The sequence below is a fragment of the Shewanella marisflavi genome, from assembly GCF_002215585.1.
Taxonomy (GTDB): Bacteria; Pseudomonadota; Gammaproteobacteria; order Enterobacterales; family Shewanellaceae; genus Shewanella; species Shewanella marisflavi.
In genome coordinates, this window is the sequence record NZ_CP022272.1 from 3,745,646 (window position 1) to 3,803,316 (window position 57,671).

55 protein-coding genes (2 of these 55 running past the window's edge) are annotated in these 57,671 nt (G+C 51.5%); 28 read left to right on the forward strand and 27 right to left on the reverse strand.

Annotation, left to right across the window (positions count from 1 at the left end; all coding sequences use genetic code 11):
- From CFF01_RS16505 to CFF01_RS16520, 4 genes are all read left to right on the forward strand, one after another.
- A protein-coding gene (locus CFF01_RS16505) for a hypothetical protein (protein ID WP_088905517.1) crosses the window boundary here: on the forward strand, positions 1-167 show its end. 265 nt of this gene lie to the left of the window's left edge; the window shows 167 of its 432 coding nt (coding positions 266-432); the start codon falls outside the window, past its left edge; the stop codon is at positions 165-167.
- A 32-nt stretch (positions 168-199) separates the two neighbouring features.
- Positions 200-1,258, forward strand: coding sequence for a DUF3080 family protein (locus CFF01_RS16510; protein ID WP_088905518.1), 1,059 nt, complete (start codon positions 200-202; stop codon positions 1,256-1,258).
- A gap of 121 nt (positions 1,259-1,379) precedes the next feature.
- Positions 1,380-1,841: a YhcH/YjgK/YiaL family protein gene (locus tag CFF01_RS16515; protein WP_033539464.1), complete on the forward strand. Its 462-nt coding sequence runs from the start codon at positions 1,380-1,382 to the stop codon at positions 1,839-1,841.
- A 292-nt stretch (positions 1,842-2,133) separates the two neighbouring features.
- Positions 2,134-4,413 carry an aminotransferase class V-fold PLP-dependent enzyme gene (locus CFF01_RS16520; protein WP_088905519.1) on the forward strand — a complete coding sequence of 760 codons (2,280 nt, stop codon included), beginning with the start codon at positions 2,134-2,136 and terminating at the stop codon, positions 4,411-4,413.
- An 85-nt stretch (positions 4,414-4,498) separates the two neighbouring features.
- Here CFF01_RS16520 and CFF01_RS16525 read toward each other — a convergent pair whose 3' ends face one another.
- The 7 genes from CFF01_RS16525 to CFF01_RS16555 form a co-directional block, all read right to left on the reverse strand.
- Positions 4,499-5,719: a hypothetical protein gene (locus tag CFF01_RS16525; RefSeq protein ID WP_033539527.1), complete on the reverse strand. Its 1,221-nt coding sequence runs from the start codon at positions 5,717-5,719 to the stop codon at positions 4,499-4,501.
- Between the two features lie 642 nt (positions 5,720-6,361).
- Positions 6,362-9,562, reverse strand: a complete 3,201-nt coding sequence (locus CFF01_RS16530; protein ID WP_088905520.1) for an efflux RND transporter permease subunit — start codon at positions 9,560-9,562, stop codon at positions 6,362-6,364.
- 12 nt (positions 9,563-9,574) lie between these two features.
- The gene (locus CFF01_RS16535) at positions 9,575-10,762 is read right to left on the reverse strand and encodes an efflux RND transporter periplasmic adaptor subunit (RefSeq protein WP_088905521.1); all 1,188 of its coding nucleotides are present in this window, start codon (positions 10,760-10,762) and stop codon (positions 9,575-9,577) included.
- Positions 10,763-10,770: 8 nt separating this feature from the next.
- Complete coding sequence (locus tag CFF01_RS16540) at positions 10,771-10,980, reverse strand: hypothetical protein (RefSeq protein WP_088905522.1); 210 nt, start codon at positions 10,978-10,980, stop codon at positions 10,771-10,773.
- Positions 10,981-11,155: 175 nt separating this feature from the next.
- Positions 11,156-11,587 carry a hypothetical protein gene (locus CFF01_RS16545; RefSeq protein WP_088905523.1) on the reverse strand — a complete coding sequence of 144 codons (432 nt, stop codon included), beginning with the start codon at positions 11,585-11,587 and terminating at the stop codon, positions 11,156-11,158.
- A gap of 128 nt (positions 11,588-11,715) precedes the next feature.
- Positions 11,716-11,898 carry a DUF3012 domain-containing protein gene (locus tag CFF01_RS16550; RefSeq protein WP_033539470.1) on the reverse strand — a complete coding sequence of 61 codons (183 nt, stop codon included), beginning with the start codon at positions 11,896-11,898 and terminating at the stop codon, positions 11,716-11,718.
- Between the two features lie 54 nt (positions 11,899-11,952).
- Positions 11,953-12,330 (reverse strand): SpoIIAA family protein, encoded by a 378-nt coding sequence (locus CFF01_RS16555; protein WP_033539471.1) that lies wholly within the window; start codon positions 12,328-12,330, stop codon positions 11,953-11,955.
- Between the two features lie 120 nt (positions 12,331-12,450).
- Between CFF01_RS16555 and arfB the strand changes: the two genes are divergently transcribed.
- The 4 genes from arfB to accC all read left to right on the forward strand — a co-directional run bounded on the left by arfB (position 12,451) and on the right by accC (position 15,291).
- Positions 12,451-12,861, forward strand: a complete 411-nt coding sequence (gene arfB / locus CFF01_RS16560) for an alternative ribosome rescue aminoacyl-tRNA hydrolase ArfB (RefSeq protein WP_033539472.1) — start codon at positions 12,451-12,453, stop codon at positions 12,859-12,861.
- 141 nt (positions 12,862-13,002) lie between these two features.
- Positions 13,003-13,458: a type II 3-dehydroquinate dehydratase gene (aroQ, locus tag CFF01_RS16565; protein WP_088905524.1), complete on the forward strand. Its 456-nt coding sequence runs from the start codon at positions 13,003-13,005 to the stop codon at positions 13,456-13,458.
- A 3-nt stretch (positions 13,459-13,461) separates the two neighbouring features.
- The gene (accB, locus tag CFF01_RS16570; RefSeq protein ID WP_088905525.1) at positions 13,462-13,881 is read left to right on the forward strand and encodes an acetyl-CoA carboxylase biotin carboxyl carrier protein; all 420 of its coding nucleotides are present in this window, start codon (positions 13,462-13,464) and stop codon (positions 13,879-13,881) included.
- A 42-nt stretch (positions 13,882-13,923) separates the two neighbouring features.
- On the forward strand, positions 13,924-15,291 hold the full coding sequence (accC, locus tag CFF01_RS16575) for an acetyl-CoA carboxylase biotin carboxylase subunit (RefSeq protein WP_088905526.1): 1,368 nt from the start codon (positions 13,924-13,926) through the stop codon (positions 15,289-15,291).
- A 27-nt stretch (positions 15,292-15,318) separates the two neighbouring features.
- Here accC and CFF01_RS16580 read toward each other — a convergent pair whose 3' ends face one another.
- From CFF01_RS16580 to CFF01_RS16595, 4 genes are all read right to left on the reverse strand, one after another.
- Entirely contained in the window at positions 15,319-18,501 is a 3,183-nt protein-coding gene (locus CFF01_RS16580; protein WP_088905527.1) for an HD domain-containing phosphohydrolase, read from the reverse strand.
- A gap of 96 nt (positions 18,502-18,597) precedes the next feature.
- Positions 18,598-19,650, reverse strand: a complete 1,053-nt coding sequence (locus tag CFF01_RS16585; protein ID WP_033539477.1) for an MJ1255/VC2487 family glycosyltransferase — start codon at positions 19,648-19,650, stop codon at positions 18,598-18,600.
- A gap of 26 nt (positions 19,651-19,676) precedes the next feature.
- Entirely contained in the window at positions 19,677-20,207 is a 531-nt protein-coding gene (locus tag CFF01_RS16590; RefSeq protein WP_088905528.1) for a phosphatase PAP2 family protein, read from the reverse strand.
- Between the two features lie 103 nt (positions 20,208-20,310).
- Positions 20,311-20,565 carry a YgjV family protein gene (locus tag CFF01_RS16595; RefSeq protein WP_033539479.1) on the reverse strand — a complete coding sequence of 85 codons (255 nt, stop codon included), beginning with the start codon at positions 20,563-20,565 and terminating at the stop codon, positions 20,311-20,313.
- A 336-nt stretch (positions 20,566-20,901) separates the two neighbouring features.
- On the opposite strand from CFF01_RS16595, the gene rraA reads away from it, so the two are divergent.
- Positions 20,902-21,387 carry a ribonuclease E activity regulator RraA gene (rraA, locus tag CFF01_RS16600; RefSeq protein ID WP_033539480.1) on the forward strand — a complete coding sequence of 162 codons (486 nt, stop codon included), beginning with the start codon at positions 20,902-20,904 and terminating at the stop codon, positions 21,385-21,387.
- Positions 21,388-22,139: 752 nt separating this feature from the next.
- Here rraA and CFF01_RS16605 read toward each other — a convergent pair.
- Together CFF01_RS16605 and CFF01_RS16610 are read right to left on the reverse strand one after the other, a co-directional pair.
- A complete protein-coding gene (locus CFF01_RS16605) occupies positions 22,140-22,559 on the reverse strand; it encodes a hypothetical protein (protein WP_088905529.1) in 420 nt (139 codons plus the stop codon).
- A gap of 114 nt (positions 22,560-22,673) precedes the next feature.
- Complete coding sequence (locus tag CFF01_RS16610) at positions 22,674-23,213, reverse strand: hypothetical protein (RefSeq protein ID WP_088905530.1); 540 nt, start codon at positions 23,211-23,213, stop codon at positions 22,674-22,676.
- Between the two features lie 1,145 nt (positions 23,214-24,358).
- Here CFF01_RS16610 and CFF01_RS16615 point away from each other — a divergent pair.
- The 11 genes from CFF01_RS16615 (at position 24,359) to hemB (ending at position 35,009) form a co-directional block, all read left to right on the forward strand.
- Positions 24,359-25,402 carry a formimidoylglutamase gene (locus CFF01_RS16615; protein WP_088905531.1) on the forward strand — a complete coding sequence of 348 codons (1,044 nt, stop codon included), beginning with the start codon at positions 24,359-24,361 and terminating at the stop codon, positions 25,400-25,402.
- 200 nt (positions 25,403-25,602) lie between these two features.
- Positions 25,603-26,358 (forward strand): bifunctional demethylmenaquinone methyltransferase/2-methoxy-6-polyprenyl-1,4-benzoquinol methylase UbiE, encoded by a 756-nt coding sequence (gene ubiE, locus CFF01_RS16620; RefSeq protein ID WP_033539486.1) that lies wholly within the window; start codon positions 25,603-25,605, stop codon positions 26,356-26,358.
- Between the two features lie 484 nt (positions 26,359-26,842).
- Positions 26,843-27,466, forward strand: coding sequence for a ubiquinone biosynthesis accessory factor UbiJ (locus tag CFF01_RS16625; protein ID WP_033539487.1), 624 nt, complete (start codon positions 26,843-26,845; stop codon positions 27,464-27,466).
- Positions 27,463-29,112, forward strand: coding sequence for a ubiquinone biosynthesis regulatory protein kinase UbiB (gene ubiB, locus CFF01_RS16630; RefSeq protein WP_088905532.1), 1,650 nt, complete (start codon positions 27,463-27,465; stop codon positions 29,110-29,112). The genes CFF01_RS16625 and ubiB overlap by 4 nt, the downstream gene beginning before the upstream one ends.
- 60 nt (positions 29,113-29,172) lie before the next feature.
- On the forward strand, positions 29,173-29,403 hold the full coding sequence (gene tatA / locus CFF01_RS16635; protein ID WP_033539489.1) for a Sec-independent protein translocase subunit TatA: 231 nt from the start codon (positions 29,173-29,175) through the stop codon (positions 29,401-29,403).
- 6 nt (positions 29,404-29,409) lie between these two features.
- Entirely contained in the window at positions 29,410-29,808 is a 399-nt protein-coding gene (gene tatB, locus CFF01_RS16640) for a Sec-independent protein translocase protein TatB (protein WP_033539490.1), read from the forward strand.
- Positions 29,809-29,811: 3 nt separating this feature from the next.
- On the forward strand, positions 29,812-30,567 hold the full coding sequence (gene tatC, locus CFF01_RS16645) for a twin-arginine translocase subunit TatC (protein WP_033539491.1): 756 nt from the start codon (positions 29,812-29,814) through the stop codon (positions 30,565-30,567).
- Positions 30,568-30,681: 114 nt separating this feature from the next.
- Complete coding sequence (locus CFF01_RS16650; protein WP_033539492.1) at positions 30,682-31,236, forward strand: hypothetical protein; 555 nt, start codon at positions 30,682-30,684, stop codon at positions 31,234-31,236.
- Positions 31,236-32,045: a TatD family hydrolase gene (locus CFF01_RS16655; RefSeq protein WP_088905533.1), complete on the forward strand. Its 810-nt coding sequence runs from the start codon at positions 31,236-31,238 to the stop codon at positions 32,043-32,045. The genes CFF01_RS16650 and CFF01_RS16655 overlap by 1 nt, the downstream gene beginning before the upstream one ends.
- Positions 32,032-33,906, forward strand: coding sequence for a sensor domain-containing diguanylate cyclase (locus CFF01_RS16660; RefSeq protein ID WP_033539494.1), 1,875 nt, complete (start codon positions 32,032-32,034; stop codon positions 33,904-33,906). Before CFF01_RS16655 ends, CFF01_RS16660 begins: the two co-directional genes overlap by 14 nt.
- Before the next feature lie 86 nt (positions 33,907-33,992).
- Positions 33,993-35,009 carry a porphobilinogen synthase gene (gene hemB / locus CFF01_RS16665; protein WP_033539495.1) on the forward strand — a complete coding sequence of 339 codons (1,017 nt, stop codon included), beginning with the start codon at positions 33,993-33,995 and terminating at the stop codon, positions 35,007-35,009.
- Between the two features lie 123 nt (positions 35,010-35,132).
- Here the strand turns inward: hemB and ubiA are convergent, their stop codons facing one another.
- The 5 genes from ubiA to CFF01_RS16690 all read right to left on the reverse strand — a co-directional run bounded on the left by ubiA (position 35,133) and on the right by CFF01_RS16690 (position 40,766).
- Positions 35,133-35,993 carry a 4-hydroxybenzoate octaprenyltransferase gene (ubiA, locus tag CFF01_RS16670; protein ID WP_033539498.1) on the reverse strand — a complete coding sequence of 287 codons (861 nt, stop codon included), beginning with the start codon at positions 35,991-35,993 and terminating at the stop codon, positions 35,133-35,135.
- Positions 35,994-36,109: 116 nt separating this feature from the next.
- Positions 36,110-38,275 carry a DNA helicase II gene (gene uvrD, locus CFF01_RS16675; protein WP_033539499.1) on the reverse strand — a complete coding sequence of 722 codons (2,166 nt, stop codon included), beginning with the start codon at positions 38,273-38,275 and terminating at the stop codon, positions 36,110-36,112.
- A 140-nt stretch (positions 38,276-38,415) separates the two neighbouring features.
- On the reverse strand, positions 38,416-39,351 hold the full coding sequence (locus CFF01_RS16680; RefSeq protein ID WP_033539500.1) for an SPFH domain-containing protein: 936 nt from the start codon (positions 39,349-39,351) through the stop codon (positions 38,416-38,418).
- Positions 39,348-40,274, reverse strand: a complete 927-nt coding sequence (locus CFF01_RS16685) for an SPFH domain-containing protein (protein WP_088905534.1) — start codon at positions 40,272-40,274, stop codon at positions 39,348-39,350. The genes CFF01_RS16680 and CFF01_RS16685 overlap by 4 nt, the downstream gene beginning before the upstream one ends.
- Positions 40,275-40,304: 30 nt before the next feature.
- Positions 40,305-40,766, reverse strand: a complete 462-nt coding sequence (locus CFF01_RS16690) for an NfeD family protein (RefSeq protein ID WP_088905535.1) — start codon at positions 40,764-40,766, stop codon at positions 40,305-40,307.
- A gap of 275 nt (positions 40,767-41,041) precedes the next feature.
- On the opposite strand from CFF01_RS16690, the gene CFF01_RS16695 reads away from it, so the two are divergent.
- Positions 41,042-41,797, forward strand: coding sequence for an ion channel protein Tsx (locus tag CFF01_RS16695; RefSeq protein ID WP_033539503.1), 756 nt, complete (start codon positions 41,042-41,044; stop codon positions 41,795-41,797).
- 89 nt (positions 41,798-41,886) lie between these two features.
- On the opposite strand, the gene udp is transcribed toward CFF01_RS16695, so the two are convergent.
- Positions 41,887-42,645 carry a uridine phosphorylase gene (gene udp / locus CFF01_RS16700; protein WP_033539504.1) on the reverse strand — a complete coding sequence of 253 codons (759 nt, stop codon included), beginning with the start codon at positions 42,643-42,645 and terminating at the stop codon, positions 41,887-41,889.
- A 445-nt stretch (positions 42,646-43,090) separates the two neighbouring features.
- Here udp and CFF01_RS16705 point away from each other — a divergent pair, with 445 nt between their 5' ends.
- Complete coding sequence (locus CFF01_RS16705) at positions 43,091-43,306, forward strand: YdcH family protein (protein ID WP_088905536.1); 216 nt, start codon at positions 43,091-43,093, stop codon at positions 43,304-43,306.
- Positions 43,307-43,357: 51 nt separating this feature from the next.
- On the opposite strand, the gene CFF01_RS16710 is transcribed toward CFF01_RS16705, so the two are convergent.
- Together CFF01_RS16710 and CFF01_RS16715 are read right to left on the reverse strand one after the other, a co-directional pair.
- Positions 43,358-44,533, reverse strand: a complete 1,176-nt coding sequence (locus tag CFF01_RS16710; RefSeq protein ID WP_088905537.1) for a type III PLP-dependent enzyme — start codon at positions 44,531-44,533, stop codon at positions 43,358-43,360.
- Between the two features lie 223 nt (positions 44,534-44,756).
- A complete protein-coding gene (locus CFF01_RS16715; protein WP_033539506.1) occupies positions 44,757-45,212 on the reverse strand; it encodes a hypothetical protein in 456 nt (151 codons plus the stop codon).
- 218 nt (positions 45,213-45,430) lie between these two features.
- Between CFF01_RS16715 and CFF01_RS16720 the strand changes: the two genes are divergently transcribed.
- Entirely contained in the window at positions 45,431-46,264 is an 834-nt protein-coding gene (locus tag CFF01_RS16720; RefSeq protein WP_088905538.1) for a mechanosensitive ion channel family protein, read from the forward strand.
- 21 nt (positions 46,265-46,285) lie between these two features.
- On the opposite strand, the gene CFF01_RS16725 is transcribed toward CFF01_RS16720, so the two are convergent.
- Positions 46,286-47,164: a radical SAM protein gene (locus tag CFF01_RS16725; protein WP_088905539.1), complete on the reverse strand. Its 879-nt coding sequence runs from the start codon at positions 47,162-47,164 to the stop codon at positions 46,286-46,288.
- A 293-nt stretch (positions 47,165-47,457) separates the two neighbouring features.
- Between CFF01_RS16725 and CFF01_RS16730 the strand changes: the two genes are divergently transcribed.
- Entirely contained in the window at positions 47,458-47,634 is a 177-nt protein-coding gene (locus CFF01_RS16730; RefSeq protein WP_232479466.1) for a hypothetical protein, read from the forward strand.
- Positions 47,635-47,730: 96 nt separating this feature from the next.
- Here the strand turns inward: CFF01_RS16730 and CFF01_RS16735 are convergent, their stop codons facing one another.
- Positions 47,731-48,201, reverse strand: coding sequence for a GNAT family N-acetyltransferase (locus tag CFF01_RS16735; protein ID WP_088905984.1), 471 nt, complete (start codon positions 48,199-48,201; stop codon positions 47,731-47,733).
- Positions 48,202-48,686: 485 nt separating this feature from the next.
- Between CFF01_RS16735 and CFF01_RS16740 the strand changes: the two genes are divergently transcribed.
- Complete coding sequence (locus tag CFF01_RS16740) at positions 48,687-49,412, forward strand: YebC/PmpR family DNA-binding transcriptional regulator (protein ID WP_033539509.1); 726 nt, start codon at positions 48,687-48,689, stop codon at positions 49,410-49,412.
- A 336-nt stretch (positions 49,413-49,748) separates the two neighbouring features.
- Positions 49,749-50,777 carry a DUF4382 domain-containing protein gene (locus CFF01_RS16745; RefSeq protein WP_088905540.1) on the forward strand — a complete coding sequence of 343 codons (1,029 nt, stop codon included), beginning with the start codon at positions 49,749-49,751 and terminating at the stop codon, positions 50,775-50,777.
- A 70-nt stretch (positions 50,778-50,847) separates the two neighbouring features.
- Here CFF01_RS16745 and CFF01_RS16750 read toward each other — a convergent pair whose 3' ends face one another.
- Entirely contained in the window at positions 50,848-52,233 is a 1,386-nt protein-coding gene (locus tag CFF01_RS16750) for an SO_0444 family Cu/Zn efflux transporter (protein WP_088905541.1), read from the reverse strand.
- A 3-nt stretch (positions 52,234-52,236) separates the two neighbouring features.
- Entirely contained in the window at positions 52,237-52,713 is a 477-nt protein-coding gene (gene zntR / locus CFF01_RS16755) for a Zn(2+)-responsive transcriptional regulator (protein ID WP_033539530.1), read from the reverse strand.
- Between the two features lie 300 nt (positions 52,714-53,013).
- On the opposite strand from zntR, the gene purH reads away from it, so the two are divergent.
- Together purH and purD are read left to right on the forward strand one after the other, a co-directional pair.
- Positions 53,014-54,603: a bifunctional phosphoribosylaminoimidazolecarboxamide formyltransferase/IMP cyclohydrolase gene (gene purH, locus CFF01_RS16760; protein WP_088905542.1), complete on the forward strand. Its 1,590-nt coding sequence runs from the start codon at positions 53,014-53,016 to the stop codon at positions 54,601-54,603.
- A gap of 52 nt (positions 54,604-54,655) precedes the next feature.
- Positions 54,656-55,948: a phosphoribosylamine--glycine ligase gene (purD, locus tag CFF01_RS16765; protein WP_088905543.1), complete on the forward strand. Its 1,293-nt coding sequence runs from the start codon at positions 54,656-54,658 to the stop codon at positions 55,946-55,948.
- Positions 55,949-56,080: 132 nt separating this feature from the next.
- Here purD and CFF01_RS16770 read toward each other — a convergent pair whose 3' ends face one another.
- The gene (locus CFF01_RS16770; protein WP_088905985.1) at positions 56,081-56,887 is read right to left on the reverse strand and encodes an SDR family oxidoreductase; all 807 of its coding nucleotides are present in this window, start codon (positions 56,885-56,887) and stop codon (positions 56,081-56,083) included.
- A gap of 78 nt (positions 56,888-56,965) precedes the next feature.
- Positions 56,966-57,671: the end of a putative bifunctional diguanylate cyclase/phosphodiesterase gene (locus tag CFF01_RS16775; protein WP_088905544.1), read on the reverse strand. 1,865 nt of this gene lie beyond the right edge of the window; the window shows 706 of its 2,571 coding nt (coding positions 1,866-2,571); the start codon falls outside the window, past its right edge — the gene reads right to left on this strand; the stop codon is at positions 56,966-56,968.

A 57,671-nucleotide genomic window follows, 5' to 3' on the forward strand; every position in this document is an offset into this window, starting at 1 on the left:
ATATCATTGCTTGCCGTGTTGCACCCACAGGGATCGAGATAACCACCCAGGCAAAGACGCTCAAGGTTAATCTGTCTCTCAGTGCCAAGCGCCTGGCTGAGCTAAAACAGGCGTTTAGTGCTCACGGTATCCGGCTCAATAAGGATATCACTCTAAGCCAAACCTAGCCTAAGCCGCAGGCACTAGCATAAGGGGCAGTATGCAGCAGACCAACGCCGCCGCAACCTGTATAACCGACTCGATAATCAAAGCCTGCATCGCCGTGGGATTTTCATTTTTACTTCTGGGATGCCAGCGGGCCAAGGATGTCGATTATCTTTGGCAAGATTACGGCCAACGTCTCTCTAATGTGATTGAACGCCCCTACACGGCGGCTGACTTTGTTCCTCAGCAGATAAGCAGACCTAAACCAGTTACCCGCCCATCGCAGACCATCTCTATCTTAGAAACCCTCTCTCTGAGTCATTGTCAGCTTGGCACCTTGATAGCCGACCACAACAGTACGCTCGGCAAGGTCGCCCCGCCGAGTCAGCAATTCATCTACCAAATACGCTTTATTCAACTGGCACCCGCCTGCATCGACACCTTAGAGGCCGGTCCGCTAAGGCGTGAGCTGACACAGGCTCTCAAGCAGAAACAAGATGGAGCGATGGAAGACTTCAACCGGGTCCTGACCAGAGACAGGAGCATCACCCAGAGCCTGTTCATCGGCTACGACTCCTTGGTGCTCGACAAGACGCGAGCAGGGCGTTTCGAGCTCGAATCGGCGTTGGGCCAAATGCTTGATATTAAGCGCGCGATAGCACAGCAAGCGTGGCAGCAGATAGACACCAAGCAGATTGAACCTACCCTGGCGTTACTAGCCCACCAATCTCTGCTGCCCAAGTATCTGCGCTCCCTAAGCTACAGCCAAGCCCAGCTAGTTGCCCTCAATGATTATTTAACAGAACATGCCGCCTCGATCACCTGTCGGCCAGGCCATGCCAACCACAAGCAAGAGATACTGCAAAATGTGTTTCACAAATTCTATCTTGCTCAGATCCAGGCCTATCTGTCACAACTTAACCAGCTGCACTATCGTCTGAACGAGCCGCTGCTGGCGCTCTTTGAAGGCAGCAGTTATCAGGGCTTTATCGAACTGCATTTCGGCGAACAGCAAGACGCTCTGCCTGCAAAGCTTAAGGCGCAGATGCGCAGGCACGTCAAATGGTGGCAAGCATTCAGAGAGAGCTGTAATATTCCCCAGCCAAACCGCTAGGGCTGAACTTATCCAGCCACAGAGGCTACCTTGCCGCTCGAAAAGACTGCTACACTATCCCTCTCTCAAACCAAAGCTGCTATCACACCAGAGCTTGCTTCAACCTAGGCGACCGCAGATCATGATCCTGGATACCTTAGACAACCTGGCACACTACACCCACCTAGGGCCACGTATTGCCACAGCCTTGCAACACCTAAAAGAGACAGATTTCACTCAGCTGCCCGTTGGCAACTATGAGCTGGATGGCAAAGATATTTTTGTTATCGTCAACGACTATGAAACTAAGCCCAGAGAGGTCGAGCCTTTCGAGGTGCACCGCAAATATATCGACGTGCAGTATGTGGTCAGTGGTGAAGAGGAATTTGGCTATCTGCCGCTAGCGGATCAGACCCCATCGAAACCTTACTATGACAAACACGACTACGCCGAATACGACTATGAGTCCAACAAGGAGGCTGCCGCCTTTATCCCCTTGAAGGCAGGGATGTTTGCGCTGTTTTTCCCTCAGGATATGCACATGCCAGGCACCTCGGCGACACCGCAAAAGGTGAGAAAGGTAGTGATCAAGGTAAGAATATAGCCCCTTGCTAACGCCCGCTGTGATTGCGGGCGTCAGCACTCCCCCACAGCCAGTCTCCCGATACAAAATGTAACCAAGCTCCACTCTTTGACCCGCTACCTCCTGTATTCGCTCGCCAGCCCTCTTTACCTGCCTTATCGATAAACGGCACTCACGCCAAGGGTGTCTAAGAACAAAAACATGATCTTGATCAATACTCACAAACTGCTAATATAGCCGCATCGAATTACATATAGCCTTTTGTTATATGGGAATTTTTTCTAATAATAAAAACAGCAAAAGCGAGTACCCCATGCACCCCAGCCCTGCACTGAGTCAGATCTACCTCGACGCCAACGCGACCACTCCGGTATTGCCCCAAGCCGCTAAAGCAGCCCTGGGTGCTATGGAAGAGCTGTTTGGCAACCCGTCCAGCAGCCATATCACAGGCCTTAAAGCCAAAAGCCTGATGGAGCAGACGCGCCTGCGCGCCAAACAGATTCTTGGCAGTGGCCAAGGCAAGATCATCTTTACCAGTGGCGCCACCGAAGGCATACAGACTGCCATTCTCTCCGCCCTCATCAAGGCTAAGGCCAGCCTGGATCCCAACAAGCAATACAGCTTGTTATACGGTGCGACCGAACATAAGGCAGTGCCCAACTCTCTGGCTCACTGGAACCAACTGCTGGAGATCGGCGCCGAGGTCAAGGCGATTCCCGTCGATGACAAAGGCGCGCTGGATCTCGACTTCATCGCCAAAGAGGTGCCCAATGCCTTGATGATCTGCACCATGGCGGTCAATAACGAAACCGGGGTATATCAGGACCTTAACGCACTCGATAGCTGCATACGTCAGCATAACCCTGAAGTGTTTTGGATGGTGGACTGCGTTCAGGCTTTGGGCAAACGTCCTCTGGCACTGGCGCAAACCAGCATAGATTACGCGCCCTTTAGCGGCCATAAACTCTATGCGCCTAAGGGCATAGGCTTCGTTTATATTCGTGACGGCGCCCCCTTTACCCCTTTTATCGCCGGTGGCGGTCAAGAGGGTGGCCTGCGCTCAGGCACGGAAAACTTGCCGGGTATGGCGGCGCTCAACCAAGTGTTTGCCATGTTACTCGCCGAACAAGACACTCCCTTCCATAGCGGGGAACGTCTGGAGCATTACCGTCAGCAACTGGCTCAGGCGCTGTTAAATGCCTTCCCTACACTGGTGTTCAACCACAGCTTCGATAACAGTGTGCCCACCACCTTGAACTTCGCCGTGCCAGGTTTTAGCAGCAAGGAGATCATGGATCTGTTCGACGCCGCCAATATCCGCGTCAGCTCAGGATCGGCATGCAGCTCAAAAGTGACTCGCAGCTTCGTGCTTGATGCCATGGGCCTGCCCGCCTGGCAGAGTGAATCCGCCATTCGTCTCTCCTTCGGTCCGGCCATGACACAGCTTGAGGTGGATCAGGCCTGTGAGCGCATTCAATCGGCCGCTAACGCATTAGGCAATAGCTGCCTGACCCTGAGCACGGATGATGTCTCTACAGATAAAAAACCACTTAACGGCTTAGTGCAGCTAAAATCTGGCTCCAGCTGTAGCTGGATCTACGCCGATCAACAGAGCAAACAGGCCGTGGTGATCGATCCCCTGCCTGAGCTCGGTCAGCGTATCGATACCCTGCTGCAATGCCAGCAGTTGTCGCCTATCGCCTTTATCGACACTCACGGCCATGCCGATCACGTCTCGGGACGTGTGGAGTTGGCGGCCCGCTATCTGCCTGAACAGACAAGTGATCATCTTGGCTGGCCAGCGACGCATCAGATCACTGAGATCGGTGCCAGACCAGCTCAGTCACTATCGCTGGGCCAGCTCTCTCTGGTAAAAGTGGCAACCCCAGGTCATACCAAAGACAGTATCAGCCTGCTGCTATGTTCAGCCGAAGGCGAAGTGCTCTACGCCTTCTGTGGCGATCTGGTCTTAATGGGCAGTTTGGGGCGCACCAACTTCGACAGCAGCTGCGCCAAACAGATGTACAACAGCCTCAAGCTACTGCACAGCCTGGTAGGTGATAACACACTAATGTGCCCAAGCCACGACTATAACAACGAGTTCACCACCAGCTTCGCCGCCGAATTTAGGGTTAACCCGCTCCTGAATGAGGTGATCAACGGCACCATCACCATGGCGCAGTTTGAGCAGCAAAAGGCGAGGCTCGACACACATCTCAAAGATGAGGCTGGCAGCGAGATCATCTGCGGTGCCTATACCGGCGGATGCAGTAAAGCCAAGGTGAAAGAGTACGACAGCCAGACGCTAAACCAGCAAGTAGGCAGCTCACCCAACCTTAAATTGCTCGATATTCGCGAACCCCATGAATATGCCCTGCAACATGAACTGGGGACCCTTGGGCAGAAAACCATTAACGTCCCCATGACACGTCTGGTGCAGTTTGTTCAAGAAAACCAGCTAGATAGAGAGGCTCAATGGGTATTGGTCTGTCGTAGCGGCAGTCGCTCACTGGTGGCAGCCCAAGCCCTACATCGCCTGGGCTTTAACAACATCGCCCACCTTAAAGGCGGCTATGCGTTAAGCGACAACTAAATTAAAGCCCGCCCTCGCCTGACCGGCAGAAAAAAACCGCATCCCTAAAAGATGCGGTTTTTTATTTGGCTTAAACCCAAGTAGACTAGAAATAGTAGCCGAAGTTGATGTTAAAGCGCTTGTTGGTGCCGCCGTCGCCCACCATGGAGCCACCAATGAAAGGCTGGTTTTGAGCCACAACAAAATCGAAATAGGTGTAGAGACCACCCGCAGTGACCGCCACCCCGGTAACATTCATGAAGGTATCTTCCTGCCCTGTGGGTTTATCTGTGATTAACGAATAGTCGTTATAGAAGGTCAAGTTTGATACAGGCCCCCACTTAACGGGCAGGCTATAGGCCAAGTCGGCAACATAACTGGTTGCCTCGGCAGGAATCGAGTCATAAAAGGCATAGGCGGCCACCACCATACGCTCCACATCCATGCCATCAACATCATACTTGTAATCGGTCAGCTGTAACTTAAGGTTCCAGCGATCATAGTTGAGTACACCATGCAGCGCTGCCGCCATCTGGTCGCCATCTGTACCATTTTCAATTTCAAGTTGTCCTACCTGACCCGAGACACCTAGCTCAAAACTCCCGCCATCAAACATGAAGTTGTGGCTGTAACGAGCGTTGAAAGTGTTCTTCTCGCCGGCGGCATAGCCATCGGTTGGCGCATCATAAATCCCCTCGCCTGCCAGACGAACACCGACAACATCGTAAGCATATCTATGGGTGCGATCCGATACATAACCGTCCAGACCACCTTGCTCATCATTCTTATAGAAGGCTAAGTCTAATCGATTGCTGTCACTCTTATAGGTGTAGTTAAGTCCCAGATCGTAATCATCTTCCAGGCCTAAGTAGAAATTAGAGCTAAAGAAATAGTTATTAGACGCGTAGGTTAAGATACCGAAAGGCACCTGAGTCACCCCTATCTTTCCCTGCTGCTCATCATCAAAGTTATAACCTACCCAGGCATGATGAATCACATTCATATACTCGAACCAACGATACTGGGCCGAAAAAATCACGTCATCCAGATTACCGTTGACATCGATACGAAAGAGATCAAAGTCGAAGTCACCACCGCGATCGGTATTGGCATCGGAATAATCCTCATAGGAGTATTGGAAACGGGCTGCGCCGCCAAACTTAATCGACTTATCCATCTCCTCCTTTTCTGGGGCTTGTTCCTTTTCGGCTTCCAACTGCTCAATGCGCGCCTTTAGCGCCTTAAGCTCTTCGTCCACTGTGGTGGCACTGGCATTGGCACACAAAGCCATTGCGATACAGCTAGCTGCAAGTGTATAGCGAATCATCATTCATCCTCTCAGGTTTAACTTATTATTCTGCTTCCATGCTGCCATTTGCATCTTGAGTAGAGAAACTGGCCAAGAGTTCAGCCAAAGGGACACAGCTAAATACAAGCAATGCCGAATAAGTGAAGTCGCCATGAGGGCGTCACACCGAACAAACTCCAAGGCTAACTAACACCCTGCTGTAATGATCAGTACTCAAACTATGAAAATGATTAGAATTATTATTAGTGGCAACATATAGGCAACCCGTAGTCAAAAACAGCGGATTACTCAAAGCATTAGAGGCTTAAACTTAACACAAACCACTCATAATTAACAGGGAACACATGCTTTAGCCCGTATAAAGCGATCATGTAATCGAGCCGTATAGTTACGACTCAAACAAAATAATCATATGAAACACTAAACAAGATAAAGCAGATAAGTGAACCTTAAAAAGGCGCGGCGTCCTGCCGCGCGTGGCAATCAGGGCAAGGGCATCTTATCGCTCAGCCCACAGGTTAGGGATGAACCGAAACGACAAGGCACCTTTTGCTCCCACTGGATGTCACGAAAGAGACTTAACCACGATGACAAACTGAAAACATCGCTGTCTCCGGCCCTCCCTGGCCCCTTGAAACGCTAAATTCAGGATCAAATCGGCTAATCTAAGGCATCTAACGCCTTGCTACCCTGGACGGCCTTAGTCTCATAGAGCCAGCGATACAGGGTTGGCAAGATCAATAGTGTCAGGGCGGTAGAGCTAAACAGGCCGCCTATGATCACCACCGCCAGCGGCTTTTGGATCTCGCTGCCGACACCGCTCGATAGCAAGATAGAGATCAGGCCCAGCGCCGAGGTCAGCGCCGTCATCAGCACGGGGCGAAGACGTCCCACTGTGCCTTCATACACGCTGATATAGAGGGCTTCTCCCGCGGCCCGCCTCTGGTTAATGGAATCCACCAACACCACGCCGTTGAGTACCGCCACCCCAAACAGAGTGATAAAGCCGATAGAGCTAGGCACTGACAGATAAGTGCCACTGACGTAGAGGGCCACCACGCCGCCGATCAGTGCCAGCGGCACGTTAGCCATGATCAGGCCCACCTGCTTGATGGAACCGAAGGAGAAGTAAAGCAACAGGGCGATCAGGGCGATCGAGATGGGCACCACCAGCATCAGCTTCTGCTGGGCCCGCTGCTGGTTCTCATACTGGCCGCCGACCACAACCGTGTATCCCGGCGGCAGATCCGCCTGAGGCACTATGGCGTAGATATCCTTGACCACTGAGCCCATGTCGCGTCCCGACACGTTGGCCTGCACCACCACTCGGCGCTGCACATCGTCGCGGCGGATGTTAGGCGGCGCCATCTCGACCACCACATCGGCCACCTCACCCAGGCGCACGGTGGCACCGTTTACGCCGCTCAGCAGCAGATCCTCCAGCGCATCGGGCGCACTACGATATTGGCTTGCCAGGCGTACATTGATGTCGTATCTGGCGTTACCGTCGATCACCTGCCCGGCACTGACGCCGCCGATCCCCTGACTCACCAGGCTCATCACCTCATCGACGCTAATACCATAGCGGGCCAGCAGGTCCCGCTTGGGGCGCACCACCAGCTGAGCCTCGCCAGACACCTGCTCCAAAGAGACATCGACCGCGCCCTCTATGCTAGACACCAAGTCACTAAGTGCCTGCCCCTTCTTGGAAAGCACTTCGAGATCAGGCCCAAACAGCTTGATCGCCAGCTGCGCCTTTACCCCTGAGAGCAACTCATCGACACGGGTAGCGATGGGCTGAGAGAAGGTAAACAGCAGGCCGGGGAAGACGCTTAACTTCTCTTCCATCAAGCGCTGCAACTCGAGACGGGTCTCGGCGTGTTGCCACTCATCGATCGGCTTTAGGCCGATATAGATCTCTATATTGCTGACAGGCTCAGGATCGCCCCCCAGCTCTGGCGCGCCGATACGGCTCAGGGCATAGTCCACCTCGGGAAAGCCCATCAAGATGGCTTCGAGCTTGGGCGCCACGTCTAATGAAGTGCTTAGGCTAGCTGTAGGCGCCAGGGTGACACGCAAGTTGATGGTGCCCTCCTCAAGCTCAGGCACAAACTCTGTGCCAAGTCTGGGCAGCAGCGCCATGCTAAAACCAAACAAGCCTATTGCCAGCAAGAGCACCGACTTGGGCCTGCCCATGGTGGCACTAAGCAACTTACGATAAGCCGCCTCAACCGGTTTAAGGACAGGGCTCTCCCTCAGGGTAACACCGCGCTTAAAGGCGCCTGGTTGAAACAAGAATACCGCCAGGGCAGGCACGGCAATCAAGGCGACAAACAGCGCCGCCACCATGGCCAGAATGATACTCACCGCCATAGGCTGAAACAGCTTGCCCTCAACCCCTTCCAGCGCAAACAGCGGCGCAAACACCACTATGATGATGGCAGTGGCGAAGAAGATAGGGCTACACACCTCCTTGGCGGCCAGCATCACCCTTGAGGCGGTACTGCTAAGTTCCCTAGGGGCTCGCGCTTTGTCCTGATTTAAATGCCGCTTGTCTGGCTGGGTGAGGTGCTTAAAGATATTCTCCACCATCACCACCGAGCCATCCACCAACATACCGATAGCCACCGCCAGCCCACCGAGGGACATCAGGTTGGCCGACATGCCAAAGTAGGCCATCACCATCAGCGCCAAGCCGATAGAGACAGGAATAGAGAGCAGCACCAGTGCCGTTGCGCGAAGATTCACCAGAAACAGCGCCAGGATCACCACGATAAACACAAAGGCCATTAAGAGGGCGTCGCGCACCGTCTCTACCGCCTTATTGACCAGATCGGCCTGGTCGTAAAATACCTCGAAGGAGACACCTTTAGGCAGCGCCTGCTCTATCATGGCGGTCCGCGCCGAGATATCGTCTATGGTCGCCTTAGTGTTGGCGCCCATACGCTTAAGCACCACACCGGCAACCACCTCGCCCAGCACCTGTGGCGTTCCTGCATCGTCGCGGCGGGTCATGGTAACGGCGCCCACCCGTATCTCGGCGCCGAACTCCACCTTGGCGATATCCCCCACCCGTACTGGGGTTCCGCCCACCTCGGCGAGTGGGATCTGGGCGATCGCCACCAGGCCTGCCTTACCCGGGGGTAACAGGCCATAGCCACGAACCACCAGCTGCTCCTGGCCCTGATCCATAAACCAGCCACCGGCGTTACGATTATTGCTCTCCAGCGCCTGGGTCACCTGGGCCATCGACAAACCATAGCTGCGCAGTTTATTGGGCTCTATCTGCACCTGATATTGGCGAACCTCCCCGCCGAAGGAGAGCACATCTGTCACGCCGCCCACCGGCATCAGGATAAGTTTTACCAGATAGTCATTAAGGCTTCTCAGCTCGGCGGCATCGATCCCCGACTCGGGCGTGGCCCGCAGTATGTACTGATAGATCTGGCCGAGTCCCGAGGTGTTAGGGCCAATTTCCGGCACTCCGACGCCATCGGGGATCATCTCCCTCGCCGCCTGCAACTGCTCGAACACCTGCTGACGGGCAAAGTAGATATCAGTGCCCTCGGCAAACACCACGGTCACAATTGAGAGCCCCGTACGCGACAAAGAGCGCACCTCGGTCACAGATGGCAGGGCATACATGGCCGATTCCACCGGATAACTGATCAGCTTTTCCACCTCCTCGGCCGCCAGCCCCTCGGCGGCGGTGTTGACCGTCACCTGCACGTTAGTGACATCGGGAAAGGCATCGAGATTGAGCTTAGGTAAGATGACAACACTGGCTATCACACCACACAGCAGTGCCAGCACCACCAGAAGACGATTGCGAATCGCGCCATCGATAAGTTTCTGCAGCATAAGAACGACCTCTTAGTGGTTGTGAATATCGAAACCTGACTTGGCCTGCTCTGAGGCTAAGAAAAAGGCACCGGAAACCACCACTCGCATCTCAGGGCGTAAGCCTTCCACCAGATTCATGCCACGTTGGCGCTCACTCACCTCGACCTCGACAGCCTCGAAACCATCTCCCTCTTCGATAAACACCTGCCAGTCACCGTCACCGCCTCGGGTCAGCGCCGCATCGGGTAATATCACCCCACCCTGACTATCATCAGCTAGATAGATCTCGGCAAACTGTCCGGCGTGGAGCACATGACCGGGATTGGCGAAGGCCACCAAGATCTGCTCGGTACGAGTAGTGCTGTCAATCTCATGGGAGCGACCGATCACCTCGGCCTCCAGAGTGAAATCCCCCACCTTTACCAGCGCCTTGCTGCCGACCTTGATCTGCTGAGATTGGGTCGGTGTCACCTGAGCCTCTACCCAGAGATGAGACTCATCGGTAAGCTGCATCAAGGCCGTGCCGCCGCTGAACACCTGACCCCGCATGGCAACATCTTGCTGCACACGACCATCGATAGGCGCCAACAGCTGATAACTGCCAATATTTTCTGGGTCGGACTCTAGCGCCTTGATCTGCTCAGGTGTCATCTTGAGGGCACTCAAGATAGCGCGCTTAAGCTCGGCATCGACCTGCGCCTGTTGGCGGTGACTGGCACTCACCGCACTCTGACTCATGCGTTTAACCCGGCTCCATTCGGCGGCAGCATTGATATGATCCGCCTGGGCCTGGGCCACCGCGGCGCCGCCCAGAGTCAACAGGGGCTGGCCCTTCTTGACCTCTTGGCCCGGCACCACATGGCGCGCCAGTACGCGCACATCCAGCTGGGGCGCCAGGGTAACGGTGCGATCTCTGTCGACCACTAAGGTGGCGGTGGCCACAGCCGCCAGGCTAAAGCCTTGGGTACTGACGGACGTCACCTCAATACCGGCCAACAGACGCTGCTCCTGAGTCAGCACCAGCTCACCACCGTGAGCCTCCTCGTCGCCTGGTGTCTGTGACGCCTGAGCGCTGACAGGCTTAGCAGCATGATCATGGCCTTCGGCCCCGAGTACCACACCGCCAAGTGCCGTCATGGTCATCAAACCGCCAAAGGCCATGGCGCGCCCTAGAGATGGCAAGGGCAACAAGGTGCTTTTACTTGATTGATTTTTCATATTTTCACCTACCGCCCTAAACCTAAGACGCTATAAGACCCTTTGTTTATCTGATGCTGCAAAGGCGCATTGAGCGACACGCTCTGATTCATCCAATATTGAAAGCCAATCTTGTTGATCTGCGGCAGTGGTGCAGGAGCCATTTCGCCAGGTGAGGCGTGCAGGGGGATGCTCCACAAGGCGCCAGGCAGTGTGGTGGTGATTAAGGTTTTTCTCATTGCAATTCCTAATCTTAAGGAACAGGCGTCATGTCACGGCGAGCCAAGGACCCAATGGCCTATGGGTATCGCTAATACAAGTAGTGATATGTGGCATGAAAACGCCCGATAAAAACAGTGACCCACCAGCCCAAGTCATAAAACACTCGGTCTGAAGAGATTATTTTTTAACGGCTTAAGATAGTGAAATTGGCGGGCGATAGGCCGCTTGTGGGACGGGAGGAAGATAATGCAATCTGGCACTGGCGGGCTCATCGCTCACAGGCACAGAAGGCATCCAGGCTAGCTGAGACACTAAGGTGACATGGCCGCCATGACATTGGCAGTCTAGACAGAGATCAAAGGTCTGAGTCTCAGTCTTGCTGATCTGATGTTGATGTGGCGTCTCAAGCTCTGGCTCATCGAAGCCACACTGGCAATCGACACACTGCTGCAGGCTCACCACTTCGGCAGTAAACTGCAAATGGGGATGGGTTTCGCTCTCCTCTTCATGGCTGCCAAGATGCAGTTGATGCGCACCCAGGTTTGCCCCTGCAAATTGCAGTGTTACCACGGCGATCATCATCAAGGCTAACTTGTGAACCAGTTGACGAAAGAAGAGACTCAAGCAAACTCCAAAGAAAAGCGTAAAAAGGTCTAATAATCAGACTAAAGGGGTGACAAATAGTTCCATTGCCTCCCCTCTCCTTGATAGGACATTCGCCCCATCATGCTAGCCAGATCACACTCGAGGCACTACTTAAATACGCAGTGCTTAGTGTAATCGGCCGCTTCGTTAGCGCTCCAGTCACCCTTAGGCTTATCTTCCATCTGTTTACACCACTTTTCGCTACCGACTTCGGGAGCACAACCAGAGAGCGACGCCATAAGTGTCAGAGCTAGCGCGGCAGACGTCAAAGAGAGTGAAGATTTCAACATGGGGTATTTCCTTAAGGGTCTTAGATTATGAGATTACGAGTCCCTAGCCATACACTAGGGCTCGAGTGGACAACTCAGCTTGGCGGTGATCCACTCGATGGCCTGGGGCTTATCCTCAAGAGCATACCACGCCACCTCACCTTGCATAAAGGGTCCCATCAAGCGCACCGCATTACCAAACCAATCGGGCCCGCCCACCAGCACTAAGGCATCAAACCTAGGCAGTTGTAGCTCACCGACACCCGACAGTGACTGGCTTTCCCAGCCCTCTAGCAAGACATCCGCCTCGATATAGAGACACACCTTGCCGGAGGCCTGCTGATATTCCTCAATAATAGGGACTATCTTGCGGCAATAGTCCTGGGTCGACAATCGCCCGCTGGCAAATAAACTGATCACCCCATTGGTGATATCGGCGATTTGACATAACATACACACACTCCGAGAAGGCGCCTAATTTGGCGACCATTTTGCATCATTTTGACGGGCTAATGATACAGGTCTAGATCAAATAAGCCGAACATGCCGACCAGCGAGCGATCTTAAATAGCCATGATAACCATCTCTAACCGCGTCCAATTAGCCGATAACGAACTGGAATGGCAGTTTATCCGCTCCAGTGGCGCCGGTGGCCAACATATCAACAAGGTCTCCACCGCAGCGCAGCTGATCTTCGATATCCGTCAATCTTCCCTGCCGGAGGTTTATCAGCAAAGACTGCTGGCCAAGGCAGACCATCGCATCACCAAGAGTGGTAAGATCATCATCAAGTGTCAGGCCAGTCGCAGTCAGGAGGCCAATCGCCTGGCGGCGCTAGAGCAATTTATCACCCTGGTAGCCAGCGTGGGTCACACCGCCAAGAAACGGATCGCCACCAAACCCACCAAGGGCAGCCAGCGCAGGCGAGTCGATACCAAGAAGCAGCGTGGCGCGACTAAGGCCCTCAGACAGAAGCAGTTCTAATCTCTCCCTCTTTATCTCAAGATGATCTTGACTAACGCTTTGCCTCAAGGTGATTTTTGCTAACGGGACGTCAAATTCGCCGATAAGTATGCTAAGTTGCAGGTATCTTGTTTAAACGACTGACGCAGTAAGGTGTGCTAGATGAGTAAATCGGTGAAAATTCTCTTAGTAAACGGTCCTAACCTCAACCTACTGGGACGACGAGAACCTGGCCATTACGGCCATCACACCTTAGAACAGATTGTCGAGCAGTTACAGTGCTTGGCCGCCGAGCAAGGCGCTAGCCTTAACCATATTCAATCCAATGCCGAACATGAGCTGATCGACGCCATTCATCAAACCGACGCCGATTTCATCATCATCAACCCGGCGGCCTTTACCCACACCAGCGTGGCGCTCAGAGACGCCCTACTCGGTGTTGCTATTCCATTTATCGAAGTTCACCTCTCCAATGTGCACGCCAGAGAAGCCTTTAGGCATCACTCCTACTTCTCAGACAAGGCGGTCGGCGTCATCTGCGGTCTCGGCGAACAGGGCTATCGCTACGCCCTGGACTCGGCCATCGCCCGTGTAAAAGCCAGCCAGCAGAAGGGATAGAGCATGGATATACGCAAGATCAAGAAGCTAATCGAACTGGTGCAGGCCTCGGATATTAGCGAACTTGAGATCAAAGAGGGCGAGGAGTCGATTCGTATCTGCCGCCAACTCGCAGCAACGGCCAGCCCGCGCCTTCAGCCAGCTCCAAGCCAAGCAGATGAAGCATCAGGCGAGGCGGAATATGACGAAGAAACCCTGCTACGCTCCCCTATGGTCGGCACCTTCTATCTTGCTCCCGCTGTCGATGCCTCGCCCTTGGTGGCCGTAGGCCAACAGGTCGAGCAAGGTGAGCCCGTCTGCATCATAGAAGCGATGAAGATGATGAATCAGATCCAGGCGCCCCATGCAGGCGTGGTTAAGGCCATATTGTGCCAGAGCGGCGATGGCGTCGAATTCGATCAACCTCTGATGGTGATCGAATAGCGCGATAACCGGCCTCAGTAGAGGCAATAATGAGGAGACCGCATGCCGCACCCGACGCCAAGACGATTCAATAAGCTGTTGATCGCCAATCGAGGCGAGATAGCGCTGCGCATCATCCGCGCCTGTCGCCAACTTGGCATCAAAACGGTGGCCGTCTACTCCAGTGCCGACAAGCAGAGTGGTCACCTGACACTCGCCGATGAGACAGTCTGTATCGGCCCGGCGCCCGCCAAAGAGAGTTACCTCAACATTGCCGCTATCCTCGCCGCCGCCGATCTCACTCAGGTCGATGCCATCCACCCAGGTTACGGCTTTCTGTCCGAAAATGCCGACTTCGCCGAGCAGGTGATAGAGAGCGGCTTTCACTTTATCGGCCCCAAGGCGGACACCATACGCCTGATGGGCGACAAGGTGAGCGCCATCGCCGCCATGAAGGCGGCCGGAGTGCCCACTGTGCCCGGCTCAGACGGTCTACTGGACCATGATGAGGCGCGCACCAAGCAAATCGCCGCTGAGATAGGCTACCCGCTAATCATCAAGGCCACCGCGGGCGGCGGCGGAAAAGGGATGCGTATCGTCGAGGATGAGGCTCAGCTGCTTACCGCCATCACCCTCACCCGCCGCGAAGCCGAGGCAGCCTTTGGCAATGACGGCGTCTACTTGGAAAAATATCTCACCCGGCCACGCCATATCGAGGTGCAGGTGGTGTGCGATCAACAGGGAAATTGTCTGTCTCTGGGCGAGCGAGACTGCTCGCTGCAGCGGGCCCAACAAAAAGTGATCGAGGCCGCGCCGGCACCAGGCTTAACGCCCGAACAGCGCCAGCAGATAGGCCAAAGCTGCATCAAGGCCTGTCAGACAATCGGCTATCTTGGGGTGGGCACCTTAGAGTTTCTCTATCAAGACGGCGAGTTCTACTTTATGGAGATGAACACCCGCATTCAGGTGGAGCACACCATCACAGAGATGGTCACAGGGGTGGATCTCTTAGCGCTGCAGCTGACTATCGCTCAGGGCGAGCCACTCGAGCTAAGCGAGGCGCAAGTGACCCCCAAGGGACACGCCATAGAGTGTCGTATCAACGCCGAGCATCCGCGCACCTTTACACCTTCACCAGGACAGATCACTCAGCTGCAGGTACCGGGAGGCCTGGGGGTGCGCTGGGAATCTCACCTCACGCACGGCTATGATATTCCGCCCTATTACGATGCCATGATCGCTAAGTTGATCACCTGGGGGGATGACAGAACCCAGGCAATAGCCCGCATGCGCACCGCGCTGGACGAGCTCACAATCTCAGGCATAGACACCAATGTCCCCTTGCTCAAGGCGCTGCTTGCCGATGCTAAGGTGCAGCAGGGAGAGACCTCGATTCACTACCTGGAAGATACCTTGCTACCTGGAAAATGAGTGCTTGCCAGGCCTCAACCCTAATCGCTAGGCCGCCAGGTACCTGTCGATATCCACCTCGTCTATCTGCTCCGGTGCTAGGTAACGCTCGGCGTACTCCAAATAAATGCCGCTGGTGAGAAACAGCTTAAACACCTCGGCGTCCACATGTTGATCCAGCACCATCTTATGCAAGATATCGATGGCGACACTCAGGGGTTTGGCCTTCTTATAGGGCCTGTCGGCCGCCGTAAGCGCCTCGAAGATATCCGCCAGCACCAGAATACGCTCGGGGATCGACAGGTCATCACCACTTAGCTTTCTGGGGTAACCCGTACCTATCAGGGTTTCATGGTGGGTCGAGGCGTAACGGGGCACTCGCGCCAGCTCAGGTGGAAAGGGCAAGTTCTCGAGCATCTTGATGGTACTGGTAATATGTTGATTGATCTTAAACCTGTCCTCAGCAGTCAGGGTGCCGCGGGAGATACTCAGATTATAGAGTTCGCCCTGATTATAGAGCGCCTCGGGTACCGTCATCTTGATACCAAATTTAGGGTCAAACACCTCAGGGCGCTGACGGGCAATCACATGATGAGGCTTATCGGCCAGCAATGGCTCGATCACCGGCAGGCTCACCTCGGCGCTATGATCGGGATAATTCAACTCCTCCACGGGAGAGAGGCCGAGACGGTCATCGAAGTGGCGCTCCCAGGTGATGGTCGACAGCGCCGTTAACCTGTCGATATCGGCCTGTTCCATGAACTCGCCGCCCACATTCGCCCCGGCAACAAAGGCAAAGTCCTCTCTTAACTGCTCACGGCGCGCCTTTAATGCGGTCAGAAATTCGCCCTGGCGTTCCTGACTCAACTGACACTGTTTGAGATAGTGGATCTCGGCGTCGCGCCACAGCACCTCGAAGCGCATTCGCACCTCGTGGATACGGTTATAGATCACTTCTAACTTACTGCCTTTATCCACGATATGCTCGGGCGTGGTGATCTTGCCGCAATCATGCAACCAGGCGGCGATACGAAACTCCCTGTGCTCATCGGCATTACGAAAACGAAACGCCTTAAAGGCAGGCAGATCCGACTTGGCGGCATATTCGGCCAACATCAGCCCCAGCTCGGGTACCCGATTACAGTGACCCGCGGTATAAGGAGACTTATCATCGATCGCTTGGGCGATCAGCTTGATAAAGGCATCCATCAAGGCCTTATGGTCTTGCTCATGCTGGCGAATAGACTCGGACATATCCACCAAGGAGATCGCCAGTTCATCGATCTCCTTAATATAGGAATCTACCTTAGTGACATCGTCATAACGGCGATATTTCACCTTGAGGTTTTCCAGCGCCAACAGTTTGATGGGCGTGATAATGGGTGAGGCAAACACCCAAGAGAAAGGCAGCGCCAGCAACAAGCAGAGGCCAGTGATCAGTATGGATTTCTCTACCTTATCTAGGCTCGAAGCCAACAAGGTATCCTTGGGCACTAAAATGGCGAAATACTCAGTCTCGGCGGTATTTTGCCCAAAAGGGGTGACATAGACAAAGCTCGGCACGCCATTAAGCGTTATCTCGTTTAACTGCTGATGCCTGCTAGCATCTGCAGCGATATCGATAAGCTCCTTGTAAGGTACGACGCCCTGGATGTTTTGAGGTGCGACTCGCTGCCCCCGGGCAAACCACTTATCACGCAGCGCCTGTATCTGAGCTGGGCTGATATGGTCGATCGCCTTATCAATAAGCGCCACCAGCGCGGCATCATCCCTATGCATCACCATGCTGAGGCCCGCCTGAATATCCACAGGGGCATAGTCCAAATCTTCATGAAACTGGAGATCGTCGAGAAAATACTGCTGCGCGGTATAGTGCAGCACTATGCTGTTGTCGATAGCCGCATACACCCGCCCATCTTTAACGGCCTGCAGAATGCCTCGGGTAGATGTCACCTCCACCACCTCTATTTCGGGGAAATAATGCTTGATGATAGGGATGATCGACCAGCCCTTAGGAATAGCTACCCGCTTGCCCGCAAGCTCAGCAACATGATGGATCGACGCCTGCCCAGGACGAGTGACGGCGGCAAACGGCATACTAAGATAGGATTGGCTAAAGACCCCCAAAGCGCGGTTCGCCTCGCTATTGAGTACAGAGTGGAGCAGATTGATCTCCCCCACCCTGAACTTGTCGACAAATTCCGGCCAGGTAAAGCCGTTGTTATAGTTGATGGTCAGCCCTGTCATCTCTGCCACAAGATTGAGCAAATCTATGCTGTACCCCATGGGACGCCCGGCAACAGCAAAATCTATCGGCGGCCAATCGGTTTCATTAGAGGCGATAAGCGCCGGCGTGCTCTGCACCAAAGCTTGCTCCTCTGGGGTGAGTTCGAGTCGCTCAACCCGCGGCCCCTGCTGCTCGGCATCACGCTGATGGTTGGAGGCCACAAGGTCGCCACTAGCGCGATACACATAGACCTCACGGCTTGCCAGCGCCGACTCTCCCAGACTGAGCGAGGCGAGATAATCATCCAGGCTCGACAGGGCGATATCCACCGCTAACACGGCGTCACTATCGGGTAAGCGGATGGAATAGGTAATGCCGGGCGCCTGCAAATTCTGAAACAGATAGGGCTCAGTCTTAAACACCTTGCCGGGCTGGGCATCGATAAACCAGGGACGTATGCTGGCATCATAGTCTGTGGGCTCCATCCGGCTCGCCCGCTGGTTAAACTCGGCATCTAAGTAGTGAAAGGCGCGAATACGCTCCTGCCCCTTCCCCTGAATACTGATGATCACCCAGCGATCTTCCAGCGACGCCTTAAGTTGCCGGCGCACTATGGGGTGGGCGTCGAGATTGACCAGTTCAAACAGATTACCATCTGGGCTGCCGAGATAGATGGCATAGATAAAGTTGGCCGAAAGCATCGCCTGACTAAACACCTGCTTGGCGGCTTTCGTCAGCCCCATAGGCGTATACAGGCCTTCAAAGTTCGCCACCAATTTTGTGGTATTGCTCGCCTGACTGTCGAGCTGCTGCAGATAGCTTGCCGTGCTGTCGGCACTCTGATTATACAGGTGAAGGCTGGACTCGGTGGCCAGTCGCTGACTGAAATAGTACTGCAAGCCGATAGCGACCAAGGCGGTAAACAGCGTCGCAATAATGAAGATGCCCACCACAGTAAAACGTATGGTTAGCCGTTTGGGTTTCGCTAAGGTGAGGCCCTGCATTCGATATCCTTGTCACGAGAGTATCCTACTCAATGAGTATAACAAGAGATCTGCAGGCCTCACATCCTAGGGAAATGGCATCCTAACCTATCGACTTTAAGGACTTTTTTTACGCCATGATTCCGGCAACTCCACCTGTTGCCACAGCTCATGACAAAGGCTTTCCCCCTGATGCCAATTCCCCTGCTTGAGCCAAGTCACCAGGGCATCACCCACCTCAGGATAGGCGATAGGCTCAGGTTTTGGCGAGCGTAGCCAACGTTTTACCGCTGTCGGGTCAAGCCACTTCATGCTTTCCGCTGCGCCCAGCAACTCCAACGCCGCCACATTGGAAAGCTGCTCAAACTGGCCATGTAGCGGCTTCACCAGCAGCTTCTTACCCAGGGTGAGCGCCTCACTGGCCAGCTCAAAGCCTGCGCTGGCGATCACCCCGCCACACTGGGCCAACTTGGCCTTAAAGCCCTCGCGGTTAAAGCCAGACCAAATCAGATTGTCGGCACAATCCTTCGGCGCAGCCGAACCATGAAACACAGAGAAACGGTACTCGCCAAAGTCCTTGAGCAGGTGATTGATATCCTCCGGCGACTCAAACGGCAGATAGACCAGAATCTCATGGGAGTTATAGGCCACCACCTCGCTTACCTCGACAAAAGGCGGCAGCAGAGGAAAACCAAAATGATGCCAATGACAACCCAGAGCCCGCTCGACCGGGGCAAAATAGTTGAGCAACATCTGATTGAACCAGCCGTTGCCCACCTTAGGCACATCGTATTGCAACGCCGCCTGATGACTCACCCCGATAGAGGGTACCCCCTGAAGGCGCGCCGCCCAGGCAGACACAGGTTCAAAATCGTTAAGCACCAGGTCATAACCACCCAAATCCAGGGCGCGTACATCTTTGACTAAGGCACTCAAGGAGTTCTGCAGCGCCGTCCTGGCAATACTGACGCAGCCATTTTGGGTCGCAAAGGTTAGGCCTGTTTGGGCGCGATAATCACCGAAACACTGCATGTCGAAATAACGCTGAGTCTCCCGACCGGAAAAAAAGAAGTCGACATCGACTTGCTGATGTTTAAAAGCCTTAGCCATAACTCTGGCACGACTGAGATGGCCATTCCCTGTGCCTTGCACGCCGTAAAGGATACGCATTTTTTGTGCTGACTCCTGCTAGTGATTTATTGACCGATGAGAGGTAATGCCAGGTAGCAACTCGTCACGCCCAAAAGGGCTCCCGCCAGAATATCCAGCGGGTAATGCACGCCCAAGATGATACGCGAGACACCGATAGCCGTAGCCCAACCAAAGGCGGGCCAGGCAAAAGCCGGATAACAGCTGGCGATGGCGCTGGCCATCACAAAGGCCGCCGCCGTATGGCCCGATGGCAGACTGAACTTGTCTGATGGCTCAAAGGCCAGCGCCAGGCTACTGCCGCCCCGCAGAGACTGATAACAGGGACGGGTACGGCGAATGCTATTTTTAAGCGCGAGATAAAGAGGCAGTTCTAAGATAAAGGCGGCAAGCGCCGTGTTGAATAGGGTTTCCCCTCGTTCGTCCAGCAAAAGCAGGCCGACACACAGATAGAGATAAAAAGGCCCGTCGCCCGTGGCCGAAACTAACCTGGCCTTAGGGTTTAGCCCATGAGCTGCGCCATAGGCGTTGATCACGGCAAAGGCCTGACGATCTAGCTTAGCGAGGGTCTGAAACATAAAAGGCTCCGGATCACTTTGATATGATCAGGAGCCTAAAAAATTGCGATGACGCCTAGGTGACATCTAGCCTAAATATTTATGACAGCTAAGGCTGACTAACTTAAGCTTCGGCGGTATTACCCACTTGGGATTTAGCACGAAACAGCTTCACTAAATGATAGATATTGATACAAGCGACAAAGGCGTTCATGCCGGCAACTGGCCAGGCTGAGATATAGATCCCATAGATCACAAACAATGTACAACCGGTAAAGTTAAGACATCTTAGCCAGACTATATCTTTCATCATCAAAGAGATAGCGACCATCACTGAGGCGGAATAACCAATAAGTTCAATTGTGTTTGAAGCTTCCATAAGGCACCTTCTTGAGGCCCTCTGCCGTCCATAAGCTAACTGGGGGATCCGTGCCCCTAAAGCAAGTTAAAGTTAAGTTAATCGTTGACTGACCATATGCTAACAAATTTAGCCCAGACTTGTAATTTAAATACGTTATTTAATGACCTTTGTCATATTTTCTGCACAATTAGAAAGCAATAAAAGAAAGATTACAACAAGTTGGCCAAACGCCGCTATTATCACCAATAGCGTGATTGATAACGCTTTTCTTTTTAAGAATCCCTTATATACTGGCTGGTAACAATATATTGCTGATTTATCCCAGTAAAATGCCTCTCTACAGGAGTATGACTTATGGAATACAACACCTCAGAACTTTGTGACACTTACATTGATGTGGTCGATGTTGTTGAGCCCATGTTCAGTAATTATGGTGGTTGTAGCTCTTTCGGCGGTTCAATTAGCACCATTAAATGCTTCGAAGACAATGGATTAATCGCTGAAGTTCTGCAACAAGATGGCGAAGGCAAAGTACTGCTGGTCGACGGTGGTGGATCACTACGTCGTGCATTGATCGACGCGAGCATCGCCGAGATCGCCGTGGCAAATAACTGGGAAGGCATTATCGTATACGGTTCGGTGCGTGACGTAGACGCACTGGAAGATCTCGACATCGGAATTCAGGCGTTAGCCTCTATCCCTGTCGGCGCCGACGGTCATGGCGTTGGCGAACTGGAGATCCCGGTTAACTTCGGCGGCGTCACCTTCCTGCCAGCCGACCATATCTACGCCGACAACACAGGCATTATCCTGTCACCCGAGCCTCTAGATATCGATTAAGCTAAAGCCCGAAATGGCATGATGATTTTGGCTTAGCCATTTAATCGTAAAAGGACGACCACAGGTCGTCCTTTTTTGTGGCCTATCGATGGGCCCGCTTCTCTCACTGCAACCTGTATTACCCGCAGTCGCGAAGGCACTGCGTTATCTATGTTGAGCTTCAAGCGACTTTGAACTTTGAACTTTGAACTTTGAACTTTGAACTTTGAACTTTGAACTTTGAAGTGGCATTTTGAAACCTTACCACATGGTGTATCAATTGCCTGCGGCAGGTGCAGTGCAAGGACGTACCAATGTCGTGATCACACGGATGTGAAGGAACGACCTTATGTGCAGGTACTGCCGAGGCAGGCTGGCTCTTTTTAAACATTTTGCCTTTGGCTTGGTGGATGCCGGTCAGAGTGTATGAAGTCGAACCTTCATTGCAATTAATAGCCTGCGGCTCGCTTATGTGCAGATACTGCCTCAGGACGCTATACGTCATCCCTGACCGCTTAACGAAAACATCCCTGTTTTCGATACCCTCAGCAGCATCTACACTTGATTATCTATCTCTTCGATTGAGCCTCATTTGGTTCCCATCATCCTGTCAAAGCTAAGTTGCTTATGGACATTTTCGAGTTAAGGCCTTAACTCTAACTTGTCAGTTTCGGATAAAAATTTCTATGGGATAACGCTTTGCTAAGGGCCTGGCGCCACGTGCCAGTCCCATGGAGCCAGCCGAAGCTGGCGTAGTAAACTTGAGCAACTGGTTATGAAGCCAACCTCGGAACCCAGTACATTACTTTGGTTACACCATCATTTTCAATTACTTGAGGATGTGCCGAAAAAGTCATTATTCTCGATTTAACTGCATCGACCCCAAACGTTCTTACGCATGGTGCGATAAACCATTTATTAAAACTCGGATCATTCTCAATTAGTGATGCAAAAACCAAATCATCAAACAGTGCTTTAGGTACGGGATTTACCTTTTCAAGTAGCTTTGCGACAAACCATTTTTTACTGTCATGAGTTAAAGCCATTGTAAACCACGCTAAAGCCTCAGGATTATCCTTCGGAAAATTACAAGCAACCTTACCTATCACTTTTTGAATTGCCTGATGACCGGCACTTTTTTCTTTCACCGATTTTGCTTGGACATATTCTTCGTAAAGAGACTCTAGGTTCATCAGATACCTTTGGCTTCATAACGCCCAAAAAATGGGCAAGTGCAGCGGCTCCGCCGCGTTGTAGCACTTGTCCCCGCGAGGAGCATAGCGACGAGTGCTTGATTATTTTGTTTGTTAGTTTGCGAATACCGGCTCCGGAGCCCATTCGTCACTAACTTGCGTGCTTTGGTAGTACTGTTTGGCTGCCTTTCGGTCGTACTTGGATAAACGGACGCTCTCAAGCAACGCACAGTTTGCTAACGCTTCAGGTGATTTGCTGGCAGGTATTACACCAAACAGTTCCAAGTGTTTAAGTCGAGGTAAACATGCAATGGGCTCAAGGCTACTTACCAACTGTGTTTTTCCGGAGCTGTCCCAACTTGGCAGCGTTGATAGGGACAGCGTTTCTAGATTGCGAAGCGTTTCTAGGCCGACCAGTTCGGCAACCTTGGGTAGATGCAGAACAGATAGGTACTTGAGGTTTGGACAATCGCGTAAAAAATCGAAGTTGGACTCTGGGAGCGAGGCAATTATCAATACTTCGATATTTTTACATTCACTCAAAGGTTTCAACGTTTCGAAATTACAATGCCAAAAGCGAGCAGACAGCACCTGCTCAGGGCTGTCGAGAACAGGCATTTGGGTAGATTTGTCACGCATGAAATCAATGTGCATTTACTATCCCTAGCAAACTAACAGCTTATTAGTGCGCATGCGCGTTTACCTCGTTGGACCAGTGAAAACGCGCACAGTTAACTATTTGTATGTAATGAACTTATCAACATTTTGCTAAATAAACCATCTGGAAAAACGCGCATGCGCGTTTTCCAAACCTATTATCTATTTAACAAATAACATAAGTATTTAATTTTAATGCTATTTATTTAAAGATAAATGAGAAGACGCGCACTAATACGGGATGAAAATCGTTCAAAATCCTTATGATTTTAATATGACTGTATGCTTATCCAGTTTTTGATGGGAAGTAGTGAATTACATCATGACGGGGGAGCGATGAAAATTGCTAGGCCAGAAAGTCGGTTCATTACTGCTTCACCGACAATTTGGTAACTCATTTTGAGACACAACTAAGCCTGCTTTTTGTTCCCCGTCCCCTTAGACGCCAAATCGAAGAAACATTAGATACCAAGTGTAGATACACTGGTGAGCTTCCGTGACAGGGCCAAAAATGTTCCCTACATTTTTTGGCATTCCCTACATCCATGTAGGTCAGATGCCATCGTCGAGCCTACAGGGAACGTACTTGCGGCGTCTCACAAGGGTATCTGCACATCCCTCGCCGGGCAGGCGTTAAATAACAATGAAGGTACGACCTTCAAACACCTCCCAACAAGCATTCAGCCAAGCGCTACAACGAAAAACAAACCAAAATTCCTCTCGTATCCATTAAAGCTAAATCGAAGAGGCGTTAGATACCCAGTGTAGATACGGCTGTGACCTTCGTCGTCAGGGCCAAAAAATGTTCCCTACATTTTTTGGCATTCCCTACATCCATGTAGGTCAGATGCCATCGTCGAGCCTACAGGGAACGTACTTGCGGCGTCTCACAAGGGTATCTGCACGTCCCCCGCCGGGCAGGCGTTAAATAATAATGAAGGTACGACCTTCAAACATACACCCAACAAGCATACTGCCTGGGGTTATCACCCAAACTTTACAACTATAATCAAAACTTACCCACCCAAAATCTAATCCAAAAAACTGAAATTTGTGCAGCCCACAAAAAAATCAAACTTTTCTAAATTTTATCCATTAAAATTACCCCACCTTTGCATCAACAACAAAAAACAGAACCCATAATGCAAACCCTAATTCCATTTACTGCCGAGCGTTGCCAGGGCTTTGTCGCCCAGCGCGACGGCGAAACCAAGATAGGCCAAACACTACACTGCTACGAGGACAAGAGCTCCCTGAGCGAACACTTAGAACAGGCAAAGTCCAATGGCGCTCGTTTTGCCATCCTAGGCATTGGCGAAGATATCGGCCCTCGCGCCAATTTGGGCCGCGGCGGCGCCATCGATGGTTTCGAGGCTGCCATGGCGCAGTTCTGCAATTTTCAATCTAACCAGTTTCTCGATGGCAGCCACTGCCTGGTGCTGGGGCAGATTGCCACTGACGATCTTCAATTGCCCGAGGGTAGCAGCGCTCAGACCCTGAGAGAGCATGTCGACAAGCTCGATGAGCGGGTGATAGATGTCGTCAGTCAGGTGATGGAAGCAGGGTTAGAACCCATTGTAATAGGTGGCGGTCACAACAATGCCTACGGCCTCTTGATGGCCACCAAGAAGGTCACCGGCCGCCCTGTCGCTGCTGTTAACTTAGATCCTCACTCAGACTTTCGCCCGCGAGAAGGCCGCCACAGCGGCAATGGTTTTAGCTATGCTGCCGCCAGCGGCGCCTTAGGTCACTACCATGTGCTCGGGCTGCACGAGCTGAAAAACAGTCAGCAGACGCTGGAGCAGCTAAGTGCCTTCGGCGGCAAGTGGCATACGCTGCAGTCTATCTGGGTCAGACGTGAGATCAGCCTGGAACAGGCAGTCAAAGAGATAGTCAATGATTTAAGCTCCAGCGATCTGCCGGTAGCGCTGGAGTTAGATCTCGATGCCATCATCAATATGCCCAGCAGCGCCTCGACGGCGGCGGGGATTCCTCTGCTCGATGCCCTCTACTATGTGCATCAGATAGCGCGCAAAACCCCTACTGCTTACCTGCATCTCGCCGAGGCGGCGCCAAGCTGTCACGTTGCTGGCGTCGAAGCCGGTCGCCGAGAAACAGGCCAGAGCATCAGCGAGCTAATTTACGCCTATATTCAGGGTCGTATGATGCAACACCCCTTGGGATAAGCCGCTCAGCGCATTTGGCATATTGCTAATATTATGCTGTAATGCGCTCCTCAATTTTGAAACTCTGCGCTATCACGCATTTTTTGATAAATTGTGCACGGTTTATTTACATCGATCACAGAGTGATAGACCAATGATTCAGCAATTCGAGTCAATCACATACACTCGCGGTTAATCGCAGCAATAAACAGGAAACAGTAATGTCAGAGGGCAGCTCAAACAGTACCCACTTTGGATATAAAACGGTCGATGCAGAGAAAAAGGCAGATCTCGTTGCCGACGTCTTTCACTCAGTCGCCGCCAAGTACGACATCATGAACGATGTGATGTCCTTTGGTATTCACCGCCTTTGGAAACGTTTTACCATTGAGAGTGCCGGTGCACGCCCGGGCATGAAGGTACTGGATCTCGCCGGTGGCACAGGCGATCTGACCGCTAAGTTTTCCCATATCGTGGGCAACACAGGTCAGGTGACTCTTGCCGACATCAATGATTCCATGCTGAAAGTGGGTCGCGAGAAGCTGCGTAACCGTGGCGTTGTGGGCAATGTTAATTATGTGCAGGCAAATGCCGAGGCACTGCCCTTCCCAGACAACCATTTCGATATCATCACCATCGCATTCGGTCTGCGTAACGTGACAGATAAAGATTCGGCGATACGCTCAATGCTGCGAGTGCTTAAGCCGGGCGGTAAACTGCTGATCCTGGAGTTTTCCAAGCCACAGCATGATCTGATGCGTAAAATTTACGATATCTACAGCTTCAAGGTGCTGCCTAAGATGGGCGATATTATCACCCAGGACGCGGGTAGCTATGAATACCTGGCCGAGTCTATCCGTATGCACCCGGACCAGGAAACCCTTAAAGGTATGATGGTCGACGCCGGTTTTGAGCAGGTGGAATACACCAATATGACAGACGGTATCGTCGCCCTGCACAAGGGTTACAAGTTCTAATAGCGTTTTGAATACCTATGCTTATATCGAAAGAGGCCCCGAACATTCGGGGCTTTTTTGTTGTCGCCGGTTTAGGGCCTGTTGATCTTTGCGGTTTATTTTTGCAGCAGTTTGTAGGTGATTTATACAAGGCAGAGCCTGTGCCGTGTAGTATGCTACACAAACGGGCGATAACGCTGTAAAAATGGCCTACAAAAGCTGCCCAACGGGTTCATCTAAACCCGCGCTGCACTTTGTTGTTCGCCATTCACATAGAGTAACTATGCTTCATGGCTCTCGCCTCGCGCAAAACGCGTTTAGATTGAACAAAAATTAAACTTGAAAGATCAACAGACCCTAACCACCTCGCCGCAATCTCACTGAATAAATGACATTTTTACCTAGCCCTTTTGCCGCCAGTTTAGTGTAGAATAGCGACACCTTTGCGCTGTCATCATTTGATGACTAGCCCAGCAGCCAACGATTCATAGGTCTTAGGTAACGCATGAAACGTGAAATTGCATTGCTGATCTGTGCGGGCCTAGAAACCGCACTCAAACAAGTGACTCAGCAGTCTCCCGGCGCCTACGCCAAACTCCACAATTTGCAGGGGCGGGTACTCTGTCTCGAACTCAGCCAACTGAGCTGGCCCATCTATCTGCTGTTTGCCAAGGAGATCCAGGTCTTCAGCCAGTATGATGGCGAGGTGACCACTAAGGTCAATGCCGATCTGACTACCCTGTACCGCCTCACCGAAGGCGCGAATCTCACTGAATTAATCAAGCAAGATAAGCTGACTCTGGAAGGCGATCTCAACCTATTACAGAGCTTTAGCCACTTTATGCAACAGGTGGAGTTTGACTTTGCCGAGCCTTTATCTCGCTATATCGGCGATGCGCCAACCCACCTGGTGACACAGGGTGCCAGGCAGTTAAAGCAACAGGTGAGTCAAGTGCTCTCAAAGAGTTGGGACCATATGGGACAACTGACCTCTGAAGAGTATCGCCTGAGCCCACACAAGCTAGAACTTGTGCATTTTAGTGATAGAATCGAACAACTTGAGGCCGATACCGACGCCTTAAGCCAACGGATTGAGCGACTCATAAACAAGGCAAACAGCAACAGATGACAATCAAAAGCATGCGGCGTGCATACCAAGTCGTAAAGACGGGGCTTCAATATGGTTTGGATGATCTTATCCCCGCTAAGCTCAAACCCTGGTATTTCAGGCTGTTGCGCTGGAGCTTCTTCTGGTTAACCAACCAACATAAAGATAAGGTGGGCGGCGAGCGCCTCAAGCTGGCGATGCAGGAGCTGGGCCCCGTCTACATCAAGTTCGGTCAGATGCTCTCGACTCGCCGGGATCTGCTCAGCGATGAGTGGGCTGAAGAGCTCGCCATGTTGCAAGACAGGGTGCCGCCGTTCGATTCTGCCATCGCCCGAGCCCAAATTGAGGCCGAACTCGGTGCGCCCATAGAGACCTATTTCGATAATTTTGACGACACCCCACTGGCCTCGGCATCTATCTCTCAGGTACATACCGCCACCCTTAAGTCTAATGGTGAAGAGGTGGTGCTCAAGGTACTCAGGCCCAATGTGGAAGAGAAGGTCCACGCCGATCTACAGCTGATGACCCAAAGCGCACAGGTGCTGGAAACCCTGCTGGGTCAGGGCAACCGCCTGCGTCCAGCCGAGGTGGTGGAAGACTACCGCACCACCATAGAAGGTGAACTCAACCTCAAGCTAGAAGCGCTCAACGCCATCAAGCTCAGAAACAATTTCATTGACTCCGGCGCCCTCTACATCCCTAAGATGTACGAAGAGTTTTGCTTTACCCGCCTTATTGTCATGGAGCGCATCTATGGCGTCCCCGTGTCTGACAGGGCGGCACTGGAAGCCCAAGGAACCAACCTCAAGCTGTTGGCCGAACGCGGCGTAGAGCTATTCTTTACCCAGGTGTTTCGCGACAACTTTTTCCATGCCGACATGCATCCCGGCAACATCTTTGTCAGCACTGAGCATCCCGAGGATCCCTTCTACATAGGGCTGGATTGCGGCATCATGGGTACGCTCACCGAGCAAGATAAGCGCTACCTGGCAGAGAATTTCCTCGCCTTCTTTAACCGCGACTATACCCGTATCGCCCAGCTCTATATCGAGTCGGGTTGGGTCGCCGCCGACACAGATCTGGTCGCCTTCGAGCAAGCCATTAAGGTGGTGTGTGAACCCATGTTTAACAAGCCGCTGGATGAGATCTCCTTCGGCCATGTGCTGCTGGAGCTGTTTCGTACCGCGCGTCGCTTCGACATGGTGGTGCAGCCTCAATTAGTCCTGCTGGAAAAGACCCTGCTTTATATCGAAGGACTGGGGCGTCAACTCTATCCTCAGCTGGATCTCTGGCAAACCGCCAAGCCTTTCCTGGAAAGCTGGATGGACGAACAGATGGGTCCCATGGGAATGGCGAAGAAGATCAAGAAGCAATTCCCCTACTGGACAGATAAGCTGCCCGAGCTACCCGAACTCGTGTATGACAACCTGAAAATGGGCAAAAACTTTGTTAATAGCCAGAACCAGTTGCTGGATCGCTATCTAAAACAGCAACAAAAAGCCCATAAAAGTAACTACCTTTTAATCACATCGGCAGTTTTAGTGATCTGTGGCAGTATTTTGTTTTCTCAAAACGCTACACTATGGGCCTCTTACGCTTGTATCGGCATCGGTGCAACCCTTTGGTTACTCGGATGGCGATCTAGACCAAAGAATCGTAAATTTTAGCTAGCACTAAATAACCAAAGGGTCATAATAGGACCAGTATTACATCAAGAGGAAAGTTACATGGGTGGCATCAGTATTTGGCAACTTCTTATCATTGCTTTAATCGTAGTTTTGCTTTTCGGCACTAAGAAATTGCGCTCTTTAGGTGGTGACCTCGGTGGTGCTGTTAAGGGCTTCAAAAATGCAATGTCTTCAGAAGAAGAAAAGAAGGCTATCGAAGACACCAGCGCAGAAAAAACTGCTCAGACTGACGAAAAGAAGACTGAGTCCAAGGACAAAGAACAGGCGTAATTCCTTATGTTCGACGGTATCGGCTTTATGGAGCTACTGTTGATTGGTATTTTGGGGCTGGTTGTACTTGGCCCCGAAAGACTACCGGTCGCGGTTCGCTCAATTTCAGGCTGGATTCGCGCCATGAAACGCATGGCGAACTCGGTTAAAGATGAACTGGAACAAGAGCTTAAAATTGAAGAGCTGCATGCAGATCTCAAGAAGGCAGAAAGCCAGGGCTTAAAAAACCTCTCTCCCGAGTTACAGGATTCAATCGATCAATTAAAAGAAGCAGCCCAATCTGTTAATCGTCCCTATAAGGTAGAAGAGAAAGCCAATGGCAGCGACAATGCCGCCAGCGAGGCGAAACCTGCAGAGACCACTACAGCCAAGGCCAGCAATTCAACCGAAAAATCTGACGGGTAGTTCATGTCGCAACAACAGCCGTTAATCAGCCACTTGCTTGAGTTACGCAACAAGTTGCTCAAGGCCATTGGCAGTGTGCTTCTGGTCTTTATCTGCCTGGTCTACTGGGCAAACGATATCTATCACTACATGGCAACGCCGCTAATGCAGGCATTGCCAGAAACCAGTAGCATGATCGCTACCGATGTGGCAGCCCCCTTCTTTGCTCCCTTTAAACTGACATTGGTCTTGTCATTTTTTATCGCGATTCCCTATGTTTTGTTCCAGATCTGGTCTTTTATCGCCCCAGGCCTGTACAAACATGAGAAGCGTTTGATGCTACCCCTGCTTACCAGCAGCACCATACTCTTCTATCTGGGTATTGCCTTCACCTACTACATCGTCTTTCCAGTGGTGTTTGGCTTCTTCACCAGTGTTGCGCCAGAAGGTGTGCAAGTGGCGACCGATATCAGTAGCTATCTGAGTTTCGTCCTTAAACTCTTCTTCGCCTTTGGCCTGGCCTTTGAAATTCCCATTGCGGTGATTCTACTCTGCTGGGCAGGTGTTACGACGGTCGAAGATCTTAAGGCCAAGCGTCCCTATATTGTTGTCGGCGCCTTCGTCATAGGCATGCTGCTGACGCCGCCAGACATCATCTCGCAAACCATGTTAGCCATTCCTATGCTGATATTGTTTGAAGGGGGATTGATTGCCGCGCGTTTCTACAGTAAAAAGGACTCTGACGAAGACGAGCTCACCGAGCAAGACAGCCCTGAGTAGTAATAAAACAGAACCTTGCGTTAAGCTAGCCGTCAACGGATAGCTTAACGCTATTTATTACCCGCATTTTGCCCTGTCTCGCCGTGAGCTCTCCATAATAAAAAGGAACTCTATATGCGCTTACGTTTTGCGGCAACAACCAGTTGGCTAGCCCTCTCCACTCTGCTTTTTTCACTGAATGCCTCTGCTGGTATTGAGCAACAACTCAGCCAATGTGCGGCTAAACAAGACAAGCTAGACAGATTAATCTGCTACGACACCCTGGCGGCTAAAGTAGGCAAGGCGCCTAAGCACAGCATGAATGTCACGCCCGTAGCGGCACCCGCACATCAGCCTAAACCAGCTCCTAAGGCTAACGCCGTTGTGGCTAGCACACCTGCCGCCACAGTAGCCACTGCACAAGCTGCAGAAGAGAGCTTTGGTAAGGTCTATAAGGAAGAGAAAGCCGAGCTCGACAAGATTGAGTTAACCGTCAAGTCGGTCAAGAAAAACCCACATGGTATTTTAACCATCACCTTCGATAACGGCCAGGTGTGGAAACAGAACGACACTAACCGCTTCAAGGTTAAGGCTGGCGAATCTGTGTATATCAAGAAAGGCGCACTAAGCTCTTTCCTCTTGGGTAAAGATGACACCAACTCTACCATTAGGGTTAAACGCCTCGAATAATGCCGAGTTATATAGACATAGCTGTCAACTTAGTTGGCAGCCCATTAGAAAAAGAGTGTGATACGCTCATAAATGATGCGGCGGCCCAAGGGGTTTCGCCGCTTATTGTTATTGGTTCCAACCTGCCAGAGAGCGAGCAAGCCATCGATTTTGCTGCCCGTTACCCGAAAGCTCTCTATACCACGGCGGGAGTGCATCCCCATCACGCCAGTGAGTGGGAGGTATCTAGCGCCGAGCAACTCAGGCAATTGGCAAGACAAACAGGCGTGGTAGCCATTGGCGAATGCGGCCTGGACTATAACCGGGACTTCTCACCCCGGCCAAAACAGCGCGAGGCCTTCGAGGCGCAGCTTGCTCTGGCGGTTGAGCTCGAAATGCCGGTACTGATGCATGAACGTGATGCCCACAACGATTTTGCGGCGATATTGCAGAGCTATCGCCCTCAGCTCAAAGGCGCATTATTACACTGCTTTACCGGCAACCGTGCCAGCTTAGAACGCTATATCGAACTGGATCTGCACTTAGGCATCACAGGCTGGGTGTGCGACGAACGGCGCGGTCAGGAGCTGGCCGAGTTGGTGGCCGATATTCCAGCCCAGCGCATCATGATAGAAACAGACAGTCCCTATCTGCTGCCGCGAAGCATGCGCCCCAAACCCAAGTCGAGCAAGAACAAACCTCAGTATCTGCCCTATATCAGTCAAACCATAGCAGCACTGCGAGGCGAGAATGCCAACGCCTTTGCCCGTCAGGCCTATCTCAACAGCTGTGAGTTTTTCGGCCTGGAAGCGGACTATGAGCCAATTTAAGCTGCTCTTGCTGTTGCTCACCATAAGCTTTCCTGGCATTGGCCTAGGCGAGTCACTGTTGGCGGTCAACAAAGATCAGTCTATTGAGCTCTCCTCTTGGCTCTACTATGTACAAGATGACAAACTCACCCACATAGATCAGGTAAGTCGACTCAGCTCCAGCCGCTGGCAAAGACTTTCACCTGAGTTTAATCAACACCTTGGGGTCAAACCCTTCTGGGTCAAGGTCAGCCTATACAACGCCACAGAAATCCCGATGCAGCGTTACCTTAAGCTGGCTAACCCTCACCTGGATGAGATAAACCTTTACCACCAACAAAAGGGTAAGCCGACGGTTCACCTGGAGATGGGCGACAGCCATCCGTTTCATCAGCGCCCTATCATCAACAATGACTTTCTCTACCGATTCGAGATGCCCCCTGAGGCGATACACACTTTCTATATTCGCGTTGCAACCCAAGGCAGCGCCAATCTGCCTATCTCATTGCTATCGGCTGATCATATCGTTAACGCCACCGAAACCCAGTCTCTCTACCAAGGATTTCAGCTAGGCGCGCTGATGGCTATCGGCCTGTTCAGCCTGTTTATTGCGCTCACCTCGCGCTCCTACAGTTACAGCTACTACTCTGGCTATGTATTATCCGTCACCCTATTGGTGGCGACCCTGCACGGCCTGTCGTTTCGTTATCTGTGGCCCAACTGGCCCACCTTACAAGCGATCATGATCCCCATACTGATCCCGATCGCATTGACCTTTGTGTTGATGTTTTCCGAGAAGGTCCTGCAGCTAAAATACCATAACCTCAAGATGCTGAGGCTCTGCCGTTACAGCGCCGCCACAGCGCTGTTTCTCACCTTAGTCACCCCTTTCTTAAGCTACTCGGTGGCCCTTAAGCTCAATATCATCGCCGTATTGTTCACCACCAGCATGCTGATGCTGATCGCCATCTTGCTGAGCCTGCGAGGTCATAAGCTGGCCAGACTCTACACGCTCGCCTGGTCGGGTATGATGGCAGGCTCCTTTATCACCGCCTTGATGTATCTCGGGGTGATCTATCTGCCCATCATGCACCAGACACCTATCATGATTGGCCTGACTTTTGAGATCGTATTCATGGCCGCGGTACTGGCCATTCGTTATAACGATGAACGTAAAGCCAAGCAGAAGATCCAACAGGAGGCCCTGCTTCAGGCCCAGCGCATTCGTCAGGCTCGTGAAGAAGCATTGAAAATCGAAGCCGACAGCAATGAACGCCTTGAGCAGATGGTGCAGGAGCGTACTTTAGAGCTTGAGATCGCACTTCGTGAATTAAATGAGGCCAACCAGAAACTTACCGAACAAAACACTGTCGATAGTCTCACAGGCGTGAAAAACCGTGCCGCCTTTGAGAAACGACTGCAGGCCGAAGGACGTTTGAGTCGTCGCCAAGAGACACCGCTGGCCATCTTGATGATAGATATCGACCGATTTAAGGCGATCAACGATACCTATGGCCACCTGGCAGGCGATCAGGCGCTCAAGACCATTGCCCAGGCGCTAAAAGCAAAATTAAGGCGGCCAAGTGATCTGGTGTCACGTTTCGGTGGGGAAGAGTTTGCTATGATACTGCCCAATACCTCCTCGGAGGGAGCAAGGCAAGTGGCTGAATTAATGCGCAACACTGTATGCCAATTGCCACTCACCTGGGAAGAACAGGCTATTCCGCTCACCATTAGTATCGGGATCTGCGCCGAAATTATTGTCGATGATCAGCATACTCAATTGCTGGTCGACCAAGCAGACAAGGCACTCTATCGTGCCAAGAATGAGGGCCGAAATCGCGTTTGCGTCTATTCGCCCGAAATCGAAGAATTAAATTAACTGACTTAGCGGCTACGCCTCATCCTTGGATGAGCTTTGCAGTGTGTAGCCCAATAAAGCAAACAAGCCTAAATTAGGAGTCGAATGTGAACATCATTACCAGTGCTTTCCCTCAGCGCAGAATGCGCCGCATGCGTAAACACGATTTTAGTCGCCGTCTGATGGCCGAAAACCAGCTCTCGGTAAACGACTTGATCTACCCTATGTTCGTGCTCGAAGGTAATAACCGTACTGAGCAGGTCGCCTCTATGCCTGGCATCGAGCGCTACTCTATCGATCTATTGCTCAAAGAGGCAGAAGAACTGGTCAAACTGGGGATCCCTCTGGTGGCCCTCTTCCCTGTGACCCCAGCCGAGAAGAAAACACTCATGGCCGAAGAGGCCTACAATGCCGATGCATTGGCCCAGCGTGCAGTGCGCGCCCTGAAAGAAGCCTTCCCTGAGCTTGGCGTGATGACTGACGTGGCGCTAGACCCTTTCACCACCCATGGTCAAGATGGCATCATCGACGATAGCGGTTATATCCTTAACGACATCACCACAGAGATTTTGGTCAAGCAGGCACTGTCGCACGCCGAAGCGGGTGCAGATATCGTCGCCCCATCTGACATGATGGACGGCCGCATTGGCGCTATCCGTCAAGCCCTGGAAGCCGCTGGTCACGTGAACACACAGATCATGGCGTACTCGGCCAAATACTCTTCTAACTACTATGGTCCTTTTCGCGATGCAGTTGGCTCTGCTGGCAACCTCAAAGGCGGCAACAAGCATAGCTACCAGATGGATCCAGCCAACAGTGATGAAGCGCTACACGAAGTGGCCCTGGATATTCAGGAAGGCGCCGATATGGTCATGGTTAAGCCTGGCATGCCATACCTGGACATAGTTCACCGCGTGAAGACAGAGCTCGCCGTACCGACTTTCGCCTATCAGGTGAGCGGCGAATACGCCATGCATATGGCGGCCATCGAAAATGGCTGGTTAGCAGAAAAGGCGATCGTGATGGAGTCACTCCTGTGCTTCAAGCGCGCCGGTGCCGATGGCATTCTGACCTACTTCGCCAAACGCGCCGCACAGTGGCTAAAAGAAGCTGAAAATAAGTAAGCTCAATCGCCCGTGATAATAAAAAAGCCAGTTGCAAATAACTGGCTTTTTTTATGACGCTATGTCAGCGCGGTAAAAACAAAAAAGCCACCATCATTGGTGGCTTAATTGGCGATATGGGCCCTAAAGCAGATAATCGATACCCAGAGCCAGAAACAGGGTCATACCTGCCCAGTTATTGTTTAAGAAGGCCTGTAGACAAGGAGCGCGCCGGCGATCGAAGATCAACTTCTGCTGATAGAGACTAAAGCCGATAAAAGTGAGGATCCCTAAGGCAAATACCAGGCCGCGATCGGCACTGAGACCCGCCATAACAAAACAACCAAGGGCGGCCAACTGGAACAAGCCGATGATCTGGCGATCGAAGCGGCCAAATAGAATCGCCGTCGACTTGATGCCTACCTTAAGATCGTCGTCGCGATCCACCATGGCATACATGGTGTCGTAAGCCACAGTCCAGCACCAGTTAGCGGCAAACAGCCACCAGGCTTCTACCGGTACTGTGCCGAGTTGCGCCGCATAGGCCATAGGAATCGACCAGCTCCACACCACACCGAGGAACATCTGCGGCATATTGGTGAAACGCTTGGTAAAGGGATAGATGATGGTCAGTATGATGCCGATAAAGGAGAGCTGCACCACCAAGGGGTTAAGCATCAATACCAGGCCAAAGGCCAACAGGCCCAACACCACAAACAGGATAAGCGCTTCTTTGACCGTCACTTCACCGCTGGCTAGAGGACGGCTCTTGGTGCGCTCTACATGGGAGTCTAGCTTACGGTCGGCATAATCGTTGATAATACAGCCACAGGCGCGCATCACCACTACGCCAATGACGAAGATGATCAACACCTTAAGATCTGGCATGCCTCCGGCCGCTAACAGCAGTGCCATCAGACACGGCCATAACAACAAAAAGGTACCGATGGGGCGATCCATCCGTGCCAGACGCAAATAGGCGTCTAATTTATCCCTTAACCTCATTTTTTAGGCTCTCCTAACGACTGCTTTGGCCTTTGATTTTTGTGGGCAAGCTCATCAATATCCTTTGGCATTATGACTGACGCCCTAAGAGTTTCAAGCGCTTTATCTGCCTTGGCTTACAGGGTTTCCAATCTTGCATAGGCGACCACCAGCCACTTGCTGCCGACATCGAGAAAATCCACCTGAACTCTGGCCTGGGCACCGCTTCCTTCGAAGTTAGTCACAGTGCCTTCACCAAACTTAGGATGGTTCACTCGCTGACCCAGATTAAAACCTGAATCATTGAACGAGGCCTGCGCCTGACTGAATCTATTACTACTGGCCGGTGCCGACACACTGGTCTTCATGCGGATCTCCTGCACGTAATCACCAGGGATCTCCTTGATGAAACGTGACGGACGGGCATAGTTTTCCCGGCCGTAAATACGGCGTGATTCGGCGTAGGTAATATAGAGCTGTTTCATGGCGCGGGTCATGCCCACGTAGCAAAGGCGGCGCTCTTCATCGAGTCTATCGCCCTCATCCATTGCCATCTGACTCGGGAAAATCCCCTCCTCGACACCCGCCATAAAGACCATAGGGAACTCCAAGCCCTTGGCCGAGTGCAGGGTCATCAGCTGCACCGCATCGGTAAAGGCATCTGCTTGCCCCTCACCGGCTTCGAGCGCCGCATGGGATAGGAAGGCGTTGAGCTCGCCCATATCTTCGAGATCTTCTGGCATCACAAAGGTTCGCGCCGCAGTGACCAGTTCCTCTAAGTTTTCCACCCTGGCACGGGCCTTCTCGCCCTTCTCCGCCTCATACATGGCCTTGAGCCCTGAGGTTTGAATCACATGATCTGTCATGCGATGCAGCGACTGCTCGTCTGTTTCCTGCTGTAGGGTCACAATCAGGTCCATAAAGCCGCGCACCGCGTTGGCGGCCCGACCCGAGAGCACCTTCTCATCGAGCAGACGCAGACAGGTCTGCCACAGGGTCAGTTCCTGCTGACGCGCCGTGCTGCGCAGGATCTCTAAGGTTCGTCCACCTATGCCACGGGCCGGCGTATTGATAATACGCTCGAAGGCGGCATCATCATTTTTATTGCTGATCAGGCGCAGGTAGCCCATGGCATCCTTGATCTCCTGACGCTCGAAGAAGCGCAGACCGCCATAGATGCGATAAGCCATTCCCTTATGCAGCAAGGCCTCTTCCAACACCCGCGACTGGGCGTTAGAGCGATAGAGGATGGCGCAGTCGCTCAGGTTACCGCCCATATCCTGCCAATCCATGATGCGGCCGACGATAAAGCGCGCCTCATCCATCTCGTTGAAGGCGCAATAGAGACCAATCTTCTCCCCCGCCTGATCTTCGGTCCACAGCTTCTTGCCCAGTCTATCTGGGTTGTTGGCGATCAGCTCGTTGGAGGCATTAAGGATGTTGGCCGAAGAACGGTAGTTCTGCTCCAGACGTATGGTCTGAGCCGCCGGGAAGTCCTGTAGAAACTTGTGCAGGTTCTCCACCTGGGCACCACGCCAGCCGTAGATAGACTGGTCGTCGTCACCAACGATCATCACATTGGCACTGCTGCCCGCCAGCACGCGGATCCAGGCATATTGAATAGCGTTGGTATCCTGAAACTCGTCCACCAAGATGTTTTTAAATCGTTCTTGATAATGCTCCAGAATATGGGGCTTGTTAAGCCACAGCTCATGGGCTCTTAATAAGATCTCGGCAAAGTCCACCAGTCCTGCACGATCGCAAGACTCCTGATACACCTGATAGATCTTCAGCAGGTTCTGCTCTATGGGAAAGCCACCGGCATCGATATGCTTGGGTCTTAGCCCCTGATCTTTTTTACCATTGATATAGCCCTGTGCCTGACGAGGCGGATACTGCTTCTCATCCAGATTCAGGCTCTTGAGGATCCGCTTGATCAGCCTGAGCTGATCGTCTGAGTCGAGAATTTGGAAACTCTGGGGCAAGTTGGCATCTTGATAGTGGGTACGCAGCAGACGATGCGCCAAACCGTGGAAGGTACCTATCCACATACGGCCCATACTGCTGCCGCTGACCTTCTCCACACGCTCGCGCATCTCGGCCGCAGCCTTATTGGTAAAGGTCACCGCCAAGATAGAATAGGGACTCTGCTGCTCTACCTGCATCAACCAGGCGATACGGTGTGTCAGCACCCGGGTCTTACCACTGCCCGCGCCTGCCAACACCAGCATGCTAGATTGTGGTGCGCCGACGGCCTCGCGCTGTTTATCGTTTAAGCCGTCGAGTAAAGAAGATACGTCCATTCTTGCCTCCAAAAAATCAGGCGGCAAGTATAACAGGAGGCGTTGCGTGATCCTACCGCCACCAACTCCCGGCGCCCCTTAGCACCGGCCATAAAAAAGCCTAAGCAAAGGCTTAGGCTCAATTAACTGAAGCGCAAAGGTTACTCCTTGCTCTCTTCCAACCCGATGCTGTCCATCCAGTGATCGAAGTCCATCATATTCCCCGGTAGCACTATCTTACTGGCACTATGGGTCAGGCCATCGAACTGCTTAAGATACTGGGCACCGAGCTGCATACGCACCACATTTTTGCCACCGGGAGCCGATACCACCAGCGCCATACGCTCAATAGACTCTGCGGTTGCTTTAGCTATGGTAAGAATCTCTTCGGCCTTACCCTCGGCTTCGTTGATCCGCTTTTGCATCTCACCCTCGGAGCGGTTGATCATCTCGGCCTTAACACCTTCGGAGCGGTTGATCTTGCTCTGCTTGTCACCCTCACTCTTGGCTAGCAGGGCGCGGCGCTCACGCTCGGCGTTCACCTGCATCTCCATGGCGTTCTTCACCGTCTCTGGCGGGGTGATATTCTTGATCTCATAGCGATGAACCCGGATCCCCCAGGTAGCACCAGCCTGATCTAACACTTCCACCACTTTAGCGCTGATCACGTCTCGCTCCTCGAAGGTGCGGTCAAGATCCAGCGTACCTATCACAGAGCGGGTGGTGGTTTGCGCCAGCTGAATGGCGGCGTAGCGATAGTCGGTAACGCCATAGCTGGCCTTTACAGGGTCAACCACAGAGATATAGATCACCCCGTCTACCTCGACGTTCACTTCGTCGCTTGAGAAACACTCTTGGGGCGGTACGTCTATGGTTTCCTCTTTTAGGTCATGCACATAGGCTACCTTATCGATAAAAGGCACCAGGGCATGGAAACCTGCATCCAAGGTGGTGTGATACTTACCCAAACGCTCGACGATATAGGCCGACTTGGTCGGGACTAAGCGGATCGACTGGAACAACTTGATGATAAAGATGGCAAAGATCAGCCCCCAAATGCCCAGTAGGATTAAATCTGTGTTGATATTGGCAATCATGCGCGACCTCCTTTTACCTGACCCACACTCTGAGTCACCTGCTCCATTCCTTCAAAAAATCCTTCCAGCTTAGCCATTTCGGCCGGCACCACCGAAATTTCGGCTTCGTTGAGTATCTTACCCAGCTGATTGATGAACTGCTCCTTGAGCTGCATATTCATCGCTTCGTTGCCACCTTCGAGCGCTAACGCCTCTGACACTAAAGTCATCGCCTCAGCCTTGGCTCGGGCGATAATGGCGATCTCCTGCGCGGTCCCTTTTGCCTCGTTGATCCGCTTCTGCTTCTCACCTTCCGACAGGTTAATCGCCTCCTGACGCTGCCCTTCGGAGAGGTTGATCATCGCGGCCTTCTCGGCGTTGGCCAGCGTGATCTCCGCGCGTTTGCTACGCTCGGCTTCCATCTGCTTCTCCAGGGTGTGGATCACCTTGTGAGACGGGGTAATATTCTTGATCTCATATCTAAGCACCTTGATCCCCCAAGGGTCCGAGGCTTTATCGATCTCCCGCACAATCGACTCGTTAAGGCTATCCCGTTCAGAAAAGGTCTGGCTCAGACTGAGCTTACCTATCTCAGATCGCATAGTCGTCTGCGCCAGGTTAACTGCGGCGCGGCGATAGTCTTCGATACCATAACTGGCCAGCTTGCCATCCATCACCTTGAGGTAAACCAAGCCGTCAACCTCCAGCTGAGTATTATCTTTGGAGATACAGCTTTGAGGCGGAACGTCCAGCACCTGCTCGCGGGTATCATGACGGTAGGCGACGCGGTCGAAAAATGGAATTAAGAAATGAAAACCAGGTTGGAGTACCTGCCTGAACTTGCCCAGACGCTCGATCACATGGACCTCGCGCATCGGAACGATAAGCAACAATTTATAAAGAATAAAGAAAACAAAGAGTATAAATAGCGTAAATTCGAACATAGATTCCTTCCTCTAAAAAGTCAGCCAGGCCTATGCCTGCTCTGTCAAAGGTTCAACGACTAAGGCAATATTCTCGCGACAGATCACTCTGACTTGAGCACCCACAGGGATCTCACTGCCATCACCCAGTGCTGGCCATTCGCTTCCCTGAAATTCGACTCGTCCCAGCTGTTGTGCCGGGCCGATCACCGCCTTAACAATGGCAATTTGGTTATAGAGATCAAACTCTTCATCGGTATTGTCCACATGAGAGTCGCCTCCCACCAGGCGCTGGGTAAGCTGACGAAAAGCCAATAGCAAAACGATTGAGCTGATAAACCAGAGCGTCATGGCCTGCACTATCCCGTCGACAAAACCTAACGTCAGTGCGCCAGCCACCACCAGGCAGGCGGCGCCCAAGAAAATCACGATACCGCCGGGCAAGATGATTTCGGCTAACATCAGTACCACACCCACGGCTATCCAGATAAAGATAGGATTAGAAAACTCCATATTTCCCCCCTGAAATGAGAGTATCCCTGCGAAGACTATATCAGCTCTTAATTCCGATTGCGACATATTATGTCACGACACAAAATGTGACACAGGCAACAAACATTTAACTTAACCATACGAAATTGGTTGTTTTGTAATTGGGCACAATCACTAAATCCCTTATACTTGCGGCGCATCAATAACAAGGCGTAAAAATAAGCAACAAATGCATCAGAGAAATGCAGAGATTGTTTTCAATTTAGCCCCAAATAACAATGATAAAAGGTAATATGATGAAGAACAGAAATTGGCTGCTACTCGCACTGCTTGCCGCACAACCTGCCGTAGCAGATGAGATGATTCATTGGTGGGACGTCAGTGCCACTGCCCTCTATGGCGACGACTATGATCTTGCCCCCTCTGACCAACAAACCACTATCACCATTGAAACCGCCGGCGGTTGGAAATATGGCGACTGGTTCGCCTTTCAAGACTTTATCTTCTTCAACGGCAACAATGGCGGTAAAGATAGCACCACTTACGGCGAGATCTCACCGCGGTTCAGCGCTAGCAAGATCTCAGGCAAGACTGTAGGCGCAGGCGCCCTCACAGATGTCTCACTGGCACTTACGTTCGAAGAGGGCGAAGGCCCGGTCAAGAGCTTCCTCTATGGTGTTGGCCTGGATTTTAAAATCCCTTATTTTAGCTACTTCCAACTTAATACCTATCGCCGTGATGCCATCAGCAGCGGCAATATGAGCGATGGTTGGCAGTTAACACCTGTGTTTAGAATGGACTTCCCCGTAGGCAATTCCAACATAGTACTCGACGGCTTTATCGACTGGGTGTTTGCTGCCGATAACACTGGCTATGAAGAAAACCTCCACTTTAACCCTCAGGTGAAATACGACCTGGGCGCGGCCATCTTTGGTTCACACAAGAAAGATAAGCTGTTTGTGGGTATCGAGTATGATTTTTGGAAAAACAAGTACGGTGTTAAAGGCGTAGACCAGAACACCTACTCGGTGATCGCTAAGTATCACTTCTAAAACTTACCCTGATGCATGACAAAATATATGCAGACAAAAAAAGGCGCCTAAGGCGCCTTTTTATTGTTACTGCGAGTTATCGCAATTACTTAAGCCAGTAGTTTCTTCGCCGCAGCGACCACGATAGACACAGCACTGGTCTCAGTCTTCTTCATGGTTACCTCATCAGGGATCTCCTGCTGAGTACGGTTAACGATCACGCCCGCCACACAAGCCGCTCGCCAGCCTTGAGTCGCACACATGGTAAACAGCGTCGACGACTCCATCTCGTAGTTAAGCACTCCCATCTCTTGCCATTCTTTCATCGAACCGGCAAAACGGCGGGTAACACGGCCAGATACCGTATCGTAACGCTCTTGACCTGGGTAGAAAGTATCTGACGAGGCAGTGATACCAATGTGAGGCTCTAGTCCCGCATCACGGCACGCTGCAACCATAGCGGTGGTACACTCGAAGTTCGCCACTGCTGGGAACTCCATAGGTGCAAAGTGCAGGCTAGCGCCGTCTAAACGCACTGATGCCTGAGTCACGATCACATCACCCACATTGACTTCAGGCTGAATCGCCCCCGTGGTACCGACACGCAAGAAGGTATTAACACCCAGTTGTGCCAACTCTTCTACGGCAATAGAGGTAGAAGGACCACCGATACCGGTAGAGCAGACCACCACTGGCTTACCATCGATATAGGCAAGATAGCTGGTGTATTCGCGATGACTGGCAAGGAATGTTGGATTGTCCATCAACTCGGCAATACGTTTCACACGCTCAGGATCACCGGGAACGATAGCAAGCGTTGCACCATCTAACATCTCTTTCGTCAGGCCTAAATGAAATACATCTGACATTATGAAAACCCCTTTCAATTTTGATTATAAAATTCTTATTAAATGGACTTTAACCTAGTATGAAAGCCATTAAGGTTAACCTGATCACACTTTCCCCGCCAGCAGTTAGATATTTTGTTGTAATGAATTTACCAAACTTTTTCCGCTATCAGCACTGAAAATATAGCAACTCCCACCTAAGCCGCCAGCCAATAGGGCAAATTTATTCTAGTAATGCAAGAGGCTTGAAAAACCTCAACATTCAGCACAAACGTTGCCAATAATTTTATTTAATTACATATAGTTAAATAGTAATAAAAGAGTGATGGGTTCTGCTTGTCCAGTCGGTGATTCAGCTCACAAACTCACCACTAAAATCGCGCTAGGCTGAACTCAAAGCAAAGGGAATAACAGCACTTTTTGCTTTTCACTCTCCCCAAAACATTGACCAAGAAGGACGGCCAATATGTTTCCAGAATACAGAGACTTAATCAGCGAACTCAAAGCAAAAGACGCGCATTTTCTTAAGATGTTTAATAAACACAACGAACTCGATGACGAGATAAAAGCCTTAGAACAACATGCGGCCAGCGATTTCACCCCAGAAGTGAAGGGTCTCAAACAGGAAAAACTGCATATCAAGGAAGCGTTACACCAGATCTTAAAGACCCACACCAAATAGCGGGAACAACAGAAATAATAAAAGGGCGCCTAGGCGCCCTTTTGTCTTCCCTTACAGATAGTAATCTTTCAAGGGCGGGAAGCCGTTAAAACAGACGGCTGAATAAGTGGTGGTATAGGCACCTGCGGTTAGCCAATACATGCGATCGCCAATGGCCAGATCCACCGGCAGCCCGTAACTATAGTGCTCATACATAATATCGGCACTGTCGCAGGTGGGACCTGCGATCACGCAGCGATCCAATTCTCCCTGACGCTCGGTATAGATAGGGAATTTAATCGCCTCATCCATGGTCTCAATCAGGCCAGAAAACTTACCGACATCGGTAAAGACCCAACGCTCCAGCGCCGTGTGTGACTTCTTGCTGATCAACACCACCTCTGACACCAAGACGCCGGCATTGGAAAGCAAGGAGCGGCCCGGCTCCAGGATGATCTGCGGCAGCTGATCGCCAAAATCCTCTTTGAGAAAGTGAGTGATCTTCTCAGCATAAGTACCCAGCTCGTTGGTTTTATCCAGATAGTTAGCCGGAAAACCGCCACCCAGATTGATCATCTTGAGTTCAATACCATGCTCTTCGCGCAGGCGCTCGAAGATGCTCTTTACCTTAGCGATAGCCGAATCCCAGGCGCCAATGTCACGCTGCTGCGAGCCAACATGAAACGAGATGCCATAGGGTTCAAGCCCAAGGGCCTTAGCCAACACCAACAGCTCAAGCGCCATCTCATTTTGACAGCCGAATTTACGTGATAGGGGCCAATCAGCGGTGTGAGTCCCCTCGGTTAAGATACGCACATAGACGCGAGAGCCCGGTGCCTCCTCGGCGATCATACGAAGATCTGCTTCAGAGTCGGATGCATACATACGCACACCACGCTCATAGAAGGCGCGTACATCTTGGCGTTTCTTGATGGTATTGCCATAGCTGACTCTGTCAGGCGTCACGCCGATATCGCTCACCATATCCAGTTCATAGATAGAGGCGATATCGAAGTTGGCACCGCGATCACGCAGTAACGTCAATACTTCTCTGGCAGGATTCGCCTTAACGGCATAGTAGATACTGGCGTAAGGGAAGTTATGCACCATGTCATCGTATTGTTTCGCAATGATTTTAGTGTCAATTACGACGAAAGGTGTCGGTTTGTCCTGAGCAAATGACTTGATACGGTCAAAGGTAGCTTGGTCATAATACTCATTAACATCAATCGCTTGAAATTGGCTCATCTCGCCAGTATCTCCGTAGCAGAATAAAAATAAATTCGCGTGATTCGGTTAAAAATCGCAGCGAAGTAAACGCTATTTTTCTGAACAGATCAACGAATTTTTATGCTTAATAAATAAGTTTTTATTCTAAAAATATCGATTCGATTTTCGACTCGATAAAAACCAACTTAAGCGATTAATATTTAAAAGAAATTAGTAAGCGTTGTCGAAAACCTTACTTGGGTTATTTCACCGCCTCCAGCAGGGCTTTTGCCGAATCGACTTGAACGACCTTGATGATCTTGAGTCCATCCAGGCTGATAACCGTTGCCGTCTCTTTGTCACCAGGTAACAACTGAGTCACCTCGCCTTCTTGGTCGAGACCAATAGCGAAACTAAGATCTCGCATCTTAGGAATGGCAACAAACTTGGCGATAAGCGAAGGCATACCGCTGATATCGGCTACATAACGCCAATTGCTCGGCATAGGTGACTCCAAAGACTCAATCGCCTCCTGAATGATCTCACCGCCTTTCATGCCACGGCTAAAGAGTAAAACCTGGGTATCCGAATTGACTTCCAACACAGCTTCATTCTGATCAGTCAGGCTTATCGCCTCGATATGGTCACCTTGGGTCAGGCTGCTGGCAAAGCTGGCGGCCGAGAACAACACGCCCATGGCCAAAACTAGCGCTTTCATAATGCCTCTTTCTATACAGTTAAGTTAACTTACAGGAAAACAGACTATATCTTATACTGCACCCTATGCCCCCGAATGCATCGCAATAGCTTGATGCGCCTCACGCTAATTTTTGCCATGACACAAACTTGAGATATTTGTTATCAAGCCTTTGAAATTTAAGTAACATAGCCATAGTTAACGCAATCATCGTACACCAAGGTATTAGGAAGAGTGCTATGAATGAAAATGGTCTGGAGCAGGAGCTGGCGCAACTGCAGAATGTCTACACCCTGTTGACCGAATTTCTGGTGAAATACAGTTTTCAACTGGTCGGTGCCCTGCTTATTTTTATGCTGGGACTCTGGGTAGCCAACAAGGTCTCCAACCTGGTCGCCAGGCAGTTTGAGAAACATGAGATCGACATTACTCTGAGTAACTTCGTCTCTAATCTAGTGCGGATAATCATCATTATCATGGTTGGTATTATCGCGCTGGGTAAACTGGGGATCAGTATCACACCTATGGTGGCGGCCATTGGTGCCGCATCATTGGGCGCAGGCTTGGCGCTGCAAGGCATGCTGTCAAACTACGCCGCCGGCGTGACCATCATAGTGACCCGCCCCTTCGTCGTGGGCAACACCATAGAGATCCAAGGCGTTAGTGGTGTCGTCAAGAGTATTCACTTGGGGCTTACCTTGCTGACCAATGAAGAAGGCGAGGTGATTAGCATCCCCAATAAACATATTGTCGGCGAGATCTTGCACAACTCCTTTAGCGACAAGCTGGTCGAGATCCGCTTTAACATCAGCTACAGCAGCGATGCTAACCAAGTGCTCGCCATCGCCCAGCAGGTGCTTGATGCCAACAAAGAGGTTAACCGGGAGCGTCCGCCCCAGATAGGTATCAATGGTTTTAACAGCATAGGCTTAGAGATAGGCTTGCGTTATTGGGTACCCACCAACAGCTACTATCAGAATAAATATCAGGTCAATTTGGAGCTAATTAACGCGCTTCGCCAGGCGGGTATAGAGATCCCCTGCCCGGTACGCGAGATCCATATCGAGCGATAACTTCTTTCATTAGCAACGGGCTCATAGGCCGCGCTGCCACTCCTGACGCAGGGGCACCAGCCCCTGCATCGCCTGATCGACCTGGGCTAACAGCTTATGTTTATCACGACCAAGGATCCCCTTAAGCACCAAGTAATTAGAGGTGTGATCCGAGCGAAAGATAGTCTTCTCCAGCTGAAGTTCACTCAGCAGCAGCTGCATTTCACTCAATAGTCCATGCTGATCCGGCAATCTGAAATCACCATCGAATCCGGCGTCCATACGCGCCTTACCCAAGGGCAGAGTGACCACCAGCGTCGATAGATAGTCGGGCTGTGCCTGGTTCATCAGGCGCGCCGAATTGAGCGCATGCTGCCGGGATAGCTCCACGCCGCCCAAGCCATTGAGTATCATCACAGAGGACTTCATGCCGGCAGCGCGTATACGCTCTAACGCCAGCAAAGAGGAGTCAAAGGTTTCGCCCTTCTCGATGCGAGCCAGTACCTCATCATCGCCACTCTCACAACCCACGTACAAGAGGCTCAGCCCCAACTCTCTGAGCCGAGCGAGTTGCTCGTCCGTCTTATTGTTAAGATTGCGCGGCAGGCAATAACTACTAATTCGGGTCACCTGTGGCAGATGCTCACGGATCAATAAACAGATTGCCTCAAGCCGCTTAAAAGGCAGACTCATGGCATCGCCATCAGCCAGAAATACCCGAGAAACCGGCACACCGCTTTGCGCCACCCGTTCAATATCCGCTGCAATATTATCCAGTTTTTGTGCACGAAATTGCTTCTGCGGCGCCGTATACATGTCACAGAAGTGACAGCGATTCCAGCTACAACCATTAGTCACTTGAAGAATGAGGGACTTCCACTCCGAAGGTGGTCTGAATAGGGGCTCAATATAATTAATCATTTTTACCTGTCTCAATTCATGGTGAATATGTGAGCACTTTCATAATTTTTGGTATTCGTGTGCCAATCTCGACCTATAAATTGATCTCGTTCAATTTATGTTCAATCAGAGTCAGTAGAATGACTGACGTTAATCTCATTCAGATTAATTGTTTATAACTGTCTGACCTTGTCAGCATAGAAAAATTATTGGCTACATCGGCCGACAAACGTGTAGATAATAACATGCAAATAGCACAACAACTGCAAGACAGGCGAGGGAACGTCCTGCATCATGATGAGCATTGGAGCTCAATGAGCGCGGAACAAAAGATGGCCCTTTATAGCCTGCATCGATATGGGTATCGGCTGTTGTTTGTTCGCCATTTGCCTTCGGGTCCACTGGCTATTATCGCCCAGCAAAACCAACTGTCGACCATAGACAGATATGGCGAAGTTGAGCATGAGCCTAAGATCCAACTCAGGGATTAGTCACCAACTAGGTGGCTGACAAGCCTTACGGCTTAATTACCCGAACATAAAGGAGCACTCAGTGTGCTCCTTTATTTGTTCCCGCGACATCGTAAGTCAATCCTTTAGCAACATATCCAGATGGGGAATCCCATCCTCAAGATAAACCTCTGAGACAGACCTAAAGCCCAAATCTTGATAAAACTGGCGTAAATGCTCCTGGGCACCGATTTGAATTCCTCGCCCCGGCCAGGCTTGCTTGGCAATGGCAATCGCCTGTTGCATTAAAAGCTTGGCCACGCCACCACCACGGGCAGACTCGGCAACGATCACCCGGCCGATGCTGGCCTGAGGATAACTTACCCCAGGCGCTAATACTCTTGCGTAGGCGATAATCTGCCCCTCTGCATCCAAGCCTAACAGGTGGCGCGTCTCGGGCAAGGTGTCCTTGCCATCCAGTTCGGGATAGGCACAGGCCTGCTCAACCACAAACACATCGACCCGCAATCTCAACAGCTCATACAGACGCTCAAGCGTCAACTCGGCAAACGCCACATTCTCCCACCGCACACGGTTCCCCTTATCCATTAAACGGGTGCCCCAAATCAGATTACACTGCAACCCAACTATAGCCTTCGTCTAACTCACATAGATTGGCTGTTATCTCAGCCATATTTAATACTTGCACTACCAACCAAGGCGGCTAATGATGACTTAACGGCTATCTACCCTAACCTCAAAGCAGTGCAGGCTCAATAGATTGACAAACAACTGAACCTTCAAAGAAGCCATCGTCAACCCCTATGCATTATGTCGCAGACAACTATCAACCAGAGCTTACCCCATAGCACCTGGCAGGCTCGTCAATGCGCGTCTGCGTCGAATATATCTATCAGTTCGCGCTCGAACAAAGCTCGCTTAAGTCTTAGTGATACCTGATTTCATCACTTAGCCCCCAGATTAAGCGTTTTAATCACCACAGTTTTGACAAAATCCTTGGAGGGAGTATGCAAAATCGTCGACAAAGCTGCTAATATTGGGCCAATTTTTTTAGCTTACTGAGATAGATCAAGATGGGAAGAGCATACCAAAACCGCAAAGAATCTATGGCCAAAACGGCTGGACAGAAAACTAGACTTTACTCTCGTTACGGCAAAGAACTCTATGTTTGCGCTAAAAATGGTGGTTTTGATCCAGACGGTAACCTAGCACTACGTCAAATGATCGCTAAGGCTAAAAAAGATCAAGTGCCTGCCCATGTTATCGAACGAGCAATCGAAAAAGCTCGCGGCGGCGGTGGTGAAGACTATGAAACGGCTCGTTATGAAGGTTTTGGTCCTGGTGGCGCTATGGTCATCGTCGACTGCTTAACTGATAACGGTAAACGTACTTTTACCGAAGTCCGTCAGGCATTCGTTAAGAATGATGCCAAACTAGGTAGCCCGGGAACCGTGGGTCACATGTTCGATCACCAAGCTGTATTTGCCTTTAAAGGTGACGATGAAGAAGCAGTATTAGAAGCCCTGATGATGGCCGACGTGGATATCGCCGACATTGAAGTAGAAGATGGCATCATTAGCGTGTTTGCGCCGCACACAGAGTTCAACAAGGCAAAGACTGCCCTTAACGACGCCTTCCCTGACACTGAATTGGAAGTAGAAGAGATTGCCTTCGTGCCACAGACCATGACAGAACTCACCGACCCAGAAGTGATCGCCCAGTTCGAAAAGTTCCAAGCTGCTCTGGAAGATTGTGACGACGTACAAAACGTCTACCACAACGCCGACATCAAGGCATAAACATCACCTCTCTCGCCTGTCACTCTGGCCTGAACAATAAAAAGCGATTCGTTTCACGTAAATAACGAATCGCTTTTTTTTCACCAATCAACCCGTAATTTTTTTGACCATAGTCAAAGGCTTGGCGCTTGTAGTAAGTACTTACCACCCTATCAATTAAACTTTATTCATAGTGCACCTTTAAAAGCCATTTTCGGTGGACTTGAGCCTGTATTCGCCTATCCTTATAGCTAGACCTACAAAAACAATCCAAATCAATCGCACGTGATTTGCCGCTCCTGTTCGGGAGGGCTTGTTGCGTGTAATTGATCAACCAACATGATGAACAGGTAACCTATGAAGTATTCAAAATCGATTATCGCCATCGCACTCACCAGCCTACTTGCCGCCTGTGGTGGTAGTGATGATACTCCTGAAACACCAAAAACAGGCGTCTTTAGCCTAGGTGTCTCAGACAACCCAGCCGATGTCAAAGTAGTGAATATTGCCTTCAAGCAGGTGGTATTAAAAGGTGCAGGTGAACCTATCTCATTCGACGTCTCAGAAGATGGTGAATTAAAGCATGTTGACCTACTCTCAGTACAAGGCAAAGAGGTTGAAACTCTGGTTGAAGGTCAAACCATCCCGGTCGGTGAATACCAGATGTGTATCTATATGCAAAATGATGAAGACGCTAATGAAGAAGGCTCATACGTCCAAACCATGGATGGAAATATCCACGGACTAAATACTAACAGCAAAGGCAACTGTGGCGGCATCGGTGCTGAGGAAGAAGACACAGGTCGTCTCTTCTTCAACAAGCCCTTCACCATTGCCGCCGGCGTTAATGACTTTGTTCTCGAATTCAGTCTACACCACCTAAACAAGCCTCGTGGCAATAATAATTTCTGGACCCTTAAGCCAACGGCTGCACAGTTAATTAACACTGCCGAAGTAGGTGCCATCAATGGCCAAATTAGTAGTGATGTAATGGATGCATGTGAAGTGGCTGCCGGTGGTTCCGAGTTCAGCCCAGCCGTCTACCTTTACCCAACGGCTACAGCACTTGAAAACATGGTAGATTTCCGCCCAGATGCCGACGTTGTTGAGTTACAAGTGGCACCAATTGCCTCTGCACGCGTTAATCCAATTACCGATGATGCTGAAAATGTTACCGGTTACGAGTATGAATTTGGCTTCGTTGCCGCCAGTACCTACAGCCTTGGCTATACCTGTGTGGCACAAAATGACGATCCTGAATCAGTTAACACGCCCGAAGATGTCGAAGCACCTTTCTTCCTTCACATTGATGAGCAAGATGTCGTTGTGACTGAAGGCACTACGACAGAACGTCACTTCCCAATGGATTTTGTTCCAGCGACCTAAGTGACATCCTTGTCATAAACATAAAAAAGGCACTCTATTGAGTGCCTTTTTTATTCGTTAAACCATCACATTAAGAGCAGCAGTCTCGACGCCACCAGTTCTTGGGTAACTTGGCAAGCAATACCCTCAGCATCAAGATGGCCAAGATGATCCCCGAACCATTAACTATCACTGACGGCAAGAGGTTGTGCTCTTCTCCAATTTGAGGCATCACCACAAAACCGAAGGTCTCCACCAGATAGTTAACGATAACACCTGAGATAAGAGCAACACCCAACACGCCGCCGAGATAACCATAGAGGGCGCGCTTACCCAGTTCCTTGGTCACTACACCTAAGGTAGCGATATTCGTCGCAGGGCCCGCCAACATAAACACCAGTACGGCGCCTGGCGATACACCTGCCAGCAGTAGCCCGGCCGCAATAGGCGTAGAGGCGGTAGCACAGATATACATGGGTACAGAGACCAGCACCATCACCAGCATGGCTAAGATGCCGTCACCCCATTTAGCCATGAAATCCCCTGGTACATAGGTCTGCACCAACGCGGCAAAGAAAAGACCAATCAACAACCAAACGGTAGTATCACGCACTAGATCGGTGGCGGCATAATGCAAACCTTTACCCATCCTTGCCAGCACTGAAGTTCCTTTGAGCTCAGTGGCCACATCTTTGGTAGATTCACAACAGCTCTCACTTTGGCTATTACTCTGATTAGTCGTATCAGTAGTAGAACAACATGAGCTTATCGGCTCGGGCTTTGCCTTGCTCCCACAGCATGAGCCGCTCGCGGACTGAGTGGCTGCCGCAGGCTTAATCAAAGCTTCTGGCTTAGTCATAGCACCTGAGCTCGTTGGGCGCATCATCATGGGCGAGGCATCCGCCTTCATTCGCACTGGCGCATTTGACTTGTCGCCACAGCAGCTCGATGACACTTGCTTGTCCAGCGGCTTTTCGACTGGCTTGCTACTGCTGCAACAGCTAGTGCTTGCCTCGGAGCCTTTATCTGCCGCACCTTGGTTAGAGCGGGCAGACTCAGCCGTATCGCTCACTTTCACCTCGTCGTCATCACGGCCCACCAGCAAACCGGCAACGATAGCGCTGCTCACTGCCGCTATCGGTCTGACAATTGCCATGAAGGGGCCAAGTAGCACATAGGAAACACTGACCGAATCGATACCCGTCTCAGGGGTTGAGACCAAAAATGAGGTGGTGGCCGCCTTGGAAGCCCCCGAACGGCGCAGACCCACTGCAGCGGGGATCACGCCGCAGGAACAGAGCGGTAAGGGTGCGCCCAACACGGCCGCCTTAATGGTCGTCTTCATCCCGTGACCCCCCAGCTGCTTCTGCATCCATGCCATAGGCACAAACATCTTCAGCATGCCGGCGAGCACTAGACCCAGCAGCAGCCAGGGCGCGGAATCAAGAAAGAGGTCGATAAAATTAGATAACAACATAGGTTAACCCTTTAGCTTACAACTGGTTTTATATTCGGTTTCGCTGTGATCATGACTGTGGTTTTCACACTTCACTTCGACGTTTGATTCTAGCGCCTCAAGTATTGAGCAATGTTCGGCGCTCTCAGGACCGCCGCAGCAGGCATCGGAAAGGCGTTGCAGGGAGACACGAAAATGATTTAACTCGGCGATTTTCTCCTCCACATTGGCCAACTTTATATCCACCATCCCCTTCACATCCGCACAGGCCCAATTGGACTTGTCCAGATCGATGGATAACAGCTCGGTTATCTCCGACAAGGTAAAGCCCACTGCCTTGGCGCGCAGGATAAAACGCAAGCGCTCAGCGTCATGCTCGGTATAGAGTCGATAACCCGAGTCGCTACGCATCGACGGCGATAACAGGCCATGTTTCTCGTAGAAACGTAGGGTGTCGGCCTTCACCTCACACTGCTTGGCTAACTCTCCAATACGATACATCTCGCCTCCGGCTAAGCTTTTCATCAAAGTCATACTGCTAGTATAAACCTTAGAGTTAAATCTAAGGTCAAGGGTTATTGTGCAGGAATTTTTTCAGGCTGGCTTGTTCGCCATGGCGTATTGTGAAATCGCACAGAAAAAAACAGCATGGCACACAGTTTTACGTTAAAATACGCGCGCCGCGATGGGCAGTAAAAATATTTGAGGGGCTTTTGGAAAGCAATACGCCCGGGTTAGTTGGCACTAACTGTTCTGCTTTCCGAAAGATCCTTAAAATAACCACTGGACCCTGTACCTAAAATGAATAATGCCAGACCTATTCGTCGCGCGCTGTTAAGCGTTTCTGATAAAACCGGAATCTTAGAGTTTGCTAAGGCCCTGCACGCTCAAGGTGTTGAACTGCTCTCTACCGGCGGCACCGCTCGCCTGTTGGCAGACAACGGCGTGCCTGTCATTGAAGTCTCTGACTACACAGGTCACCCTGAGATCATGGACGGCCGCGTCAAAACCCTGCACCCTAAAGTGCATGGCGGTATCCTTGGCCGTCGTGGTATCGATGAGCTAGTGATGGAACAGAACGCCATTAAGCCTATCGATCTGGTTGCCGTTAACCTCTATCCCTTTGCCGAGACTGTGGCCAAAGAAGGCTGTACCCTGGCCGATGCCGTAGAAAATATCGACATTGGCGGTCCAACCATGGTGCGCTCTACCGCAAAGAACCACAAAGACACCACCATTATCGTTAACGCCAAAGACTATGATCGCGTTATCAAAGAGATGCAGGCTAACCAGGGCAGCACGACGCTGGAGACACGTTTCGATCTAGCCATCGCCGCCTTCGAGCACACTGCCGCCTATGACGGCATGATCGCCAACTATTTCGGCACCATGGTACCAGCCCACAGTGAAGATGAGTGCCATCAGGACTCTAAGTTCCCACGCACTTACAACACCCAGTTAGTGAAGAAGCAAGATCTGCGTTACGGCGAAAACAGCCATCAGAGCGCCGCCTTCTATGTGGATCTCAACATAGATGAGGCCTCGGTCGCCAGTGCTACTCAGCTGCAGGGTAAGGCGCTGTCTTACAACAACATCGCCGATACCGATGCGGCGCTGGAATGTGTTAAAGAGTTCAGCGAACCAGCTTGTGTCATCGTTAAGCACGCCAACCCTTGTGGTGTCGCTATCGGTAACGACCTGTTAGAAGCCTACAACCGCGCCTATCAAACCGACCCGACTTCGGCTTTCGGCGGCATTATCGCCTTTAACGGTGAACTCGATGCCGAGACCGCTAGCGCTATCGTCGAGCGTCAGTTCGTCGAGGTGATTATCGCGCCAGTCGTTAGCCAGGCGGCACGCGACGTGGTTGCAGCCAAAGCCAATGTGCGTCTGCTTGAATGTGGTCAGTGGACTACTAAGACCCAAAGCCTGGACTACAAGCGTGTTAATGGCGGTCTGCTGCTTCAAGACCGTGACCAAGGCATGGTTGAGATGAGCGATATCAAGGTTGTCACTAGGCGTCAGCCGACCGAAGCCGAGATGAAAGATCTCATGTTCTGCTGGAAGGTGGCTAAGTTCGTGAAGTCTAACGCCATCGTTTACGCCAAAGACAGCATGACAATTGGTGTGGGCGCAGGCCAGATGAGCCGCGTCTACAGCGCCAAGGTCGCAGGTATCAAGGCTGCCGATGAAAACCTGGAAGTTGTGGGTTCAGTCATGGCATCCGATGCCTTCTTCCCCTTCCGCGATGGTATCGATGCGGCCGCAGCCGCAGGGATCAGCTGCATCATCCAGCCGGGTGGTTCGATTCGTGATGAAGAGATCATCGCAGCTGCCGACGAACATGGCATGGCCATGGTCTTCACCGGCATGCGTCACTTCCGTCATTAATTTGCATCTCGCGCCTGGGCTATAAGCCCGGGCGCCGTTTTAAGGATACAGCATGAACGTATTAGTAATTGGTAGCGGTGGACGCGAACACGCACTGGCGTGGAAGGCGGCCAAATCACCACTGGTAGAGAAAGTCTTCGTGGCGCCTGGCAATGCCGGCACAGCGTTAGAGCCTAAGCTGGAAAACGTCGAAATTTCCGTCGAAGCCATCTCTGAACTGGTAGCCTTTGCTAAAGAGCAAGCTATTGAGCTGACCATAGTCGGCCCTGAAGTGCCTCTCTCTCTCGGTGTGGTCGATGCCTTTAACGAGGCTAAGTTGCCTATCTTTGGTCCAACCCAAGGTGCGGCGCAGTTAGAGTCTTCTAAGGCCTTCACCAAAGACTTCCTGGCCCGTCACAATATTCCCACTGCGGCGTACTCGAACTTCACAGAGATCGAGCCCGCCAAGGCTTATGTAGCTGAAGTAACAGCCAACACTGGCTTTCCTATCGTTATCAAGGCCGACGGCCTGGCGGCAGGTAAAGGGGTGATCATCGCCCAGGATCAGGCAGAAGCCGATGCAGCTATCGAAGATATGTTAGCTGGCAACAAGTTTGGCGAGGCCGGTTCTCGCGTGGTGATCGAAGAGTTCCTCAAAGGCGAAGAAGCCAGCTTCATCGTCATGGTCGACGGTAACAATATCCTGGCCATGGCCAGCAGCCAAGACCATAAAGCCAGAGACAATGGCGACAACGGCCCGAACACCGGCGGCATGGGCGCCTACTCTCCGGCGCCAGTGGTCACTCAAGCGGTACACGACTGGACCATAGACAATGTTATCCGTCCTACCGTCGATGGCATGGCAGCAGAAGGCAATGTTTACACAGGTTTCCTCTATGCTGGCCTGATGATTGCGCCAGATGGCTGTGCCAAGGTGTTGGAATACAACTGCCGCTTCGGCGACCCAGAAACCCAACCTATCATGATGCGCCTAAAGTCTGATCTGGTTGAGCTTTGTCTAGCCGCTACCCGTGATGAATTGGACAAGGTCACCGCCGAGTTCGACAGTCGCGCGGCAGTGGGTGTGGTATTGGCAGCAGGCGGTTATCCGGATGCCTACCGCAAGCACGATGTGATCGACGGCTTAAGCTTGGGCGATGATGACGCCAAGGTATTCCACGCTGGTACCAGCATGAAGGACGGTCATGTGGTCACTAACGGTGGTCGCGTACTTTGTGCAACGGCACTGGGTGAGAACGTGACTCAGGCGCAACAACGCGCCTACCAGCTGGTGAACGAGATCCATTGGGACGACGTCTATTTCCGTACCGATATTGCCTATCGCGCGATCGCCCGGGAGAGTTAAGCCAGCGACTTCCCATCAAGGAAAATAGATAAAATTGTATAAAGCACCGGTACTCAACAAGAGTATTAGGTGCTTTTTTTATGGATGATAATTCACTTCAAACAAGATCAACCGCTGATATCGAATGTCAGGCTAATGCCCTGAGGCGATCGCTTTGCGGGCAATCTTATCGATCAAACCGGGAGCGATAATCTTAAACCAACGCCCTAATCGACCTCGTGTTGATGTGATAAGCAGGCGTTTACGCCCGGCAATCGCAGGCAACATCATCTGCGCGCACTGCTCGGCGGTGATGATTTTGGCTTCCTGCATAGGACTCTTACCCAGCGGCTTTCCCTGACCGTCCAGGGCGCGCTTATGAATCTCAGACACCACGAAATCGGGGCAGATATGAGTAACGGCCACGTCATCTTCCACCAGCTCGATGCGAAGAGAATCAAAAAAGCCCATGACCGCTTGTTTAGAGGCGCTATAACCGCTACGGGTCGGCACACCTGTTAATCCTGCCACCGAGGCAACCACCACTATCTGACCACGACTCGCTTTAAGATGAGGTAAGGCATAGTGAGTCAACACGGCAGGCGCTAGGTAGTTGACCTGCATGACCCGCTCTAAAATCGAAAGATCTTCGAGCTCATCGAAACGCGACCACATGGTCATGCCAGCATTGTTCACCAGAATATCCAGTCGACCGAAATGCGCCACACAGGTATCGATAAGGGATTGGCAGGCGCTGGCATCTGTGACATCTGCGGGAACGATAAGCGGGGGAACGCTGGCAATCGATGCCAGCTCACGCTGCAAAGAGTGCAGTCGTCCCTGGCTGCGGGCGGTCAATACTAACCGACAGCCCAAAGGGGCCATCGCCTTAGCTAATGCCCGGCCTATGCCCTCTGAGGCCCCTGTGATAATAACGACTTTATCGGCTAAACTCTGCATCATAAACTTGGTCAATAAGTAGGTGGATACCCCACAAATTCACATAGTTAGCCGCAGATCACAAGTCCAAATTTTCACCTAAGCCAATAATCTATGCACATTGTCTGACACAGGGCTGAGGTAACTCTCCAGACTTTTCGGTCTGCCGATGGCGTAGCCTTGCGCGTAATTGATGCCGATAGATCGAAGGCGATCTATGATCTCCTGGTTCTCCACAAACTCGGCCACAGTCTCGATCCCCATCACCTGACAGACGTCATGGATCGATTTGACGATGGCATAATCCTTAGCATTGCTGGCAAGCGACTTGATAAAGCAGCCGTCAATTTTGACATAGTTGACCGGTAGCTCTCTTAAGTAGCCATAAGACGCAAAGCCAGTGCCGAAGTCATCCAGGGCGAAAGAGAACCCCTGCTTCTTCAACTGATTGAGCATCTCCATCGCTCGATTGCGATTTTGAATCGCGCTCGTCTCGGTGATCTCAAAACAGATACAGTGACTGGGAATCGCGAATCGTTCCAATTGAGCAATGATATATTCAACCATGCCTTCGGCTCCCAGGCTATTAGCCGACAGGTTGATAGACAAACAGTGATCCGCCCAAAGCTCTTCGTGAAGAGAGAGCCAAAGGAAGGTCTTGCGGATCACCTCTTTGTCGACGTCTGTCATTAACTTAAAGCGCTCCGCCGCGGCAATAAACTGCGCTGGTGCCAAGATGCGGCCGCAAGGCTCCTGGATCCTCAATAGGACTTCCATGCGCTGCTTGCCCTGTTCGCTAAGCGCC

Coding starts and splice junctions, on each gene's coding strand:
- CFF01_RS16510 (WP_088905518.1), top strand. CDS start 200: ATGCAGCAGACCAACGCCGCCGCAACCTGTATAACCGACTCGATAATC.
- CFF01_RS16515 (WP_033539464.1), top strand. CDS start 1,380: ATGATCCTGGATACCTTAGACAACCTGGCACACTACACCCACCTAGGG.
- CFF01_RS16520 (WP_088905519.1), top strand. CDS start 2,134: ATGCACCCCAGCCCTGCACTGAGTCAGATCTACCTCGACGCCAACGCG.
- CFF01_RS16525 (WP_033539527.1), bottom strand. CDS start 5,719: ATGATTCGCTATACACTTGCAGCTAGCTGTATCGCAATGGCTTTGTGT.
- CFF01_RS16530 (WP_088905520.1), bottom strand. CDS start 9,562: ATGCTGCAGAAACTTATCGATGGCGCGATTCGCAATCGTCTTCTGGTG.
- CFF01_RS16535 (WP_088905521.1), bottom strand. CDS start 10,762: ATGAAAAATCAATCAAGTAAAAGCACCTTGTTGCCCTTGCCATCTCTA.
- CFF01_RS16540 (WP_088905522.1), bottom strand. CDS start 10,980: ATGAGAAAAACCTTAATCACCACCACACTGCCTGGCGCCTTGTGGAGC.
- CFF01_RS16550 (WP_033539470.1), bottom strand. CDS start 11,898: ATGTTGAAATCTTCACTCTCTTTGACGTCTGCCGCGCTAGCTCTGACA.
- CFF01_RS16555 (WP_033539471.1), bottom strand. CDS start 12,330: ATGTTATGTCAAATCGCCGATATCACCAATGGGGTGATCAGTTTATTT.
- arfB (WP_033539472.1), top strand. CDS start 12,451: ATGATAACCATCTCTAACCGCGTCCAATTAGCCGATAACGAACTGGAA.
- aroQ (WP_088905524.1), top strand. CDS start 13,003: ATGAGTAAATCGGTGAAAATTCTCTTAGTAAACGGTCCTAACCTCAAC.
- accB (WP_088905525.1), top strand. CDS start 13,462: ATGGATATACGCAAGATCAAGAAGCTAATCGAACTGGTGCAGGCCTCG.
- accC (WP_088905526.1), top strand. CDS start 13,924: ATGCCGCACCCGACGCCAAGACGATTCAATAAGCTGTTGATCGCCAAT.
- CFF01_RS16580 (WP_088905527.1), bottom strand. CDS start 18,501: ATGCAGGGCCTCACCTTAGCGAAACCCAAACGGCTAACCATACGTTTT.
- CFF01_RS16585 (WP_033539477.1), bottom strand. CDS start 19,650: ATGCGTATCCTTTACGGCGTGCAAGGCACAGGGAATGGCCATCTCAGT.
- CFF01_RS16590 (WP_088905528.1), bottom strand. CDS start 20,207: ATGTTTCAGACCCTCGCTAAGCTAGATCGTCAGGCCTTTGCCGTGATC.
- CFF01_RS16595 (WP_033539479.1), bottom strand. CDS start 20,565: ATGGAAGCTTCAAACACAATTGAACTTATTGGTTATTCCGCCTCAGTG.
- rraA (WP_033539480.1), top strand. CDS start 20,902: ATGGAATACAACACCTCAGAACTTTGTGACACTTACATTGATGTGGTC.
- CFF01_RS16605 (WP_088905529.1), bottom strand. CDS start 22,559: ATGAACCTAGAGTCTCTTTACGAAGAATATGTCCAAGCAAAATCGGTG.
- CFF01_RS16610 (WP_088905530.1), bottom strand. CDS start 23,213: ATGCACATTGATTTCATGCGTGACAAATCTACCCAAATGCCTGTTCTC.
- CFF01_RS16615 (WP_088905531.1), top strand. CDS start 24,359: ATGCAAACCCTAATTCCATTTACTGCCGAGCGTTGCCAGGGCTTTGTC.
- ubiE (WP_033539486.1), top strand. CDS start 25,603: ATGTCAGAGGGCAGCTCAAACAGTACCCACTTTGGATATAAAACGGTC.
- CFF01_RS16625 (WP_033539487.1), top strand. CDS start 26,843: ATGAAACGTGAAATTGCATTGCTGATCTGTGCGGGCCTAGAAACCGCA.
- ubiB (WP_088905532.1), top strand. CDS start 27,463: ATGACAATCAAAAGCATGCGGCGTGCATACCAAGTCGTAAAGACGGGG.
- tatA (WP_033539489.1), top strand. CDS start 29,173: ATGGGTGGCATCAGTATTTGGCAACTTCTTATCATTGCTTTAATCGTA.
- tatB (WP_033539490.1), top strand. CDS start 29,410: ATGTTCGACGGTATCGGCTTTATGGAGCTACTGTTGATTGGTATTTTG.
- tatC (WP_033539491.1), top strand. CDS start 29,812: ATGTCGCAACAACAGCCGTTAATCAGCCACTTGCTTGAGTTACGCAAC.
- CFF01_RS16650 (WP_033539492.1), top strand. CDS start 30,682: ATGCGCTTACGTTTTGCGGCAACAACCAGTTGGCTAGCCCTCTCCACT.
- CFF01_RS16655 (WP_088905533.1), top strand. CDS start 31,236: ATGCCGAGTTATATAGACATAGCTGTCAACTTAGTTGGCAGCCCATTA.
- CFF01_RS16660 (WP_033539494.1), top strand. CDS start 32,032: ATGAGCCAATTTAAGCTGCTCTTGCTGTTGCTCACCATAAGCTTTCCT.
- ubiA (WP_033539498.1), bottom strand. CDS start 35,993: ATGAGGTTAAGGGATAAATTAGACGCCTATTTGCGTCTGGCACGGATG.
- uvrD (WP_033539499.1), bottom strand. CDS start 38,275: ATGGACGTATCTTCTTTACTCGACGGCTTAAACGATAAACAGCGCGAG.
- CFF01_RS16680 (WP_033539500.1), bottom strand. CDS start 39,351: ATGATTGCCAATATCAACACAGATTTAATCCTACTGGGCATTTGGGGG.
- CFF01_RS16685 (WP_088905534.1), bottom strand. CDS start 40,274: ATGTTCGAATTTACGCTATTTATACTCTTTGTTTTCTTTATTCTTTAT.
- CFF01_RS16690 (WP_088905535.1), bottom strand. CDS start 40,766: ATGGAGTTTTCTAATCCTATCTTTATCTGGATAGCCGTGGGTGTGGTA.
- CFF01_RS16695 (WP_033539503.1), top strand. CDS start 41,042: ATGAAGAACAGAAATTGGCTGCTACTCGCACTGCTTGCCGCACAACCT.
- udp (WP_033539504.1), bottom strand. CDS start 42,645: ATGTCAGATGTATTTCATTTAGGCCTGACGAAAGAGATGTTAGATGGT.
- CFF01_RS16705 (WP_088905536.1), top strand. CDS start 43,091: ATGTTTCCAGAATACAGAGACTTAATCAGCGAACTCAAAGCAAAAGAC.
- CFF01_RS16710 (WP_088905537.1), bottom strand. CDS start 44,533: ATGAGCCAATTTCAAGCGATTGATGTTAATGAGTATTATGACCAAGCT.
- CFF01_RS16715 (WP_033539506.1), bottom strand. CDS start 45,212: ATGAAAGCGCTAGTTTTGGCCATGGGCGTGTTGTTCTCGGCCGCCAGC.
- CFF01_RS16720 (WP_088905538.1), top strand. CDS start 45,431: ATGAATGAAAATGGTCTGGAGCAGGAGCTGGCGCAACTGCAGAATGTC.
- CFF01_RS16725 (WP_088905539.1), bottom strand. CDS start 47,164: ATGATTAATTATATTGAGCCCCTATTCAGACCACCTTCGGAGTGGAAG.
- CFF01_RS16730 (WP_232479466.1), top strand. CDS start 47,458: ATGAGCGCGGAACAAAAGATGGCCCTTTATAGCCTGCATCGATATGGG.
- CFF01_RS16735 (WP_088905984.1), bottom strand. CDS start 48,201: ATGGATAAGGGGAACCGTGTGCGGTGGGAGAATGTGGCGTTTGCCGAG.
- CFF01_RS16740 (WP_033539509.1), top strand. CDS start 48,687: ATGGGAAGAGCATACCAAAACCGCAAAGAATCTATGGCCAAAACGGCT.
- CFF01_RS16745 (WP_088905540.1), top strand. CDS start 49,749: ATGAAGTATTCAAAATCGATTATCGCCATCGCACTCACCAGCCTACTT.
- CFF01_RS16750 (WP_088905541.1), bottom strand. CDS start 52,233: ATGTTGTTATCTAATTTTATCGACCTCTTTCTTGATTCCGCGCCCTGG.
- zntR (WP_033539530.1), bottom strand. CDS start 52,713: ATGTATCGTATTGGAGAGTTAGCCAAGCAGTGTGAGGTGAAGGCCGAC.
- purH (WP_088905542.1), top strand. CDS start 53,014: ATGAATAATGCCAGACCTATTCGTCGCGCGCTGTTAAGCGTTTCTGAT.
- purD (WP_088905543.1), top strand. CDS start 54,656: ATGAACGTATTAGTAATTGGTAGCGGTGGACGCGAACACGCACTGGCG.
- CFF01_RS16770 (WP_088905985.1), bottom strand. CDS start 56,887: ATGCAGAGTTTAGCCGATAAAGTCGTTATTATCACAGGGGCCTCAGAG.